Below are 57,671 nucleotides of genomic sequence, written 5' to 3'. Positions count from 1 at the left end.
TAAACAGAATACCTGTCACTTGCAATCAAAATAGTAATATCATTTAGATGATATCATTTTGACTTGATCTATCATGATTTACTGCTTAACTAAAAAGTAACTTCCATAAAACAAGCTCAACACTGTGTTACTTATTCGTCCATATCCTAAAGCCACTGACACTTTGCCCAATTACCTGCTCAGCTTAACTGCGGCAAATGGTTACAAAAACTCAATGCAGCTATTGCGTGATGAGCGTTGCTTGTTAAGCAACAACAGGCTACCGGGTAAAAAAATATTTTTTGGGGATTTTGATTTAAACAGGGTTGCAACGCTGGCAAATATTGAGACTTTGCAATTAAGAGAGTTAAGTTTCAAACATACATTGAGCACACGGTGTTTAGCGTTTAGGCATGAGTTTTTGACCAAAACAATTAACTTTTCTAATGTTCGAATATGTCCTTATTGCTATCAAGAACAGCAATCTATTCCGTTCACCAACAGCTTGCTGGCGAAAACATTTTGCATTACGCATGAAACACCATTAGTAGCCATTCATCCTGATACTGGTAAGAAGCTAACATGGGCTACACGTTACCTGTGGCGTGATGCTCCAACATGGATACCTCAAATACACCCGATTGATATTGGCGAAGCTGAATTAGCAATAAATGAACAATTAGAAAAGCTCTCCAACAATAGCTTAGTAATAGCTAATCAAGCTCTAGATCTTGCTGAATACTGTGACTTGCTAGAGTTTTTTGCTCGGTTTCATCAGGTAGCATTTGGTTCAAATACCACGACAAAATATGAACCCAACCCAAGCCGTAATTTCTATGCTCCGGCTCATTGGTATATCGCTGAATGGCCTGCTCGCTATTTTGAGTTACTAGACCATTTTGAATCAAACCCGATGGCTTCTTCACGATTAACTGGAGTGCGTAAATGCTTTAGAGATCTCTATGATGATCTTTATAGCCTAGAGAATAAATATTCAGCAGCTTATAAACTGCTTAAATCAGGGTTTGAGCAGTACCTGAAAGATCATTATTCAAATGGTCTGTTAATGTCATCACTCTCAATTGTTAGTGATGAAGTAAAAACAGAATCTACTTACATCAGCAAAGAACAAGTCGCAAAAATTCTAGGATGCCGCGTATCGAGAGTTAACCTGTATGTCCGGGAGGGGCAATTATCAGTGAGTAAGACATTAGCTAATGACACTGACTTGTTTAAGCGGATTGATGTTCATAATTTCAAAAATAAGTTAAGCCATTGTCTCTCGATTGAGCAATGCGCAGCATACTTATCTATAAGTGCTTACCATGCAAGATTGTTATTTAGGGCTGTTATTATTAAGCCATTGCTGCGCCCTACAGAGTCAAATAGAGATTGGCTTATTGATCGATCTGAAGCAGATAAACTAGTAACACAACTCATCGCTAGTGCTTGTAAAAATGTCAGGGCTAATCGACATGCTGTTAAACGCTACACGTTTTCAAAGGTAAATTTCGCTAATCTGATAAAATCTATGCTGTCTGGTGCAATAGAATACTGCTATAAACCTGATAAGAAAGAGCCTCATTCGCTCAAGCAATTTATACCGATTTTGGACGATACTGATGAGCCAAACCAACTATTTGTTAGTCCCTCTGAGGCCATTAAGCTTTTAAATACCAATAAAAATGCGATCTACGATTTCATAAAGCTTGGATATTTGAAGGCTAAAAAAATCAAAGTAAAGCGCACGCCTAGACCTGTAAAAATGATTTCAAAAGCGAGCATTGCTAATTTTAAATCGCATTACTTGCTTCGTAACCAGCTAAATTCTCCTTTAGCTAATTACAAGAAGTTATCAGGGCCTAACATTGATGGATGTTGCGTTAACTTATACGTAAAACCATAAAGAAATGGTGGCAACGAAAATGAAGATCAATAACTCAGAAACACTCAAGCAAGCATTGGCTAACATTAGACTAGCAAATCTATCGCTTTCTCCTGAAGTCTATGCTTTGCTTAAACAAGCGCTAAAAGATAGAAATGTTGATACTAATGATATTGAAATTTTACTCAAAAGTTATTTTTCAGCGTCCCCTAAATCATGATTCAAAAGTTTTGATAACCTCTGGCAAGTGCAACACTAATATATTTTCACGAGGTTTTCTCATTATTAGAGATGAATACTCTTTTTCAACAAACTGAATAAATGCTTTTTCGTCATATTTAAATAACCGTGCTACCCAAGATAGACCTGCTGTTAACTCCTCATGATCCAATTTTTCAGACATTATCAGTTCACGTATAGCTTGGCGAAAAAAGCTACCATCATCATCTTCAAAGTCTTTGGCTTTTTTTAAAAAGATATTGGCTAAGCTCACTCTTCCCACTGAAACACAACTATTAACAACTTTCAGTAAACACTCAGACAACTTTTCACTACTTTGATAAAGCTCAGAAGATGAAAATTGATATTGGTGGAGCTGCTCAATTGAGAGAAATCGCCTTTGTTTATACTCATAGCCAATTTCAGAAGCTAACCCTGTTAATGGAGCCAAAATACTTATGGACTTTAACAAGGGGATATATGAGCGCTCTAGTTCTCTTGAAAATATTTCTTGTTCTTTACAGCTTTCAAAAACGTCATAAGCCACATTACTGTAAATATCAGGCTTAACTCTTTTTGTACTAAAGTCAGCAATATCGGTATGGCAACTTAAACACTTACCTGCAATAACAGACTCTGGCGTTAAATTTTCACCGCAACTAGTACATATATCAGTTAATAGAGTTTTGTGTTCAGAGCAAACTAGATATGCCCTTAAATGCCAATATGCTGGGATCACTCTGCTACTTTCTGCATAACAGCTAGGGCATATTTTAAATCTTGAAAAATCGAAATATTCCTTAAAATTAGAATAAAATAGCCATACATCTATTAGACTCGATACTTTACTTCTTCCTGATATATTACTTAGCCAATTTTTTAACTTTTCACGGTCATCAGCTTTATACGAATACAAAGGAGCAACTTCAGCCCTTAAAAACTGCTTAAGACGATTATCAGTCCAACTGTTTAGCCTTGCACATCGATACAAATAGCTTTGAAATGATTCGCCATCTTTAATATATGGTCTTACTAGCATTTTTATTTTATTGTTTTTTTAAAGCCATCTTCAGTTCAAGATCAGAAAACTTAACCTTAGCGTATTGAGCTTCTTCAACTCTTAGCGCATTTTTAGGTGCATCTGAGTTCCAGTAAGAATCCTGCACTTGCTGCTTAGCTTCTATATCTCTGAGGTTCATATTGAACGGATTTGTTTCTTCGAGAAAATCAAGGTGATCTTCAGCAGCTCCAGCTAAATGGTCTACTGTCAATAAATCTTCATTATCAATCACGGCATCAATTGCGGCAGGCATAATGATACCTTCCATCAAATCTGAAAGGTTTCCTGAAGATGCGGCAAATAATTTGAACGCTAATTCATGGTCTTCCCACATAGAGCCATCAAATTCTATTGGTAACTCTTCCTGAACGATTTCTAAAAACATTTGAAATTCATCAAATGTGTCTAGAGAAAAATTCTGAATTTTGAATTTGCTTTTTCGCACACGCCTCTTGAGTTGGCTGTTTACTTCAAAGATTGGGGTAGACCACGGCATACCAAAGAATGCTATGGGCACTTTAGCTTTGTTAATAAGCCTTTTTAAGTACTCACCAATTTCTTTTAGTACTTCCTTGTTCGTTGTTTCGATAGCATGTTGAAACTCGTCAATAATGATTAACTCTACTTTAGTCTTGCTTAGTAAGTCAGCTATATCATCCAACAGTGAATTAGCATCACCACTAGCTTTAACAGGGTCTCCTAATCGTTTCAATAGCTCAACCGCTACAGGCTTTGGGTGCTTAGCCTTTGGCAGCTCACAATACAAAACGGGAATAATCGTTCTTTCATCTTCCTCGCTCACTAGCGTTGAGCGAGGATTGTTCTTCATATACTGTTCGATAAAGGTTGTTTTACCAACCCCCGTTTCACCTGTAACCAACATACAAGTGGGTAGATGTTCGTAATTATCAATAATACTCAACTGGCGGATCTTTTTCATATTGTCGAGAATCAGTTGCAAGTTCTCTGATGGCACAAAAATATTTTTGATAATTTTTATTTTTTCTATCTGCTCTGGTGTCATGATAAGCCTTTAGAATTCTAATTTTTTACGCATTTTGTTGTTCTTCCCATCATAAGTTTTAATACTGTCAGTACTAGCAGAAGATTTGGAAGCTTCATTAGATTTATTGTGTTGGGTTGGTTTATTTTGTGGTGCCTGTTTATCAATTTCATCATGCACGGAGTCTTTGACTGTGTTATCCGATTGTTGCCCTATATCCAAAACTCTTGCAACGGCAGCAGAAGCAGCCACACTTTTATTTTTTCTAGACTCAATATGCTCCCTAACCATGTCCATTATTTGCATTTTAGCTACGGCAAGAGCCTCAGTATCAACTTTTCCTTGTATAAACTTCTTGTGGAAGGTTTTAATAACCTTATGCTGATGCAAAGATAGTTTTTGAGCATATTTTTGATTCAATGCTTTGACTTCAAAAAACTTATTTTCATCAGGATCAAAAACCTGAATTTGGCCTAAATTCTCTCGATCATATTTGAACAAGGTTTTTTCAAAACCTCTTCTGGCTCTGAGGTTAGTTAAGGCTTGATTGTCGTAATCTATATAGTCAAATCTAATGCCATCTTTGGTGTTTTTTAGTTTTTTGCTTTCAGACAACACTATATTTAGCGCGTCTTTATGTATTACTCTCCGAGGGACTTTATCTAAGTCTTCAGCCCAACTTACACTTGGGATAATTCGGCCTTTGGATACTTTCTTCTGGTGATATACGTCAATTATCCATTTATGAAAAATTTTCATAAATAAAGTCATTGTTATAATGGCGTGTTTTTCGGGCTTGTATGCATTAGTATCTAAGATGTTTGGGAAAACCTTTCCTTGCTTATCACTCAATAATTCATCATTGATAGTTCTGAAGTGCCTTTCAATACTACCTTTATACCATCCATGCCTTCCGGGGTTTTTCTGAATTCTGATATTAAGGTCCATACAAGCATCTTGTAATGCGATACTTTCGAAGTCCTTCCCCCTGTCAGTTACTAGTACTTTAGGAAAGCCATAACAATCATATTCGTTCACCACTTCAGGGTAGAGTTCTTTGACATAAGTTTTAGGCAAAATAGCATGTCGTAATGCTCTAGCAATACTTAAATAGCTCGGCTTTTCAAATCCCACATAAAAGCCTAAAACACTCTTAGATTTGTAATCTAAAATTGAAGTTATATATGGTCGTCCTAGTATTAGATCGCTTTTTTCATCAACAATAAATAAGTCAAGTTGAGTGTGATCGGCTTCTACTCTTTGTAAAATTAGCGAAATTTCTTGCGGTAGTTTCGCTTGTTTAAATGCGATATTAGCAGCTTCTTTTCCTTCCCTTGCTAACTTGAGTTGCTTAGGAGCTTCTTTTTCCAAACGCTTAATAAAAGCTGGTAATGACGGTACTTTTCTCTTTTTTGAGGGTTCATCAATTTTACCATTATCAAATTCAACAAGTGTCTCCAAATGGTCATAGGAACTTGCGATAGAAGGCTTCTCAAGACTCTTGAAATAGGCTATTGCTGTAACAATATGTTGATCAACTTCAGGGACTACCTTAGTTTTATAATTCCCTTTGTGTGAATCTAGGGGAAGCAAACCTCGAATGCTGTTATTCGCTTCAATGTAGCTTGATATCCAACGTTGGACTGTTCGCGCATGTGGTCTTTTTTTGATAGTTGCAAAGGGGTCATCTTGGCCCGACCAAATTTCATCAATAATGGGATCAATAACATCTTTTGAACGAGACGCTATATCCCTTTCAAGAATACCGTTAACGAAAGCATATTTATCTCTGGCTTTTTGTTTTTCTTTTTCACTAAAACTAGCGAAGTCTTTAGCGTCTATACCACTGACTCTGCTTTCCGCTGGAGCCTGCGGTTTTATAATTGCAGTCCCCAAAACGACCAATTCATCTAATTCGGTGATTTTTCGTTTAGACTTAATTTGAGTAAAAGTGTCTAAGATTCTGATGTAGTTATTACCGCACTCCACAATTTTAAATTGCTTCTCTGTGTCACCAGAATTAATAATAATATGGTCGCCAACTTTATAAGTACTGATCATAGCCACTCCCGCTATTGTACACAGTTGTATCCTTCGACAAATAATCCATTTCCAAGTCAGCTATAAGTACTTTATCAAAGATAAGACGGTATATTTGCTCAAACTCCACATCCGTTGATTCGTCTGCTATTAAATCTCGAATTGTAATACCGTCTTTATCTTCGAATGCCTTTATGATGTGAAGAAGAAACTGACTATCTATATCGATCGTCTTAGCACTGTATAGTGTCTGGAGGTTTTCGTAATAAAACTCCTGCCTTATTGTCTCTTCTGTAATAACCTTCAGGTTTTTACCCAATCTTGCGGCACCTTTCGCTATAGCTTCTTTCCAAGCCTCATAGTTTTCTATTCTTTCAAGGTCAGCAACATATTTAACTTCAAAGTAACATACCGAACCATCTTCATAGAAAACCTCAAAGTCCGCTGTATATTTTCGCTCTTTGCCTTCAAAGAAGTATGAAAATTTAGGCGGTTGAGCCATATAACTCTTTACGGTGGGATCGTATTCTAGGTGATAGACATAATCAGCCTCTAGCGGGCTTTCAGTATATGTAATGGGATCTAATGACTTGTTACCATTTTGCACATTAATGCTTTTAGACATTAAGTGCTTAATAACTCGTCTTGATTCTGATTTGGGCATCACTCTATAACTCCGATTGCATATCAAAGTTATAGAGCAACTTGCTTGTCATGTCAAAAAGTAGTTTAGCTATGACATTTTTTAGTTTAGTGATGTCAGCTTATGGTTTAGCCTACAGCTGAAGTTACACAACCTCAGCTAAATTACCTTTATTTTCTAGCCATTGCTTGCGGTCGCTCGCCCGCTTTTTGGCTAGCAACATATCCATTAGTTCCATCATATCCACGTCGTCATCTACTGTGAGTTGGACAAGCCTACGAGTATTAGGATCCATGGTGGTTTCTCGCAGTTGAAGCGGGTTCATTTCACCTAGTCCTTTGAAACGTTGCACGTTCACTTTGCCTCGTTTCTTTTCGGCTTCAATACGGTCTAGAATGCCTTTTTTCTCGCTTTCATCCAGTGCGTAAAACACTTCTTTGCCTACGTCTATTCTGAATAAAGGTGGCATAGCAACATACACATGGCCTGCTTCGACAAGAGGTCTGAAATGGCGAACAAATAAGGCGCAAAGTAATGTGGCTATGTGTAAACCATCGGAATCCGCATCGGCTAAAATACATATTTTTCCGTATCTAAGGCCACTTAAATCGCTGGAATCTGGGTCGATACCTAAGGCAACAGAAATATCATGTATTTCTTGGGACGCAAGTACTTGAGTAGATTCTACTTCCCAGCTATTCAGTATTTTTCCACGTAGCGGCATTATGGCTTGAAATTCTCGATCTCGCGCTTGTTTTGCAGAGCCACCTGCCGAGTCACCTTCCACTAAAAACAACTCTGAATAAGCTAAATCTTGAGATGCGCAATCGGCTAATTTACCGGGTAACGCTGGGCCTTGTGTCACTTTTTTACGTGCGACTTTCTTGTTTTGTCGCAATCGGCGCTGGGCATTGCTAATACACATTTCTGCCAAACTTTCAGCGACGTCAGTATGCTGGTTCAACCAAAGACTAAACGCGTCTTTAACAACCCCAGAAACAAACGCAGCAGATTGGCGAGACGATAAGCGCTCTTTAGTTTGCCCTGCAAATTGTGGATCTTGCATTTTAGTTGATAAAATATAAGCACAGCGGTCCCAAATATCATCTGGGCCTAACTTAACACCGCGAGGTAATAAGTTTCTAAACTCACAAAATTCACGCATCGATTCCAACAAACCTTGGCGTAAACCATTTACATGAGTCCCTCCTTGGGCGGTAGGAATTAAGTTCACATAACTTTCTGTGACCAGTTCACCCCCTTCGGGTAACCACATCACAGCCCAATCGGCGGCTTCTTCTTTTCCTGCAATACTGCCAACAAAAGGCGTATCATCAGGCAAGGTAACAAATTCACTGACCGATTGATAAAGATAGTCTCTTAGGCCATCTTCAAAGTGCCATTCTGTTGAATCTTTCGCAATTTTATTGTCAAAACGAATACGCAACCCTGGGCAAAGTACCGCTTTAGCGCGCAAAATATGGCGTAACTTAGACACAGAAAACTTGGCTGAATCAAAATATTGTGGGTCTGGCCAAAAACGCACTGTGGTGCCAGTATTGCGCTTGCCACAGGTATCAACAACGGTTAAATCCGACACTTTGTCACCATCGGCAAACGCGATATTAAACACATTGCCGTCACGTCGAATATTCACTTCGACACGGTTAGAAAGCGCATTCACCACACTGATCCCTACGCCATGTAAACCACCGGAAAAGTTATAATTTTGATTGGAAAACTTTCCCCCCGCGTGAAGCTTGGTCATAATTAGCTCCACACCGGAAATCCCTTCTTCAGGGTGAATATCTACGGGCATACCACGACCATCGTCTATCACTTCTAACGATTGGTCTTCATGTAAGATCACTTTAATATTTCTGGCGTGGCCTGCTAACGCTTCATCCACACTGTTATCAATCACTTCTTGGCTTAAGTGATTGGGCCGTGTGGTATCGGTATACATTCCTGGACGGCGTTTAACCGGGTCTAATCCGTTTAAAACCTCAATGGCTTCAGCGTTATATTGTGTAGACATATGCGCGTATCAACACCTGTTTTAATTGTGAATAGTCAAAGTTAATCTATCTGATGTTATCAGCGCTTGTTTAACCAAGCAAAAATTTTGCAATTGAAGGAAGGTGATCAGAAAAATTCACGAATCTATGATCGCCCCCCTCTTCTATTGTTAATGCGCTATCTTGATATTTCTTTTCTGCTTGACGGTAATCCAAAGTTTCGTCACCGGTTTGCAACAGCACTTTATAATCTGAGGCACGGCGTACTGACGGAGTGTCTAATGCTGCAATTGTGGTCATGTCTTGCTGACGTAATTCAAATTTTTCTTGAGTATAAGGGTTAACATGCTCGCCCAGGTAATCTTGAAATAGTTCGTACGGCCTTACCGCGGGATTAATCAACACGCCTTTTCCACCACAAGTTTCAACTAACCAAGTAGCAAGGTAACCACCCATAGAACTGCCTATAACCGCAATGCCTTCTCCTACAGCCAGTTTTTCTTGCGTAATCAGTGCCTCCATCGCTTCACGTAATTTATCCGGCCTATTGGGAAGCTGCGGAATAACCATACGACATTCAGGATGATGCGCCGAAAAGTAATCAAGTGCTTCCTGCGCTTTTTCAGATTGCGGTGAACTTAAAAACCCATGTAAATACACAATCGTTTTCATTTTATTCCTTACTGATTAATCGATACGGTTTGGCGGTGTTTTAAACAGAACTTGAGCCATTCACCAAGAAACCCATTTACCCGCTCTTTTTCATCTCTGTGACGCATATTAGGATTGGGGTAGTCATAAGAAGGTGCAAGCGCACCTGCATGCTGGCTGCTCAGCACTTCAGCCATACGTGCGTCGTGATATAAACGAATATCCATCACAGGTGTTAAAAAGGATTGCCCACCATCGAGCTGTTCCATTTTCAGCGTTGTTGTATAAGGCGCAGTGTCTAAAATCGTCATTCGATATTTTAACCGATTAGAAACAGAAAAGGTGTAACTTAAGGCGTCCGTATCTATATCGGGAAGTAAGCTCATTACATAGGCGTAGTTGTTTGCACATACGGCCTGTAAATTTGCTAAATGAGGGACATACTTTTTCAAAATCACTCCGAAAATTAACGCCTAACTGAAGCCCACGTATCAAGTAATGATGCTTTATTCATAAAAAACCATTGTAGCGCAATTATGGTCGCGGCGTTGTTGATTATACCTGTATCAAGCCATTTTTTTGCTTCTACTTCGCTCACTCTATGTACTCGGATATCTTCAGATTCATAATCTAAACCATGCACGCCTGATGCAGTCGACGCATCCACTTTCGCCATAAACACAGTGAGCTGTTCTGAGGTTCCTCCGGGGCTGGCTAAATAACCACAGGCTTTCACCACATCAGTCACATCAACATTTGCTTCTTCTTTGGCTTCTCTTACTACCACCTCTTCCATGGTTTCCCCTTCATCCACAATACCCGCGATGACTTCAATTAACCAAGGGTTGTCAGACGTTTCCATTGCCCCCATTCTAAATTGCTCAATTAAGACGAATTCTTTTCGTTCAGGGTCATAAGGTAATACGGCTACTGCATGGCCCCGTTCAAATAGCTCTCGGGTAAAAGGGGTGTTCCAGCCGCCTTCAAATAATCGGTGTTTTACCGTGTAACGCACCATTTTGAAAAAACCGGTATAAAGGGATTCGGTTTCTAGTATTTTGACGTCTTTTTTCGAAAAAACAGGGCTTATCTTTGCCATTTTGTGCTCCAGTATCGCGTTTATCGTTTTATCATAGCGTTCTGGCGAACCACGTTCACACAATCTGTTACACTTGTGTAGTCTTATGTAATATAAATATAAGTATAATTGAATAATAGAGATTGTTTTTTTAGTTGCTATCGATAGGTATTGAGGGCTAATTAAACAGGGATAACATTTCACCAGTAAGGCTAAAGAATGAAAAAAACCGCGTTATCATTGTTAGTAGGACTTGTATTCTCTGGCGCATCAGCGGCAGATAACCTAGTTGACATATATGAACAAGCACTTGCTAACGACCCGGTAGTTAAGCAAGCAAAGGCTAACCGCGATTCTGCGTTTAAAGGGATCTCTGTGAGCCGAGCAGATTTGCTCCCACAAGTATCGGCGTCAATTGGTTACACCTTTACTGGTGGTACGTCGTCTCAAGCCGCACAAATTGAAGATGCTGATGGAAATGTTGTAGGTTTTAATTTCCCCGTGTTTGATTCAGAGCGAACCAACTTTAATTATGGCATTGACGCAAGTATATCCATTTATGACCATAGTAATTGGGTGAACTTACGCAGAGCAGAAAAGGTTGCTCAGCAAAGCGACTCTCAATACGCAGCGGAATTACAAGAATTAATTGTTAGAGTTGTCACAGCCTATCTTTCTGTTTTGCGTGAGCAAGACAATTTAGAATTTGTACAAGCAGAAAAACGCGCTATTGCCCGCCAACTTGAACAAACTAAACAACGTTTTGAAGTGGGTTTAACGGCCATTACTGACGTTCACGAAGCCCAAGCAAATTTTGACAACACAGTCGCCAGCGAGATACAGGCAGAAAACGCGGTTGAGCTAGCATTAGAAGATTTACGAGTAATTACTGGTAAATACCACAAAGGTTTAGACGTATTAAATAAAGAACGTTTCAGCGCGACCCGCCCACAACCTGAAACGGTGAAAGAATGGCTCGATATTGCCGAAGAACGCAACCTTGAACTATTAGCGCAAAACTTACAAATTCAAATTGCAAAAGATGACATCGATGCAACCAAAGCGGGTTTATATCCTACTGCAAGCTTGTCTGCATTTTACGATGAGGATGATTCTACACAAACAATAGGCGATCTTCCTGAAGCCGATATTCCTTCCGTTGATACCTATGGCGCTCAAGCAACAATTAGCATACCTATATTTGCAGGTAACCGTATTCGTTCACAAACCAAGCAAGCACGCTATGCCTATGTAGTTGCAAGTGAACAACGTGAGTTAATTCATAGACAAACTATTCAACAAGTTCGCAGCTCTTACAATGATGTACGTGCAGCGGTTTTGAGTATAAAAGCATTAGGGCAATCAGTTGTATCTGCAGAAAGTGCGTTACAAGCCACAGAAGCTGGCTTCGATGTAGGTACCCGTACTATAGTTGATGTACTAGATAGTACGCGAAATTTGTTCGATGCTAGCCGTAATTTGGCCAGTGCACGTTATGACTTCATTCAAGCAGTTATTAATCTAAAGCGCGCATCAGGAGAGCTAACAAAAAGCGATCTTGAAATGATAAACAAAGGCTTAATGACACCTAAATCTTAAGTAGAAGTAACTTCAGACTTCGCCTTATCCTCTGAGGCGAAGTCTTATTTATCATATCCAGTAACATATTTTTGTTGAAACTCACTTCACTATCAGCAAAAATCTAGTCGTCATTTATTCACTATTTTATTTATGCAAACCTCAGCGCTACAACACCGTTTTGAACGTATACGTTCTAATAAATTTTTCGAATTTTTTGTCATTTCAGTCATAGTATTATCGGCTCTGTTAGTCGGTGCGAAAACCTACCCTCTACCTTCAGCAATTACTCAAGCTACTCGTTTTTTCGACTGGTTTATTAGTTTGTTTTTTCTCACCGAAATCTTGATTCGATTTTTAGCCGCGAAGAATAAAGTGACCTTTTTTAAATCCTTTTGGAATTGGTTCGATACCTTAATTGTTTTTATTAGCATGATCCCAGCCGAAAATGCAGAAATGGCGATAATTGCTCGATTGGTTAGGGTTTTTAGAGTGTTAAGGATGGTTTCAATTGTTCCTGAATTACGGATATTGCTAGTTTCATTAGTAAAAGCCTTGCCTCAATTGGGTTATGTTATGTTGCTAATGTTCATTATTTTTTATATCTACGCAGCAATTGGCAGCACTTTGTTTGAAGCAATCAATCCAACATTATGGGGAGACATTACCATTTCATTGCTCACGTTATTTAGGGTAATGACCTTTGAAGATTGGACCGACGTAATGTACGAAACCATGGAAGTTTACCCGTTGAGCTGGGTGTATTACTTAACCTTTATATTCCTATCTGCATTTGCGTTTTTAAACATGGTTATAGGCATAGTAGTGAACGTAATGGAACAAGAAAATGCTAACGCTCGAATGGCTTTAGACATCGAAAATAGAGAGCCAACTATTGCCGATGTGATGGTGGAATTAAAGTCGCTAAGGCAAGAGTTAGAAAAGACGAAATCAACAAAAACGCCGCAATAATTAGCGGCGTTTTTCACAATTCGAGATATTTATTACAACTACTGACCGTTCAGCGCACTTTGTGCTCTTTGCTGCATCTCTGGTAACGTCCAGCTTGTATCAGTAAATCGCCGCTGAGCTCTTTGCTCATCACCCATTTTCATTAGCAACTCAATATAGTGAAGGCTTACTTCATCACTAATATTATCTTGATTAGTAATAGTGTCATATAGTGCGCGGGCTTTTTTTATTTCACCTTGTGCTAGATAAATTTGCCCCAAAGTGTCAACAGCTTCTGGGCTACTGGGACGCATATCTACCGCTTTTTGAGCCAACGGCAGTGCTTTATCCAATTGATTATCATCAAAATACAAATACGCCAAATTATTCAATGCCACAAAATTATTAGGCAGCTTTTCAAGTGAACTGGCATATTCTTGGATTGCTGCAGCTTTGTCTTTTGCTATTAAACGTTCTGCTAGCAGCAATTTAGCCCTCTGATCCTTTGGGTATAACTGGGTATAATCCGTTATTGTGTTAAATGACTCATCTACTTTGCCCAACCCATCAAGAGAACGAACAAGCACCAATAAACTGCGAATTGTTTTTCTATCATTATATGCCACTCGAGCATCATCTATTGCATCGGCAAAGCGGTTATCAAACAGCGCCAATCGAGCTTTAATTCCTCTAACAAAAGGCAACCCTTGAGCGTCACTAGGAAGCTGGTTAATGATAGTTCTAGTTTTGTCTACGTTATTCAACATCACATTGAAATAGGCCGCAAAAATATCAACTTGGTAATCTTTTCTTTGAGCCAAATACAATTCAGTTGCTGTTAATGCAGATTGGTAATCTTGGCGAACATCTTTCGTTAACAAAACACCCAGTAGTGCATCTTTATTCAGCGGGCTATAATTCAACCAAGTTTCATAGTGCTCGGCAGCATCATTGACCTTATTTAGCTTTAATAACCCTTGCCCCTTCATTTGCCAAAAAACGGAAGGTAGCGCTTTGTTCAACTCAATCGGTTCAAGCGTAGAAAGCGAAGAGCTAACGTCAGCGTTAGCAAACTGCATTCGAGCCAATAACAGTCTTAACTTCAAGCTATCACTGTCTGCAGTTAAAGCTCGCTCCGTACGCATAATAGCATCACTAGTATCGTTATTTTTTTGACTTAACGAATAATAAAAAGTCAGCGCACTCGCGCTTTCAGGGAATTCATTCAATATCGCTTTTGTAGACTCAATCGCATCATCATGTTTGCCTTGTGCTGACAGCAAATTTGCCAATGATAACTGAACTATTTCATCGTTATTCGACAGCTCCAGTGCCCGCTCAAGTTCACTTCTAGCTCGGTCAAAATCTCCTGAGCTTATGGCTAGCTCTCCAGCCAAAACATAAGGTTCAAATGCAGAAGGCTGTTCCGATTTCCACTTTTCAGCTAGTGCCGATGCTTTATCATAGTCTCCAGCACTAAGATAAGCAGATGCTAACGCTTTTTGCGTTACCACAGAATTAGGGGCTTGCTCTACAGCTTCTTCCAACTTTATGAAGCCTGAAACGTCATTTAAAGAAAGCTGTAAAAGCCCCAAACGAACAAGCTCTTCTGTGGTTTTATCTAAATCATTAGCCTGTGCAACAACTTCTTTTGCAGCTTCAAGGTTTCCTTCTTGAATCAGTTGAAAACTCGCTTGAGAAAACAAAGAGGTATCATTTTCTGACGTTTGAGTTAACCCTAAAAGAGTCTCTGACGCTTCTTTATTCTGGCCAATTTTTAATTGGCTATCGGCTAATAGCCTTAATGCAACATGTTCACTGGGCAAAGACTCAGCGATGACCACTAAATTATCTACCGCAGTTTGATAGTCTCCAATACGATAGGCACTGAACCCTGTTAACAACCTAACAATTTGATTATCTCGACCATTCACTAATGCTTTTTGCAAATGTAACAATGCATCAGAGTAACGTCCTTCTTCTGCTAAAATAGTGCCTTTGAATTGATTTAAAATGCCATTAGCGTCATCTAAGGCTAATAAACCATCAGCAATGGGTTTGGCAGTTTGATATTCTTTTGCGTCCATTAAGGCCGCCAAATAAGAGAATTTTATTTCAATTTTGTCTGGTCGCAGGCCATAAAGTCGCCCCATAGTCTCAAGGGCATTGTCTTTTTGGCCCAAAATGATATATAACCTAGATTGTAAGGTTAAAACATCTTCATTCATTGGCGACTGTTTGCGCAATTCAATGACTTGTTTTAATGCCTCTTCATAATTTTCAGATAAAATATGACCATAAGACGCAGATAACCCTTTGTAAACTGAATTAGTCTTGAGGTCTTGTAGCTCTAAAATCAGTTTCCGAGCTTCATCATCTTGATTTAAGTCTACTAAAGCGACCAATTGGAAATAACCAATTTTTGCATTTTCTACAGGGCTTAAGTCCTGTTTAGTATAAGACAAATTAATTAAGGCGTTACTTGCCCCAGTCTCTTTGTAAGCCGTTGATATTAATGGCATTACCTTGGTTATATCGTACCCTAAATCAAGGGCTTTATTTAATTCTTTTTCGGCGCTTTCAAATCTTTTTTGATCCAGATAAATGCTACCTAATTTGAATCTCGCGTCAGCGGATTGAGGATTTACTTGCAGTGCATTTTTTAATTCTAATATGGCTGCTTGAGAATTATTTGCGGCAATAAATTGATCTGCAGCTAACAAATATTCTTCTGAGGACTTCTCACCACAAGCTGTTAAAGATAAAACTGTGGCTATCGCAAAGACCAATGGCAGTCTTTTTGTTATAATGGTCATTGTAGCTTTCCTAGCGAACAAAAATAATTAAAAGTGTGACTCAGAACGACAGTCATGGCAACCATTCGTAGGATAGCTTATAATTAGCTAATTAGTAGCCTATTTTGTGCTGCTTTCCTATTATTTGTTTTTGGACCATGAATGACCGACACCACTGATATAACCTTTGCCGATTTAGATCTCCCTTCAGAACTTTTACAAGCGCTGGAAAAAGTTGGCTATGAAAAACCTTCGCCTATTCAAGCACAAAGCATACCTTTACTGCTTGAAGGGAATGACCTTTTAGGTCAAGCGCAAACAGGAACAGGTAAAACCGCTGCGTTTGCACTGCCTATGCTAGCGCAAATTAATATTGAAGATGCCCATCCTCAATGCCTAGTTTTAGCGCCAACTCGTGAACTTGCGATCCAAGTTGCTGAAGCATTTCAAACCTATGCAAGCTTTTCAAAGGCAATACGTGTATTACCTGTGTATGGCGGTCAATCTTATACCAACCAAATTCGCCAGCTAAAACGCGGTGTTCAAGTTGTCGTTGGTACACCTGGTCGAATTATTGATCACATAAACCGAGGCACGCTTAAGCTCGACAAGCTGCGCTTTTTAGTACTAGATGAAGCCGACGAAATGCTGCGAATGGGCTTTATTGATGATGTTGAAAAAATATTGTCTCATGCACCAGAAACTCGTCAAACAGCGCTGTTTTCTGCAACCATGCCAGAAGCCATCCGTAAAATAACTAAGCGTTATTTGAACGATCCTCAGCATGTTAAAATTGCATCTAAAGTATCAACGGCAAGTACTATTCGTCAGCGTTATTGCCAAGTTAATGGTCATCATAAACTTGAAGCTCTAACCCGTATTTTAGAAATAGAGCCTTTTGATGCCATGATTATTTTCGTGCGCACCAAAACCGCAACACAAGAATTAGCAGATAAACTCTCTGCTCGTGGTCACGACGTTGAACCTCTAAATGGCGATATTCCTCAACAATCTCGTGAGCGTACTGTTGAACGATTAAAGCAGGGCAAAATCGACATTCTAGTTGCAACTGATGTTGTTGCACGTGGATTAGATGTTGAGCGTATCAGCCACGTTGTTAACTTCGACATTCCTTATGATACTGAATCTTACGTTCACAGAATTGGTCGTACTGGTCGTGCGGGTCGTGAAGGCGATGCAATTTTGTTTATTTCGCACCGTGAACAGCGTTTGCTTAAATCTATCGAGCGCACCACTAAGCAAACTATTGCACCAATGCAAATACCATCGATTAGCGAGCTAAACGAAACCCGTTTGAGCAAGTTTAAGCAATCGGTGATGGATGCCACTAGAGACGATTCATTAGAAACATTAATGCCTATCGTTGAGATGCTTAAAGAAGAATCTGAAACCTCTCCTGAAATATTAATGGCAGCATTAATGAGCTTAGCTCAAGGTGAAGAACCACTGATATTGAAGGAATCTGATCGTCCAAACCTAGACGCCAGACCACCAAGAGAACGTCGTGAATACGATAAATCTGACCGTGGCGACCGAGGCCCGCGTAGAGGTGGAAGAGAAGGCAGAGATGGCGGTGGTCGTAAAAACCGTCCTGCTGAAGCAGGCATGCAGCGTTTTAGAATTGATGTAGGTCATGCCCATAAAGTAAAACCGGGTAATATTGTTGGTGCTATTGCTAATGAAGCAAACATTGACAGTAAGCACATAGGTGCAATCCAAATCCACGACCAATACAGTACTGTTGATTTACCAGAAGGTATGCCAAAAGAAACCTGTAATTCCCTTCGTCAAACACGGGTAGCGGGTCAGCGATTAAATATAAGAGAATGGTCTGACACGCCGCCTAAGCGTCGTCGTAAGCCAAGAGAAGATAGCAAGTAACGCAACACGTTATGCAGTATTTTCCGGTATTTCTAGACGCGAACCACTTGCGCTGCCTCGTTGTAGGGGCTGGCGAAGTGGGAGCGCGAAAACTAGAACTTATCTTAAAAACACCAGCCAAGATTACTGTAGTATCTCCTGAAGCGGTCTCTACAGTAACCAAGCTGGTTAACGATAACGACCTGACCTTTCATCATAGAAAGTTTGAAGATGCTGATTTAGACAATATTAATATTGTGTTTGTGGCAACTGATGACGAAAACGTAAACAAATATGTACACGATCTGGCCACAGAACGAGGCATTTTAGTTAACGTTGTGGACAATACTCCACTTTGTAAATTTATTACCCCTTCTATTGTAGATCGTTCCCCCATCATCATTGCCATGAGCAGCGGTGGTGTAGCGCCAGTATTACTTCGTTACCTAAGACAAAAGTTAGAATCAGTCATCCCTACCCATGTGAGTCGTTTAGGTGAATTTTCTGAACGTTTCAGAGACAAAGTAAAAGCAAAACTACCTTCAGTAACCGCAAGACGGTATTTTTGGGAAGATGTACTCGATGGCGATATCGGCGAATCTGTAGTTAAAAACCAAATGGACAAAGCCGAACAAGATTTTGAACTTGCTCTTGATGCTGCAGGTACAGAACAAAACATTCAAGGCGAAGTCTATCTGGTTGGTGCAGGTCCAGGCGATCCTGATTTACTTACCTTTAGAGCGCTTCGGTTAATGCAAAAAGCCGACGTTGTTGTTTACGACCGCTTAGTATCTAACGAAATATTAGAGCTAGTGCGACGGGACGCTGAAAAAGTGTATGTCGGCAAAGCTCGAAGCAATCACTCTCTTCCTCAAGAAGACATTAACCAGTTAATGGTAGATGAAGCCAAAAAGGGCAATCGGGTTGTTCGTTTAAAAGGCGGCGATCCTTTTATTTTTGGCCGTGGTGGCGAAGAAATTCAAACCCTTGTTAGCCATGGCGTTAGCTTTCAAGTTGTGCCAGGTATAACCGCTGCAGCCGGCGCAGGCTCCTATGCCGGTATTCCACTTACGCATAGAGATTATGCGCAATCAGTGGTGTTTGCCACGGCACACTTAAAAGATAATTCCATCGATTTAAATTGGACAAGCTTAGCCCAACCCAATCAGACAGTTGTATTTTACATGGGGCTGACAGGCCTTCCTATACTGTGTGAAAAACTGATTGAACACGGTTTAGATAAGACTACGCCCATTGCGCTAATAGAATCTGCCACTCGAGAAAATCAACGGGTTGTAACTGGAACACTTGAATCAATCACAAGCGACCCATTGACCAAATCAGTAAAACCACCTACGTTAATAATAGTAGGTGGTGTAGTGTCTTTACACAAAGAGCTAAGCTGGTTTAACGAGAAAGACAATAACGAATAAAACGGAGAGCTATGATGCATCGAATGTGGTTGCCCTTATTGCTCTTTGTATTTTTATGTGGCATTTCTCGCTCCACTTTCGGTGTACCAAACCAACAACTTAGTTTTAACCGCGTCGAAAAAGGCCAGTCCATCAAGTACGATTATCGCTGGTATGATCACAACAATAAATTAAGACACATTACATTTGAAATAGATAAACAAGCTATTGCAAAACTGCCTCGCAACCAAGCTAACTATAAACCCGCATTAATCCAAAGCAAAATAAGACGAGACCTAACTCGTTTAGCCAAAGGCGTAGATCCACGCAAAGCAAGAATTAATTTACAGCAAATTGGCAATGACTTAGACGTTTCCATCCGCAGTGATAACCCTCAGTTAATAAACTTATTGCACACCGAATTTCAAAATCAAAAGCAGCTGACTTATGACCTCTATTTAAAACAGCACTATTTTGAAAAATTTACGTCATCAAGTGGCGCAAATGGCGTGAAGGCTGATCATATCCGCTATATTCAAGAATTTACTCCGGTATTTAAAGAAATCGCAGAACAATTTTATGAGTTGTTAGGTGATGAGAAATCAGTGCGAAACTACATCGATTTGCTATTGAGTTGGGCGCAAAGTATTCCTTATAGTACTTTAACTGGTAGAGGAGAAAGTAATGGTGCCGGTTTTTTACCTCCAATAAGGCTGCTCGACGCCAACATGGGCGATTGCGACAGTAAAAGTGTTCTTTTTGCAGCCTTACTAAGAAATTATTTACCCCAAGCTAAATTTCAATTCATTATTTTGCCTAAGCACGCACTTTTAGGCATTAAAACCAGTGAACAGCCATCTGATTTTACCGTAGAAAATAACGGTGCAAGGCTCGTAATTATGGAGCCCACCGGCCCTGCTCCATTTGGTTTTGGCGAAGCAGCTGAATCAAGTAAAACCATGATCCAACGAGGCTTAGCGACCTTTCAAGTTATTCCGTGATAGCCGCAATAAGCCTTTATTTAGAATATATACAACGCCTTAGACGCTCTACACATTAAGATTTTGTCTGCCATATTTCAAACACAACCCAATGTAAGCCAGAATTGCACCAAGCCCCAACCCAACTCCAACTCCAACAACAGTTAAATCATATAGATAACCTACACTGGCGCACAAGCCGGCTGCAACCCACATCGTTAAATGAATAACTCGATAGTGTTTTATTCCATTAAACATAATCATACCTCGAAGTATTAGAATGTTTTATTAGTAGCTAACAAAAGTTAAACGTTATTTTAAGCATATTTACCAGCCTAGTTCATCCATAAAAAAGCCAGCCCCTGTACCAACAGCAAAGCCTCCTCCAAACGCTGAGACGGCTGCAAAGCCGGCACCTACCCAACCTACAGGTGTCGTCGCAACTGCAATACTTATTTCTATGAACGCAGCTCATGCACCAACGGCTCCCCAATCAATATTAGAGCTACCTCCCGATATTAGATCAATCGACTCTTCGTTGAGTTCAACAATAGAATGACTATTCATACAAAACTTCCCTTTTTATTAATAAATACTTGAACCATTCAAGTGCCTTCATTTTCATTAACATAAAAAATACTGTCGACTGACTTCTGTGCCAGTTTGTAACGTTACTCAATTTTTAGAAGTGCCGCGCTCAGACGAAAACGCTTTGGAGTATCATGATAAGGAGAATAAAAGCTATTTACTCCCTCTTTCACAGCTGTACTTTTGATTAGTTTGGTTTGTTTAAGTGTTCGGTTAGCGACGGTGCCTATAATGCAAGTAATTATCGTCACATTATGGGTGACTAGCTCAAACCTTATAGCGCTTCTAAAAATTGGGTGATGCTGGTTTTCAGTTCATCTTCGTCTAGCGCGATAAGTGTTAACGCTTGTTCTGCGATTTGTTTAGCCAATTTAAGATTTTCACGCTCTTTGTAACCTTTGGCTAAATTAAATTGCACTAACGCAGAATCTGGGTACAACTCAGCATTATATTTTAATAATGCTAAACCACGCTCAGGGGCTTTTACGCCATTTGTAATATAATCAGCAGCAAAATTTATTGATCCCTTGTCCGGTTTCACTTCATAGTAAAGATCCGCCGATAGCTTTTTGTAATGTGCCGTAATGGCATTTGGCCCACCTTCCATTACTGGAAAAGGTAAAACCCAATTTCTATAGAGTTCATGAGTAGCATGTACTAGCCCCAAGGTATTAGTGGCTGCATGAGGTAATGTGGAAAATAGCTCACTTTTCACTCTTAATCCTGGGATACTAGTTTCGTTAAAAAAGCGTTGCAACCTCAAGAACGAATCTCTCATAGTATTTGCTTTCTCGTACTCACTTTTATTTATTTCATTACCTAAATTGAAATAAATAAATTGATTTAAAGACTGACGAGATGAAATGTAACGAATGATTTTGTCTGCGGTTGAATCATCTCCCCAGTGCAGAGAAGGGCTGAAGGCATAGTGCGCAGTAAACAGCTCTGGGCGAGCTTGAACTGTATACAACGACAACAATCCGCCTAACGAATGGCCTTCTAAAATTCGAAATTCAGAAGTGCGATAATGTGACTCAACAAACGGAATGAGCTCTTTTTCGATATAATCTAAAAAGCGATCGGCTTTACCGCTGGGCACATCAACCGTTGCGTGGGGCACGGGAGTGTAATCACGTATGCGATCTTCATTTTCTATCGCCACCACAATAGTATCAGGTATTAACCAATCGTCGTAAAAACGCGCGATAACCGCACTCACCATTTGTTTGTAATATTTGCCATCTAATGCATATAAAACCGGATATTGATGATCGGTGTGCTCATCATAATCATCTGGAAGATAAACCGTAAATTTTTGATCTTCTTCTAGTACTTTTGAATTTATCACATGAGCATTTTCTATCACCTCACCTGCTTGCGTTGAGCTCGGAAAACACAACATAAATAAACAACAAAGTAAGGTTCTTTTCAAAAGCGTCATCGTTTCCCTTATAATTTCTTAATTAGAGTAAAAATTCATCCAACACACCGTACATTACTGTTTTAAAATAAAAAGATATAAATCACAAATATTATGATTGAAATTTACACTCCAACAAATTCGCCTTTACTATTGCGTACGAAATAGTCACTTCATTTCGCACAACCCTATCCATTGATTCAATACCACGTGAGTTTTAATTTTTATAATGTCATCTATGGTATCAATGTGCTCTCTTATTTCGTGTAACCTTTGCACAATAGCCTAAATCAATTTTTCATATTCAATCAATCTACACCTCTTAACCCTCTCTTAACCTCCTGCATTATATCGTTTGCATATATCTTTAGGAGGGGATCATGGAAAACATTCAACCTTACCAGTGTATAAAACTAATATTAGCACCCTTAATCATTGCCATTGCTGGCTGCACAAATACGGGAAGTTTCGATAATTTCGAGGTGCAGCTAAATGAACTCGCCAAAAGAGCCGAGAATGAACTATCTACCAACGAACGGGTTTTATCTGAATCAAGTGGCGAGGTTTTTCATTTAAACGACCTTATTCAAATTCCAGTGCTAGACAGTTACATCAATCTTGCGTTAGAAAACAATCCTAATTTACAGCAAAGTCTTCAGTCTCTTCGTGCCGCCTACTACCAAACGAATATCATTCGTTCGCAACGTCTTCCTATTGCTGACTTAAGCGTTTCAGGATCTCGAATAGAAAATACACAGTCTACTGAGTACTCAACCGAGGTTAGTGTTAGCTGGGAACTTGATTTTTGGAACAAACTGAACGATGAGAAAAATGCGGCGTTGTTAGACCTAGCATCACAAGAGCAAAACGTTGATCAAACCAAAAATGTTTTAGTCACAAGCATTATGCGTGCTTGGCTCAATATCGTTCTTCAAAAAGAACTTATTAACGTAGAGCAACATCGTTTATCGAACCAAATGCAAAATCTCGAATTAATTGAGTCCCGTTATAGTTCCGGCTTAGACAATTTAGAATCACTCGATAACGCAAGAGCAAACGTGTTTCAAATACAATCTGAGCTAGTCGCACGACAACAACAAAGATACGCGGCCGAGCAAGCCTTTAGTTTATTAGTCGGACATTTCAATAGCGAAATAACCTTTGACGAAAAGGATCTTGTATTTCCTAACGTGCTCTTTCCTACACATGCCATTTCAATAAAAACGCTATCAAAACGCCCTGATTTAAAAGCGAGCTTTCTCGGGATTAAAGCAGAGGCCTTTCGCACAGATGCCACATACAAAGCAATGTTTCCCTCATTTTCATTAACAGCAATATTGTCAGATTCCGATACATCACCAATTGAATCCCTATTGACCGATCCGATTTGGCAACTACTTGGGCAAATTTCAGCACCTGTTTTTCAAGGTGGCCGGCTACGAAATCAGTTTAATATTGCTGAAGTAACATTGGCTCAACAAGTCTACTCATACCAAGAAGCACTACTCAAAGCCGTAAGTGAAGTTGAGCTTGCACTATCTATTGAGTTCAACAGTAAGCAGCGCCAGCACTATCTGCAAAACGCGCTGTCCAGTGCGGCATCAAGCTACACATCGTTTAGAGAAAAATACCAAGAAGGGTTAGCCGACATTTTCGACTTACTCACAACTCAGCAGCAAATGTTCGATCTCCAATCTCAATTAATTCAAATTAAATATGAGCGTTTAATTAACCGTATCGACCTTGGACTTGCGCTCGGACTAGGAGCAACTCAATGAAGACTAGAAGGTACACATTCTCCGCTGCCCTGCTCATTGGAGTGACGGTAATAGGGACGTCGAGCTTAAGCTCCAACCAGTTACCCCATACTGATACAGTAAATTTGAAGAAATCAATCGCCTCCTCTTTACCCAAAGTAAGTGTAACCAAGGCCAATGTTGGAAATTTTCACCCTAATATTATTGGTTTTGGCGAAGCTAAGGCCGCTAACGAACTCTTGTTCACCAGTGAAATTAATGGACGAGTGATTTCTCTATCTGAATCATTCAAAACCGGAAAAATATTACCTAAAGGCACGGTGATTGCTCAATTAGATGATACAAACCACAAACAATTATTAGCCAAGGCTCGTGCTAATTTAATTCAATTAGAACTCGAGTTACTAGAAGAAGAAAGAAGAAGCAAGCAAGCGCTTAGCGAATGGAAAAGGTCCGGTGTAGCTAACAAACCAGCGTCGGAGCTAGTTCTTCGTTCTCCCCAGTTAGCATTAGCCAAAGCGAACTTAGCCAGTGCAAAAATAGATATTGTTAAAGCCCAACGTGACCTAAACAACACCGTAATCCGCCTGCCATTTGATGCACTCATTGTCACAAGAGATATTCAATTAGGTAGTGTTTTACAAATGGGCTCACAAGTCGCCACTTTATATAGTACAAACAAAGTAGAAATTCGCGTGCCTTTGTCTGAAGCGCAATGGTCAAACATGCCACGCCAAAGGAATGCTTTTTCAAATAAACACAAGGTAAAACTAACAAATGCCGCCGGTGATAGGTCATGGGAAGGAACTATCGAAAGAGCCGAAAAGCACCTATCAAGCGAAACGCGGCAACGAGCCATTATTGTATCAGTATCAAACCCATTTCATAAAAACATCGGACTTTATCCAGGCACTTTTGTGAAAGCCAAAATTGAAGGTAAATCAATAGAAAATTTATGGGAAGTGCCCTCTTCTGCCATATCTCAAAACGGCGATATTTGGTTTGTCGATAGCAATAAAAGTTTACGTAAAGCGAAAGCAAAACGTAGGTTTGATGTAAATGAGAAGACGTATGTACTGCCCATTACATCTGACCAATCGCTAACTAAATACATTGTTAAACGCCCATTAAGTCACCTAGAAGAAGGTATGCTGGTCCAAGTTACGGGAGAGCGTTCTGATGCAGAATAACAAAAACCCAATTGAATGGTTTATAGATAACCCTATCGCGGCGAACCTCTTACTCATAGGAGTGATAATTGTCGGGTTGTTTTCCCTCGGCGACATACGAAAAGAGGCTTTTCCTAGTTTAGAACCTGATAGCTTAACTATTTCTATCAATTTCGATAGTGGCGATCCGCTTCAGGCTGAAGAAGGCATAACCATAAAGGTGGAAAATGCAATTGAAATGATACCCGGTATCAAGCGCATTACTTCAATATCAAATAGTCGAGGAAGTAGAATTACCGTATTAAAAACCAGCGATTATGAACTCGATACACTACTGGTTGATGTAAAGACAAAAATTGATGCCATTTTCAATTTTCCTGAAGATGCAGAAAGACCGATTATTGAAAAAGTACGTCAACTTGAACATGCAATTTGGGTACAGCTCTACGGTGATGTAGATCACGCTGTATTACAGTCGTTATCAGAAAAGCTACTTGATGATCTAAAAAGAAAACCTGCAATCAAAGATTTAGCCATTCAAGCCAAACCAGATCCCATGATTTCAATCGAAGTCGACGAGGCTAGATTACAAGCCTACGGACTAGAGTTAAGTGATATTGCCGACACTATCAACTTAACGTCCACGACAGCGCAAACAACAAGTTTGCGAAACAAAGAAAAATCAGTACGTCTTAAAGTTGCTGTACAAGCATATAGCGCAGAAGAATTTAGCAATATCCCATTAGTAACGAGTTCTGATGGTACTCGAATAACCTTGGGGGACGTAGCCACAGTTACAGAAACGTTTGAGGAAGACGTATTTGTGTTATCCAGATACAACCAAAAGAACGCAGCAGCAATTCAAATTCTGGTAGATGAAAATAGCGATATCGTCGATATTGCAGAACAAACCAATGAAATTATAGAAAAATGGGATTCACTGCTTCCACATAATGTATCAATCGACAGTTGGCATGACCAAAGTGTGCTGATTAAAGAGCGCATTTCATTGTTGGTAACAAATGCAATGACTGGAATGGCCCTAGTTTTCATTGTGTTAGCCATTTTCCTTAATATAAGAGTCGCATTTTGGGTGGCAGCCGGACTGCCTTTTATATTCTTCGGTACTGTTTACCTTATGACTGACCGCTTTTTTGGTCTCACTATCAATGAACTGACGACCCTTGGCTTTATTATGGCTTTAGGCATAGTCGTCGACGATGCCGTTGTGATTGGAGAAAGTATTTACACCACAAGGCGAGAAAATGGAGATACAAGGCAAAACACCATTGCAGGAACAACTAAGGTAGCTTCAGCAACACTCTTTGGCGTGTTAACAACCCTCGTTGCTTTTATCGGTTTGTCTAATATTGATGGTTACGGTGGTCAAATATACGCGCAATTTGGAACTGTTGTGGTAATTTGCCTACTCCTGTCTATTGTAGAATCTAAATTGATTTTACCAAGCCATTTAGCAAAATTAAAAACAGATAGAAAAGCCTCTCCTTTTTGGTGGAGCCATATTCAAAATGCTGCCAACAATGGGCTAACGACGCTTAATAAGCGGCTCTACGAGCCTTTAATATGGAAAGTTTTAGCGTGGCGATATGCTATTGTAATAACCTTTGTAGTCGTGTTTTCATTCTCCGTTGGAATGCTTATCACAGGCACAGTAAAAGTTGCTTTCTTTCCTGAAATATACGGCGATACTGTTGAAGCAAAAATCAAAATGTATGACGACGCTAGCTATGGGCAACTGTATCAAAACTTGACGACATCTGAACAAGTAGCCCTTGACGTTGACGCCCAGTATCAGCAAGATGCAGGAATCAACGCGTCGGGTATTGGTAGTATACAAGTCATTGCAACTAGCGATCACGAGGCTAGTTTACGAATCGAATTAAATGACTCGGCGACTTACACTATTTCTGATTTTGCCCACACTTGGGAAAAGTCTATTGGTCAATTAGAAGCCGTTAAAAAGTTACAGATTGTTTCGACCCTAGAATTACTCGATAACTTCAAGATTGTGTTAAAAGCTCAGGACAGCGACACGCTAAAGTCTGCGGGTGATGAAATTTTAGCGTACTTACACGACATCGACGATTTAAGTGGAATTGACCACAATTTAGAAGTGGGAGCGCCTTTATATAAGTTCACGTTAACAGAACAAGGGCAAGCATTAGGCTTCGATACCTCATCATTAGCTCAACAAGTTTTAACCTCATTTGGAGGCGCCATTGTTCAGCGCTTTCAACGAGAAAATAATGAGGTTAATGTACGAGTACGTTACCCGTTAAACCATCGTCAAACCCTAAGTGATATTGAAAACACGAACGTAAGAACAGAACAAGGCTTTGTGGTTCCTTTAATGAGCGTAGCTTCAATAGAAACACGCTATCAAAAAGAGGAAATTTCTCGTATCGACGGAGTACGATCAGCTTTTATCTCCGCCAGTGTGAATAAAAACAACTTATCTCCAAATCAAGTGGTAAACGATTTAAAAGAAAATCTATTAGGTTCTTTGTTAGCAAAATACCCAGAACTCAGTGTTACGTTTGCAGGAGAAGAAGAGCAGCAAAGCGAAACCACCCACTCGCTGACACACACCTTTATACTCACAATGTTAGTAATATATTCTCTATTGGCAATTCCTTTAAAATCTTATATTCAGCCTCTTATTATCATGATGATTATCCCATTTGGCGTTATTGGTGCTATTTGGGGACATTGGGCAAATGGCTTAACACTTAGCATTCTTTCCCTGAATGGAATTTTTGCGTTGAGCGGTGTTGTAGTCAATGACGGGATTCTACTAGTTTCAACCTATAACAATTTGCGCAAAACAGCTCATCAACCACCTAAAACAGCAATCGTAAATGCCTGTACAAGTAGGCTTAGGGCTGTATTACTTACCTCTGTAACTACATTCGTGGGCTTACTCCCATTATTAAGTGAAACATCATTACAAGCACAATTTTTAATTCCAGCTGCAGCTTCGTTAGGGTATGGTATTTTATTCGCTACTGTTATTACATTAGTACTCATGCCTGCTATGTTAATGATAAAGCAAGATATTACCTTTTTTAACACCAGTATAATCAGGAGCGTTTGTGCTGTTATTAGTCGTTGAAGATGATGCAGATTTAGCAGCAGGGATTATAGATTTTCTAGAGTTAGAAGGAATTTCTAGCGACCATGCAAACAATGGTAAATCAGCCCTCAATTTAATCCGCCAACATTCTTATGATGTTATTGTGCTCGACATAAATCTGCCCAAATTAAATGGGTTAGATGTCTGCAAAATGATGAGGCAAGAAGGTAACGACACGCCTGTAATCATGCTAACAGCCTTAGATACATTAAAAGACAAAATCACTGGATTCGCCCAAGGCGCTGATGACTACTTAATCAAGCCATTTGAAATGGAAGAACTGATTGTTCGTTGCAGAGTTTTATCTACGCGAAAAAGTGGCCAAGTTACGCGAATAACCGTAGGGCCTTTAGTCTATAAACTGAAACTTAACGAAGTCACCAGAGACGGAAAACCCATTCATGTTTCGCCAATTGGTATGAAAATACTAGAAGTATTAATGCGAGCGAGTCCCTCTATCGTTTCGCGAGATAAGTTAATTAATGATGTATGGGGAAACGATATTCCCGACAGTAACAGCCTTAAGGTGCACCTTTTTAATTTAAGAAAACAAATAGACACCGATTTTACCCCCAAATTGCTACACACCATTGTTGGTAAAGGCTTTGTTTTACGTGAAGAGCTAAATACATGAAGCAAAGAATTAGTCTACGTATGCTACTCGCTCTGAGTATCATGGTATCCGGAACATTAATTATTGTGACTTTTTCGCTACTGAGTGCGAAGTATTTTGTTGCGGGTATGGATGTTTCAATGAGAGAAAGTATGAAGAGTTTTTTTGAATTAGAAGCGCCGACAAAAGGGCAACCTATTCAGCTAAACGAGTTTACAATTGCGAGTCACTGGGAAGATTTACCTAGTGATTTGCGGTTTCATCTTGACCCGTTAAAAGCCTCTAATCAAAGTTTTATTCAGAAAGTGATCCAACCGAACTTTTTTTCCCAACCAGAAGCCGCCTATTTTGCCATGATCTCTCAGGTAGATGGAGAACAGCGATTTGTTTCTGTCACTTTATCAACTCCTGAAGCGGTTATGACTGAACCTGGAGCAAGGTATTTTCGAGTGATATTTTATACCTGCGTTGGCGGACTATTTGTTTTTAGTATCTTATTAATTATTTTACTTCGCAGGATCATGAGCCCACTGCGGTATATGAGTAATTGGGCGCAAGGACTCTCTAGTAAAAATCTGTCAGAAGCCATTCCTGATTTTGGTTTTTCTGACTTAAACAATATGGCAAAAATCATTAAAAACAGCGTTACTTCAGTAGAAAAAAGCCTACAGCGAGAACGTCAATTTTTATCTTATGCCAGCCACGAATTAAGAACGCCGATTTCGGTCACGAAATCCAATGTTACCTTGTTAAAAAGGCTAATTGAGGAAGATAAATCACGTAAACAACAACTAGAGGTCACAAGTCGAATTGAACGTGCAGCCAATACCATGACGCAGCTAACAGAAACACTGCTATGGATTGGAAGAAAAGAAGATAGAGAAACCGAAACCAACCTAATCAATATTGGTTCGCTCATAAAGCATGTAAGTGATGATTTAAGGTATTTAGTCGATTCAAAAGAAGTATCTGTAGTCATCGATGTAGATGATGAATCTATTAATCTACCCGAAACGTTATGCACCATCGTTATTTCAAACTTAATTCGCAATGCCTTTCAGCACACTTATTGCGGGCAAGTAGAGGTCAGTCAAAAAGGCGGTATTGTAACCATTTTAAATGTAAACACTGAAAGTACTGGTCATCAACCCGATTTAGGGTTTGGTATAGGTTTGTCTTTAACCGAGCAACTAGTAACGCGATATGGCTGGCACTATGACGTTCGCGAATTAGACAATGGTAGGTGTGTGACGCTAAGCTTTAATTAACCCTCAAATTTGCGGGTACTCATAAAAAGCAGTACCCACAAATGTAATCAACTAAAGCTCTTTCTCAGCAAACTCAGCCAATCTCGACCGCACTACCCCATCTAAGTTAATAGTGGCACTGCCTGAAAAGTTCTTAAATCGTTCAACTAAATAGGTTAACCCCGACGTCACCGCCGATACCCCATTCTTTAATTGTTACTGCGACCCCATTCTATAAAAGTAAAATACATTGTTACCCATAGATAATGATCGCCAGATAATTATTAACAATAATGATAATAAGATTTAAATTTCATTGAATTAATCATAGCAAACAAACTCACCAATAGATATTTGAAGCCGAAGGCTGGGATATTATAAAATGGAGAATTAAAGCAATTTCAAATTCGTCTATAAATAGTTAAACTACCTTTTTAAAATATTAAACATCGAGGCTGTAATTGGGACTTGTAGTACAGGGAAATGTAGTCAAAGTTGATCATAATATCAAGGAATGGTTAAAGACAACTCCACATGGCAACCCAACAAAAGAAAATATTGAAGGGCTAACAGTTTATTCTTTATTTAAAAGACTATTAGCTTCGCGTAAATCTAGAAGAAAACATCGTAATAAAATTCCCGGAGATAACTGCCCAATAATATATGCTTTAAAAGGCAAAGATAATTTAACGACAGATATAACAAGTATAAAAAAACTTCGTGAGAGCTATGAAGCAATTGTAAATACATTTCAGGCTAATGAGCCAAATGGTTACGACTTGGTAATTTCTATGCCTTCATCACACAACATTAGTCGTATTATTGGTAAACGTTTAGCAAACACTTTTACAGCGAATCACTCGTCCGATTTTTTACGTAAGTTGACTATTGATGAAGCGTATAATTTACTTGATAGAGCTGATGTAAGCGTTGAAGAGCATAAAGCATTATCCTTTAGATTGAGAAAGCAAAGACAGGAAAGTGGTTTCGGCGGTTACTTTTCACTTAAAGGAATTCCCGTATCTTTTAGAAGTGAATTCCCACCATTATGTTTAGATAATGTAGGTACAGTGCAAGGTCAACCTCAGCGAATTTTATTAGTTGATGATTTATTGGCAACAGGTACAACATTAATAACAGCCCATAACTTAGTGCAACAAATGTTTCCTCAGGCTATAATTCATGGCGCTAGCTTAATAAGTTCATCTGCTAAACGAACTTGACGATTAGATTAATTAAGCTCATAATAGTCAATATAGAGTGTGCTTGAGTCTCCCCGCTCTTAAAATCCAGACGAGACCCGCGTAGGCACCTTGCTGAAGGTCGGTCTGTAAAAGACAAGTTTTTGGCAGGTTAGGCAGCGGCTAACCCTTCAACTTTTGTTGTCGTATAGTAACTTTAGGAGAGCTAATTGCTCTCCTTTGTTCTTTCTGGAGATTAATAAAATTGTTTATTAAATCCCAACCCCTGCTGCGCAGATTTTATTTCCATTTATCGTTACGCTTCTTGTAATATACCTTGCTCCATCAAAATGCCTTAATTCGGTAAATCTAGCCTCTTGAATATACTGCTCAATGACATTGTATGGATTAGATAGATCAACACTGCTCCTATTTTTTTGTTCATCAAATGAGCTTTCATAGTGACCATCTTTAAATAACTCAATGGAACCCCAACAACCTGATAATACTTTTTTGAATGTGTATAAATCATATAGGCAAATATTATTGTGAAGTGTAATGCAATCTAAGGAACCAACGTTATGAACAACTATTGGTTTTAGATTTAAAACTTCCTCTGTAGTTAGACCATTTTCAATTAAATACTCCCTTGCTGAACTGGAGTTGTTGACTACTTCATTTAATCTTTCAAGTTGAAGAATACCTTTATTCAACTTAGAGTCTTTTTGCCCAATAAGTTTGAACCACTGTTGCAAACCAGCTTCTGTATCTGTAGTGACATGTTTTAGCTGTACTGCGTATACAGTATTAATCGATTTATCTCGAATAAAAAAATCAACATCAAGTCTTAACTCTGTGAAATCAGATGAGTCAAATTTATCTGGTTTTAGCTCAAACTCTAGAACATCAATGTGATCACACTTGATTAAATCATCAAGTAAAAAACGCGTTTGCTCTTCTTCAAGTAATGAGTGCCAATCTGCTCCCTGCTTTTTCAAAGCAAAATATTCCATCTGTTGGATTAGGCCACGAACCAACTGGAGCGGGCCTAAAACAAGCCCTCCATTTCTAATTTCAAACAGTCTATCTTCTGGTTTATTTTTCTTTTGAAATTCCTTAATAAGCTCATAAGTTCTCAATAACCCCTTTCTTTCAGGATATTGGCGGATCATTCGCTTAACCTCACCTTTACTTAATGGCTTTTCAGTTTTATCGATCTCTTTTCGTTGAACAACATTTACTAAGAAAATCACCAGATCGGCTATTTCATGGAATAGTTCCAACGTTCTACTGCCTAAGCCTAGTCGCCAGTGCTGAGGAATAATTGAAAGCACTCTTGCGTGTAAAACTTGAACTGATTCACTCATCTTCTCATCATTTTGGTGCGTAGCAACAGCGAAGCTTGCTATAGCACTGGTTGCCGCTTTCAAAGACATATATTCTAAAGAATCACCAAACCATACTGGTGTGAGCAGCTCAGACTCCTTCGGCATAAATAAAAAGGAGCCATCTGGTTGAACTTCCAATTTCAATGTTCCTGCTGCCAACAAAGAAAAATGTTGAATAACCCAAGCTGTATCTAAAATTTCCGATACTACATCAGAATCCAACTCACCATCGTTCAATTTAATCTGTTGATCATTGATGAGTTCAGCCACATTCATATTTACGTTACGTATGTGGTTATCAATACCAACTGATGTTAACTCTAATGGTGTTTCATCTTGAAATTCCGATTGAACATTTACATATTTAATTGTTTGATCAGAAATAACATCTTTAATCCTTTTATATCCACCGATATCTTTGGTAGAAAAATCCATATAGTTTGCAAGCTTTAGCTGCAATTCACTAAGCAAGTCAATGAGCTGCTCCGCTGATTCATGTCCTTCAAACATTGCTTTCAATCTAGGAATGTTTGCAGGATTAGCAAAATATTTATGAGGAAAGCTCAACATAGAAAAAGCAGCTTTCATTGCGCGTTGGTCTTGGGTGTTGATTAAAGGCGTTGTCATCGTATTTTATTAATTCCAGTAGATTATTTAAGCAGAAAGTAAGGTTTATATTGAAATAGGTTTGGAGCGTAGAGACTTTACTGCGCTGTTATTGAATACAGATGAGGTAACACCGTCAAAGTAAGCACACTGCGAGCTGTTACATACAATTGAGTAATCTCTAAATGTTTCAAATTCGCTTTTTGATACTTCAACTAATAATGTATCTATTGCAACTTCATTATTCGTAAATTTGTCTTTGTAGCGTTGTGCATTAGCTTTTCCTGCGTGTTCAGCCGCTATCAGCACCAGTAGCACCGACAGGTAGGAGAGGACTCCAGCGCATATGTACCAAAATACTTTTGTTGAAAATTCAGTAAAGCCTTCAAGTACAGGGGACAGTTCAACTTTATTAGGCTCTTGAGTAAATGCTTTTTGTAACTTTGAAAGGATCGGTTTTACAACATTGACGCGCTTAGCTACTTCAACGACTAAAAGCGCCAAATACGCAGTTATCAGGACACCAGATGCACAAAAAACAACAAAAACCACGTTTGGCGCTGTTAACTCTGCAAAGGCAAAGAAACCTTGATAGAAAATTCTGTCGATAGACAGCGGAAATTGTGTTTCTTCGATACCAAAGGCCATTAGAAAACTTTGATGATACATCAACCCAATGCTATAAAATGATGCCAATACTAGACTAATGAATACTGAGGCATGATTTAAAATACTTTTCATATTACCTCCTGTTTTCAGGCTCAGTTTTTGGGTGTTCGCAGTGATCTTCGGGCAACTCCTCAAGTAAATCATCATTGTAGAAATCAAAGGTCATCTCGCCTGTTGTTTGTCGCTCAGTCCAATAGCGGCCTTTTAGTTTACGCTTGGGGCTTTCAATAATAGACAAGACACATGCACCGTCATGAGGGTTACTTCGGTGATTCAAGCTAACGCGTGGTTTACTCGTATAACTGTAAGTAAGTTCTTTTTGTTGACGTTGCTCATCAATTAAAAAGCCCTCAACATAAGAATCACTTTGCATTTCAGAAGTTCTAACAACATATGATGTTGTAAAAAATGTTTGCTTAACGGTGAGCATTGCGGGGATAGGTGCTATTTTATTACCTGTCGCTTCATCTACCCAGTTAGAGTATACGTAACCAACCCAAGTACCGTTTAGATCGGGAAACGGTACTAACCAGCCCCTAAATATTTTAAATTTCCATCCCCATTTAACAAAAACGGCGATAAGTAATAGATCTGCACTAACAACTTTAGGTACAAGACTAAAGAAATCTTTAGCCAATGACAGGTTTAGATCACCTGCCCAAGCTAATCCAAACCAGATTAGCGCAGACACTCCAATCAAAACGTAAATTGTGCTTTTGAGTACTATATTTTTCATTATTCGTACCCAACGTAGTTCCATGCTGCAACTAATAACTTACGGGCCTGTTGTTTTGTCCATTTTTGGCTTGGTCTAAATAAATATTTTAGTTCACTCACTTCGCCCCATTCATCCGAAGACTCTTTTCCTAGTTCTTCGTGCAGGTATATGATCGAGTTGCGTAAAACATCATAAAATGAGGTGTAACTAAAATAATGATTCGGTACATTCCACATCAAACATTCACACAAAAAGCCCGGAATGCCTTTGGCATCCTCAATTCCATTTGCGGCCATTTCATTAGTTAATTTTTTTAAGACTCGTACTGTTCGTTTATATCTTCGTGAAGTAAGTGCATTTTTACTTACGCCGTTCTCGTAATGTTGTTCAGGCCAATTAATAACTTTTTTATCATCGTCTGAAAATTGTTGAACACCTGTTATATAACTACCATCCGCTTTAAAACGCCTATGCTCCATAAAAGGGGCAACATCGGCTTCAACTCGATAGGTGTTAGCTTTAATATCAAATGCTTTACTACCACGTGTTACCGCCGCTTCACCAAACTTTTCAACTAACGCTTCCTCTACATCATTTTTGAAATCGTCAAAGGTATAAGATGCAGCCACATAACCAAATGAGTCTCTGTTATACCCTTTCGGGTAATCCCCAAAAAAGACATCAGAACAAACAATACCAACATCAACGTCAGAATCGGCCTGAACATTTACCTTGTTTCGATAAGATCCTTGCAGGAAAACTTTTATTGACTTGCTCTTTAATTTTTCAGATGCATTTATTGCGCTCTTAATCATATTAATGGCGTTTTCACAGCGCTCTTGCTCTGTTTTACCCGGCCCTGTTGACCAGTTTTTAAATTTATCTTCCCACTTAGATGTGCTCATACTTTGTACTGCTAAATTATTAAAAGACATACGTCCCCCACCTGCGCTAATAAATAGCGCAGTTATTGGTTGTTAATATTTGTTATCTTGCTTTATTTGACTGGGATAACACTGACGCTGCGAATGACTTGGTGTCATCGCTATATTTACTGCTTTTTAATACATCAGAAGCTTTTGTTTCCATCTCACTACTTGTTTGATTGCTTGAACTTGACTGGCTTAGCACTGATGCAGCTAGCGATTTTTGCACTTGTGATGCAGATGGATCGTTTAATGTGGACGCGGCTTTTGAAGCCAACGCCTTTGAAGATTGTTTTGAATTAGTCATTTTAACTACTCCGTAAAATTTAATAAGAATATGGGCATGAAACATCACGCTTAATGCCCTAGTTTTAGCTAGCTGTTACTTCGCTGGAACCAAAATAGGCCAAGCCTTACAACCATATTTGCGAGCATCTAATAGTTGTTTTGACTTGGGATCTTTTCGATATCTGCGAAAAATCAGCTTCATGCCCTTAGGGACACGGATCTTTTTTTTCTTATCGGCCATCGCCAACTCCTTAAAGTTTAAAGAGAGGCTAAAGGTTGAAATAAATTACGAAATAGACTAAATTTAGTCTCGCTTGGAACGTAAAAAATTTCTTAGATGTGCCTCTCAAGTGTGGTTCATCTTTGTCTGATCTTGCTGGTAACTCGATCAGGCAATCCTTCCCTTGATAAGCTTTTTTGACTTTCATAAATCCAGTGATTCAATCTAATGTACAACAAAGCTAGACCATCAAAATAAATTTTGATGGTCTTAGTATACATATTTGAACAAAAGGATCAAAGTTTTTTTTGATGGTCTATTTTATGGCGTAATATTTGAACTCGACACCGCCTGTTTCAGACTTATCTTCTATTCGAAGTAAGAAGCCATCTTCATATAGCGATTTTAGTTTTGTACTTGCGTTATTCACTTTAAAGTCAAGGTACTCTGCAACATCACTTGCACTAGAAATACCATTTTTATAAACAAAATCAAATATAGGTTTATTTGTTTTAGAGGGGCTACCAACTTTATCCATTTTAATATGATCAAAATGATCACCATTATAAAAAGGCATTGGTTGATTTAAACTCAACACAGGAGCTAAGATATTAAGTCTTAACATTTCTTTTTCAGCATCGACGAGGCAGATCCCTTTCTCTTTTCTATAATGCTTTGCTAGACGAACAAGCGCCTCTCTCGCAAAAGATGCGTCAAACACAACATCTTTAATTGAGATATAGAAGATTTTATATTCAGGTTTTTTATCGATAAAAAAAACAAGCTCGTTAAAAACTTGCTTGCCTTCATCGTCCCCGATCCCTGTCAAAGAATTTTTATCAAAAATCTTTATGAGACTTATAACATTTTCATTCTGTTTCATATTTTATATTGAAGCAGATAACACCCTATTTTGTCAAATTATTTGTTAAATGGTACAGCGAAAGATATAAATGTTCCTGTGAGTTCTAATAACTCCTCGCTAACCATTAGGGAGTCTACTAAATTTGGCTTTTCAGCAACTTTAAAAAAGTGATAATAAGTATCCGCAAGCCTAATATGCATGTCTGAATTGGTTAGTTTCGCATGATGAAAGCAAGTACATAGTCCATTGCCACCCTGATCGCCTTCCTTACTTGAAATACCTTTAGTTAACATCTCCAATATTAATTCTACATCAGAGTACCCAGTATAGGCTGCATTATGACTCGCTAAGCTAGGCTTGAGTGACTCTAGCAACCCAATCCCACTATCACAAACAACAATTTCAGCTCTATTTTTATATATTTGTAATGCAGCTAATCCATTTAACTCGGTCTGGCTATGCTCACAAACGTTTCTAGTTAGCTCACTAAACAATGAAAAAAACTGAATATACAGTTCACTGCGCTGTTCTTCAGTAATTTTGGGGATCTTTTCTGTAATTTTCTTCGCCAACTTCTTTGGCAAAGTTTTATCATGTACTGAACCAGATATTTTGTTAATTGAAATATAAGAATTGCCAATTTTTTTTACCCTACTGACTTTATTAACTCCATTGGGAGATTTAAATTTGACTCCATCAGCCAAGCAATCAAAGAAGCCCATAGTCTCACAGTAACCAAGTAACTTATTGGTTTTACCGGAAAAATCCAGAGTTACGCTCACCCCTTTTTCATCTAGCTGATTTGCTACATTGATTAAACGTATTAAGGTATTTATTGGTGCATTAGCTCTGGCTTGGACGACAATAGTTAGAGCTTTTTTGTTACTATAAATATCATCTTTGGCTTCGGTTAAGAGCTGCTCAAGTTGATAGCCAGATACCCAGCGACCTTTTTGCTGAGGTTTAAATTGAATTGTTGCTGCCATTTATATTAATTCTTATTCCTTTACTTTACCAAGTGGGGTAAATATCCCTATTTTCAATATCATCACTTGTCCAATTGATTGCTCTGATATCCCATTCTATCTAACGTCCGATGCACGGTAGGCCTACCTACACCATACTTGCGAGCTAGAGCTGCGATTGACTCGCCATTCTGCTTATCCTTTAATAATTCTTTTGCTTGTTTATCAGATAACGCAGGTGTTCGTCCAAGGTGCTGCCCTTTAGCTTTGGCTTCAGCACGCCCTTCTGCTGTTCTAGCCTTTATAAGATCTCGCTCAAGTTGAGCGAAAACTCCGCATAAGTTGATCATTGCATTTGAAAATGGATTGTCATTACTCGTATTAAGTGAACCATCAATTATGTTGAGGCACGCTCCTTTCAAGTGAATATTATCGATGGCATCCAAAATAGTCTTTAATGATCGCCCAAGGCGATCAAGGCGAGTAACAATGACTTCATCTCCCTCACGGATAAAGTCTACTAATTCTTTTAATTTACCATCATTTTCAAGAGATGCGCCAGATTGTTTACCGTGGAATATTTTTTCACAGCCAAAGTCAGCTAAATGCTTAAGCTGAATATTTAAATCTTGTTCTTTAGTAGATACTCTTGCAAATCCAACTTTCATATGTACGAAACCTATAACTTTCGTACACCTTATAATAAGAGTGTACGAAAGTCAAATATATAGTTTCGTTCATGAACGAAATTAAGCAGTGAATTTCGTTCACCATGTGGCAAAGATAAATTGTCGTGAATATTCAACTAACACTTTTGAGATTCAGATATTTGATCAGCAGTAAAAAACTAATACCGCCTATTTTCTGTTATTTCTATAAACCAACTGTTCGCTGCATACTTTGCATCCAAGATGCTTTAAAAGCGGGATCTCCAGCAAAAAGCTTGTAAAGTTCCAGCTCATCTTTACGCCTAGCCAACATTACCTCTTTCAGCATTTTTTCGAATGCTAGTTCTCGGTTATGTGGATCAGGGTTGTTTTGGTATTTAGCTTCAAAATCAGGATGCTGCTTAATACTTTCTGCAATATTAATAAATTTAACTTTCTGTTCCTCTGGAGTTGCACTCCAGCCTTGGAACCATCTTTCGTTAAAGTTCTTGATGATATCGTCTAGCGGATCTCGCTCCTCTTCACCGCCATGCACTCCACGAGGATTAGGGTTCTGTGGTGTTAACTCTGTTTCTTCTGCATTAAGTCCAATACCATAATTCAACTTAACCCGCTGAAGGCCATAGGAACTTAAGTCAACGGACTCTAATAATTCATCAAGCGCTTCAGAGTCAGGGTCTTTAACAATAAGTTTTGGTATTAAGAATTTTAAAAACCAAAACAGTTTTTCCCATGCAACAATCTCATATGGCATGATTGAAGCCATCTGCCCGTAGATTTTCACGAACTGTTTAGCTTTTACTTTGAAATCAACTTTATCTTCGTCTTCAAGCTCTAATTCGTAATTAAAACGATTCGCAGCGCTATCGATGATTGGGCTAAGCGTTTGAGCATCTTCATTGTTAAAATAACGTTTAATAAAGTCTTCAACTTCATACCATTCGTAAACACCAACATCATCCATCGAATCTTTCAACTCATGCAATACATTGATGTCAGTAGCTTCTGATAACGTTGTTGAAGTGTAGAATGGGTCAAATGATGTTTTAATATCATCAACACTATTAAAGAAATCTAGCACAAACAGATCCTCTGTCTTTTTGCCAAACTTAGGTGCTGAGCGGTTTAGACGTGACAACGTTTGAACACAAAGTACACTCGCTAACTTTTTATCAACGTACATTGCGCACAGTTTTGGCTGATCAAAGCCTGTTAAATACTTATTAGCGACGACCAGTAAGCGATATTCATCTGTATCAAATTTATCTTTGGTCTCTCCTTCTGGAAAACCATTCATATCTGCTTCAGTATATTCAATACCGTCAACTTCTTTGGTTCCAGAAAATGCAATAACGGCCTTAAATGGATTGCCTTGTTGCTCAAGCTGTCTAGTTATCGCTTTGTAATAACGAATAGCTGTTTCTATATTTTGAGTAACAACCATCCCTTTAGCTTTACCTTTAAGCTTTTTGCTATTCACAACATGCGGTATAAAGTGCTCAAGCATGATTTCAGCTTTGGTATCGATGGTTTGCTGACTAGTCTCTACGTATGCACGTAGTCGTTTCTGAGCTTTCTTAGTATCGAATTCAGGGTTGTCCTGAATTGACTTTTCAATCTCATAATAACTTTTATAAGTGGTATAATTCGCTATTACATCAAGAATAAAGCCTTCCTCAATCGCTTGTTTCATTGAATACAGATGGAATGGCTTAAAACTACCGTCTTCTTGCTGCTGTCCGAATTTCTCTAAGGTACTGTTTTTAGGTGTTGCAGTGAATGCTAAGTAAGATGCGTTACCTCGCATCTTTCTTGAGCGCATAGCTTGAAGTACTTTATCTTGAGCGTCCTCAACTTCTTCTATTTCAGATTTACCCATAGCCCGGTTCATGTTGTCATGAGCAGAACCTGACTGGGAGCTATGCGCTTCATCAATGATCACAGCAAAACGTTTATCACTTAAATCACTGATACCATCAATGATAAATGGGAACTTCTGAATTGTAGTGATAATGATCTTCTTACCATTTTCGAGTGCTGACTTTAGTTCTGATGATTTAAAAGCGGGAGCTACAATATTCTTAACTTCAGAGAATTCTTTAATATTATCTCTTAGTTGTTTATCTAAAAGCCTTCTGTCCGTTACAACAATCACCGAATCAAATAATGGCTGCTCTACGCCTCTACTTCCCGGTACATCTGATGAGTGTGGGTAAGTTTCAATAAGCTGATACGCAGCCCACGTTATAGAATTAGACTTACCAGAGCCAGCCGAATGTTGAATAAGATAGGTTTGTCCCACGCCATGCGTGGCGGCATGGTTTACTAACTTACGAACAACATCCATTTGATGATAACGAGGGAAGAAAAGTGTGCGCTTTTTGAGATCATCTTTGCTTGAGCCATCTAAGCGGACAAAATGCTGAATAATGTTAGCCAAACTTTCTTTGGTAAATACTTCTTCCCATAGATATGAAGTCTTATGACCAAACATATTTGGCGGATTACCTTGTCCATGACCATTACCTTTATTGAATGGCAAGAAGAAAGTACTTTTACCTGCAAGCTTGGTGGTCATATACACTTCATCGGTATCAACCGCCATATGAACTAAGCACCTACCAAATTGCAGTAACGGTTGAGTTATATCTCTATCATTACGATACTGCTTTTGACCGTGATATCGCGCTGTTTGCCCTGTCCATGCATTCTTAAGCTCTAAGGTTATTAATGGAATACCATTGATGAACAGCACCATGTCTATTTCTTGAAGCGGGTTTGCTTTTGAATAATGAAGCTGTCGAGTTGCGCTGAATATATTTGCCGCAAAGTTCTGATGAACTTTGTCACTGCTACTTGCTAGCGGAGCTGGATACATTAAGTTTAAATGCGCGTCATCAACACTTAAGCCTTTTTTTAATAGGTGTAATATGCCGTGCTTTTTTATCAGTCGGTCAAAACGTTCAAGTACTTTACGCTGCCAATCATTAGGGCTATTGCGTTTTAGCTTTTCTAGCTCTTCTTCTTGCGTAGTTTCTAAGAACTGCCAGAAAAAGTTCGTGTCTAACGCATAATGCATATCAAAATCAGTTGGTTGACCAAGCTTATAAAACTTGTTGCCAAAATCAGGTGCAGCTTCTTGCACACCTGCTTTAATGTCTTCTAGGCAAGTTCCCGTTAATGCTTTTTCTATCGCAGCCTCTAATGCTTGTTCGTTTGTTTGACTAACCATACTTCTTCCCTAAAAATCCCAAATTTGTTCGCAAATACGCTGAACCACTTTATTTCTTTCTGCTATATCATCTTTAAGAAAGTCTTTATGTGATTTGAATCCTATAGCCTTCACTTGCTCAGGTTTTAAGAAGTTAGGGTTTTTCTCGTAGTACTTCTCATGAAGGGTTTGAGCATAGGTATTTTCTTTGATGTAGTGGTCACGTTTGTCTGAATACTTATCACTGTTAAATGACTGATTAGTGCCTTGCGGCAACAGAATCAATGCACCAATGTTGTTTCGCCATGTTTGAAAATCGGTAATTTGTTCAAATTCGTCTTTGTGTTCTTCAAACTTGTCGGCCCAAATATGCTCTATTTCAAACGGCTTGCCTTTGGGTGCAAAGTACTGCGTGTAACTAATATCTTTACCCACTAAACCATCAACATAACTACTGATGCGGCAAAGAAGGTGCTTAACAAACTTTCTATTCATGCCGTGCAATCTAAATTGCTCCACTGCATCCCATTTTTGCGGAATGTCACCAGCAAAATGCTGATAGTTTTCGATAAGCTTATTCAACTCATTACTACGCACAGCCTTGATAATATTGAACATGGTGTACTTGATAGCAGTTTGACCAAACTTCTTGTAATTCACGCTTCTGCGAACCGTAAACGTTTCTATGTACTTAGCAGTCGCATTTAATTTGGCTTTAATAGTGGTTTCATCATCACCCACACAAATTGGTGCCAAGATCATTGGCTCTTGTAGTGAGTCAGCTATTCCCCAATTTTTCACATAATGGATATGAGCAAGCGCAGGTGTATATTGCTTACTGGCTTCTTTGTAGGCCAAGTACCACTTTACATAGAATGGAAACTGTACTTTGAAGAACTGATAAAAGTCATTCGAACTTTCTAATTCAAATAATTCTAGGTGATTGTCTTTAAACCAATTGTGAAAACGAGAACCGATTAATTCAAAATCTTGATTTTCTGAGCCAGCTTTACCGGGGCGAATACTATTAGCGTAGTGACCACGGAACCATGCATGGAAAAAGCTTTGATCGGCATTTTTGTCGATTTGATGCAACGACTGTATCGCAGTTTTCCAAACATCATTTATTTCGTTACGTTGCTTTCTATCAGTGATCTTTGATAACACGTACCCCTTGAGCATCTCAGTTGATGTAAGGTTTAAACCACGGTCATTCATGGTTTCAAAGATGGTGTAAGCATTCTCATCTGAATAGGCTTTAATTTCGATAACAACAACGTTCTCAATAAACCAGTCAATGAAAAATGGCAGTGCTTTTTCGTCAATTTCTTCAGGAAAACAACTATCAATATCTAGATAGCGATTAAGCATATTTTCGACTGTTTCATCGTCATCATCTTGCAATGAGTAATCGCCTGTTTCAAAGAGTGACTTTAAGCAAGGCTCACGATTTTCATCAGTCATATTAAAAGATTTAACACGATGCTTAACAGAGAAAATTAGATCGGCAATTTGAACTTTATCGTCATCATCAAAGTCTTTTTGGCGATTATTTAGATAAATCAGCAATAGAGTGATTGAAGTAATACGCTGCTGTCCGTCAATAATCGATTTTTTAGCCGTTTCTGGGTTAATACTAAAGACAACAGGTCCTAAGTAATAACTTTGGTAACTGCCCACAGCTTCTGGTGCGTCACCGTCTTTGTATGACTTTAAAAAGGTATTAGTTAAGTCTTCTACTAAGGTTTTTATATGAGACTCTCCCCAGCGGTATTCCCGCTGGAAATAGTCTATGTAAAACTTTTGCCCTTTGAGTAAGCTATTAATGCTCGTGTCATTTGCTTCTATGCGATTTTCTATTTGCTGATTCACGTTAATTATCCTTTTACTTTTATCCTTCAATGACACCCGGAACTTTGATTTTTCCCGTAACAGCTTTATCTATTAAAGTTGCTTTATATTCTTTCAGCTTGATGATTTGTTGTTCAGCTAATGAAATTGCTTGTTCAGTCTTGCTAATTTGTTGATCAAGAAAAGATTCAATAGCGTCTTGTTCATCCCTTGGTGGGATGAGGATTTCAATATCTCCAAATTTTGACCAGCTCCTAAAGTCACTAGTGTTTTGCCTTACTCCGTTAGAAATGACTTTATAAACGTTCATAATCGCTAACATTTTAAGAAAGTATGCAATAAACCCTTTATTGTGCTTGCTATCACAGACATGGACGACAGAAGTACAGTCACCAGAATGCTTTGATATTGCAATTGCACCATGCCATGCATCCATTCCATGAACTAAAAGATCTCCTTCATTAACTCCTTGATAATCATGTTGCGTTAATGAAACTAACCCTTGATTGACATCACCTAATAACTTTGTACATCCATGATTTGAACAAATTACGGTATCGCCATTTTGCTTACGTGGCCTTTCTAGTTTTTGTAGTGAATGCTTTGCCAGAGCGATTTTCCAGTGAGAAGGAATCTCACCTAGCCATTGAATTCCAGATTCTTTCTTCAAAGTTGAAGGCTCTAAACCCTGAGTGACAGCATTTTGAATAATAACTTGGCTACGCTCTTTGAGAAGTTCAATCTGCCGTTTTTTTATACCAATCGCTTCATCTATTTGCGATATTTTGTTTTCTAAAAAGCTATATATAAGCTTTTGCTCTGCTATTGGAGGTTTGGGAAAGTAAAGCGTCTTTAAATCATTAGTAGAAACCTTCATGCGAATTGTATTTAATTTCCCAGTACCACTAAGTTTTATAAGAATCCCTTTGCCGAATTTTAACAGCCCTCTTTGAAAGCCCTCGTTTAAAAAAATCTTTTCATAATACTCAACAAGAGCATCATCTTTTTGAGTATAAAGTGCATAATACACTGGACTAATCGCACCATAGTATTTTGACATCCCCACAGCTCCAACAATAACATTCATGCTGTTCATAACAATATCTTTCGGATGTGCTATTTTGTAAGCTGACAAATCATCTTTTCTTTTATTGCCTCCTCGGCCCTCTTCAGAGTACTCAGTTACACCATGTGCAATAGACAATGATAAGATGTTTTCAGTTTTTACAGGATCATTTTTCTCATTTCGGAACTTGAATATTGCCCTGATAGGAACCAATTCCCAATTAGTAGGTATACTTCCAATCCATTCTTCACCAGACTCTTTATAAGATTTATATTTAGGTACATTCGCTAAATCGATCACTCTAATCTCCCTGAACTCTTGATACATCAACACCTAGAATATCAGCAATCAGTCCTTCAGCTTTTTGCTCAAGCTGAATAATATCTGACGCCACCTCATTCATTGAACGCAATGGCTTATGGCGATAAAAATATTTATTAAAACTTATTTCGTAACCGACTTTAGTACTGTCTAAATTAATCCATGCATCTTCGACATGAGGTTTTACTTCATCAAGGAAATATTGGTGAATTTCGCTGTTGTTAGAGTCTTTATCTTCAAGATAGGTTAGCGGTACTGACTCTACATCACGCAAATCAGAGTTAGTTTCATACGTAGTAAACTCTAATTTTTTACCTTCAACGTCACTCTCTGTTGATGGAAAGTAACCAAAATCTGCCAAATCTGACGCTTCACAACCTAAGTGATGTAATAGCTCATCAAACTTATCTTGCTTAAATTTAACAACCTTCTTAACTACTTTTACGGCATCTTCATCGTACCAACTAACGGCATCTAAAATCGCTTTCTTGTCTGAGGCACTAAGTTTAATTTCTAGCGTTTTTAACTCTACATCAACATCGGCTTTAAATTTGTTGAAGTCATTGCTTCCACTTAATTTTTTACTTTCAAACGCAGCTTTTAATTGGTTAGCCGTATTTACAAGTTCTCTAAGTTTTTGCCACTGTTTGGTATCAAGCAGTTTGCTTTTAGCTTTGGCATTTAAACTTACATTTTTGTCTTCACACCAGATGATAACGTCATTTTCGATTTTTTTTAGGAAGCCTGTTTCATATACTTTGTCGCCATACTCGCTAAACAAATATTCCATTGGTTCTCGTAGAGATTTATCAAAGCGCAGTGGGGCTATAAGTTCTTCTTGAAACTGAGCGCAACGTCTATCTGGGCGATCAATATTTACCTTGTAGTAACCAAAGTCTTTATTATCAAAAACCTTCGCGGCAATACCGACAGGATCATTGTTGTCATTTAACTTACGCTCGACATTGGCAGCACTTAGGTATGTTTGCATAATCTCTGCAATATGCTCAGGCGAAAATTCACAATTTTTGTTACCTAAATTCTTTCGCAATTTTTTAAAGAGTAGACTGGAATCAATAAGCTGAACTTTACCTTTTCGTTCCTCAGGTTTGTTATTGCTAAGTAGCCAAATATAAGTAGTGATACCCGTGTTATAGAACAAATTGTTTGGTAGTTGCACTATGGCATCGAGCATATCGTTTTCAATGATGTACCTGCGAATATTACTCTCGCCAGACCCTGCATCACCTGTAAATAAGCTGGAGCCATTATGAATAGAAGCCACACGAGAACCCAGTGGGCTAATATCTAGCCGCTTCATCTTACTTACAACTTCCATCAAAAATAGCAACTGCCCATCGCTAGAGCGAGGGGTGGCATCCACTTTTGATTTGTTACCCCAATAATCAGCTAACTCCACGATAAAGCGCGGATCGATAACATCTGAACCATCTTTAATATTCTTTAGTTCACTGGCCCAGCTCTTGCCATACGGTGGGTTTTGTGCTGAAAAATCAAAGGTTTTACCTGCAAACTCATCAACTGAAAGCGTAGAGCCAACACGAATATTTTCTGGGTTATTGCCTTTGATCATCATATCTGACTTGCATATGGCGTAAGTCTCATCATTGATCTCTTTACCAAAGAGGTGAATATCGCGTTTTGTGCCTTCGATTGGAAACTTTTCTTCTATAAAGTTCTGCGCTTCAGTAAGCATACCGCCACTACCACACGCACTATCATAAATGGTTAATGGGTCTGGCAAGTTACCTTTCAGCGGATCAAACAGTAAGTGGATCATCAATTCAATAACTTCACGAGGCGTGAAATGCTCACCAGCCTCTTCATTGTTTTCTTCATTAAACTTTCTGATTAGTTCTTCAAAAACATAACCCATGCCGAGATTCGACAATGGTGGAAGCTTATTACCATCAGGGTCTTCTTTGTCGTGCGGAGTTAAATTAATATAAGGCGATACAAACTTTTCAAGTACATCGAGTAATACATCTTTACCCGCCATATGGCGCACTTGTGCTTTAAGGTTAAAGCACTCGACAATCTCTTTTACATTGGCACTGAAGCCATTTAGATATTCTTCAAAGTTAGCCAATAATATCTGCTGATTGTTTGTAGCAGTGCTGAACAAGCTTTTTAAAGTCCACTTTGAAGTGTTGTAAAACACATAACCTGTTTCAGCCGTTAATGGTGCATCGTCAAGCTCCGTTGCTTCCATCTCTTCTAACTGAAATTTAACTTCAGCAAGCACTGCTTCTTTGGTTGGTTCTAGTAAAGTATCTAATCTACGAAGAACAACCATAGGCAAAATTACGTCACGATATTTACCACGCACGTATACGTCACGGAGGCAGTCGTCAGCAATTGACCATATGAAAGAAACTAATTTGTTGTGTACGCTGTGATCCATTGTTATTCCTATAAAAAGCGATTCTTTCGCTTTGATTAAATCTTAAAATTCTATTTGTATCCGGGCGAGATTGTCATACTCGCCACGTTCTCTAATTCATTTATATTGCTTAGCCAAAGGTGATACTCATCACCCACTAAGGAGGCATTTTTAGTACAATCTACATTCCACTGTCGCATAAGGTAGCCAAGCAGAGCCTCTCTTACTTCTAAGCCCAAAACACCATCAATCATGTTGTAATCTAGCTCTATTGCTTTTTTATGTTTAATCGATGGGTGAACGCTTAACTCAATATCAATAATGTTGTTCCAACTCATGTCATTTGCTGCGAGTTGATTGTCACTTATTGTTTGGTGAATTTCTGAAACGTTTTGTAATCGCGTGCAGACGAAATCACGAAACTCTTTGCTCTTACGATCAAACGCTCTAACGTGCCAACGTTGACCGTTATTCGCAATGGCATGAGGGACAATCTCTCTGCTGCTTTCACCTGATGACAGAGAAACATAATCGCATCGAACCGCTTTTTTACTATTGATTGCACGCATTAAAGTGGCAATCACTTCTGAATCAGGATGGATCAAACGAGTCGCATCAGAGCAATGCTCTGATGGTTGTGAACCATTCGATAAGCCATCGCCAAAACCTCTGCAAAGGCTAGTTAAAACGGCTTCAGGGTTATGGGTAAATACAGGCCGGAACTCGTTTGTACGATAGTACTGTTTATCTTCGTGTTTTAATTTAAGGTTATTAGGCGCTAATTCTTTATAAAGCGTTAAATCTCTAGAGCAAGAAGCTAGGCCAGTTTTGAAGTGATTGATCAGATCTGCACGCGCTATTTGTCCTACAAATTGCAAGCAAAAATCAATAAACGCAATACGCTCTCGTTGTGCGTAATTTAGCTTTTCTAAATCCATCTAGTTCATAAGTTATTTTTATGATTATTAATTATCAACTTACATGATTCAGGTAAAAGAAGCAATCATTTTGATAGCATCATTAAGATAAGTTAAAAAAGACAGATTGATCGCTGTTCTATATTCCCTAATTGACGGCTAATTGTAAATTCTCATCCGAATGGCACACCAAATACCACCTTATGGAACAACAAAAATTAATAAGCCGAAACACGATCAGCATGACAGGGGAACAAGGCTCAATTTCACCACCAATAAGTTAATTATTATTTGTAAAATTAATGGCTAACAAATATCTATTTGTCTGATCATGGCCATAGTAGAAGTCTATCGTCAACGCCAAGTTTAGAGTGAAAAAGTCGATATTAGATCCACGCTTTCGTTATCTTTTTAAAAACTATTTTTCTATGATCACCTTAAAATTTTTACGGAGCTTTGATCATGAATACAATTGTTAAAGACTGGCACATCGTTTCTATTATTGATGGTGAAGAAATGATAGGGAAAATTTTATGGAGTATCTGTGTCGATGAAATGACGTACCGATTCGCACCAAACGACTATTTTCATTGACCCAAAAAACAAAACCAGCCTCCACCTATTGACTTTGGCTTGGTGCTTAAAGATGTTGTAGATAGCGGCATAGTGCCTGTCGCAACGCTTGATATCGTAAAGAGGCAATAAGGCAGCACTGGGATTCCAGAGTATTCTTCATGTATAGCTCAAGGCGTTATCCCGCCAGAATTATCTTTTGGTAATGTCACTTTTCATTGGACAAATGAGGATGATATCAATCAAACATGCGTTGACTTATACACCAAGGACCCCGCTAATAGCCGCATAACAGCAGCGACGTATAAGAATGAAAAAGGTGGCATTGACGTTCTCAATAAGCATTGCCAGCAGTCTATCAACGCTAACTCAGACAATTTGGAGTTCGAGTGGCTTGGTCAGCGAGCAATACTTCCTATCAAATTGAATGACCCGATCATCTTTACAAAGAACAATATTGAAATGGGAGTTCAAAACGGTTCACTATGTACTCTTATCGGATTAGCAAGTGAAGAATCAGAGTTTGGGGAGGTCCAACTTGATGACAGTGGTGAAGTAATACAGTTGAACCAGACCTTGTTAGAGTCCATAAAGCCTGCTTATGCGATCGTTACACAAAGCCCAAGGGAGCCAATTTAAACGCGTTATCGTCTCTGTAAATAGCTCTCGCATGATAGTCAGAAACTGGCTCTATACCGCAATCACCCGTGCAGAACAGGAAATTCACCTTGTTGGCACTAAGTCCTTTCTTGAAGCCGCCATTGAACGACAAGGTGCGACAGATAAACGAAATACAGCCCTTGCCTACCTATTAACAGAAGAAATTAAAAAAGTTACCCAGTAACATAAAATTAAATTTTATATTTGTGAGTGGGAAACTATAATATTTTAGAGCGCAGTTCAGAAGGAAAAATGATGGATAACGAAACAGAAAATAGCGAAGAAGTCGTTAAAAAGCAGCGAGGACGACGTAAGAAAGGAGTTTCTGCTGACAATATCCATGAGATAGTTGATGACCTATCAAACGGTGACTATTTAAATAAGGACCGCTTCAGATACGAAATGGAACCTAGAGAGAAGTTACTTGAAATAACTGAAAAGTTAGCATTGAAGGGGTATCGTAAAAACAAGTCTCCTGCTGCGGTAAAAAGTCGAATTGAGCAGTATTTTGAAGAGCTTGCTAAAGACGGCATAACAGAAGAAAAAGAAAGCGATATCAAAGAAAGGATAAAAACGTGGCAAGACGCTGAATTCAAAGCAGATGAATCAGATATCAAGTTACTGCAAGAGGCTATAGATGCCTTGGGGCCTGACTTCTGGAGAAGATATCAAGCTAAAAAACGTCAAGCAAAACATAAGCGAAATAGCAGTAAAAGAAAAAGGCAAATCCCTATCGATTCAGAATTATTTGACAGACTTTCCATTAGAAAGGACAAAAATAACTGGGATGAATACTTGCTTAGTATGAAAGTCGATCATGACATTTTAAGAATGATAATGCTAGAAACGCATTCATCAAGTACGCGAGAGCTGGTTACAAAGCTTGAAGCAAAAGGTATTTTGAGAGAAGGGTTCATGAATAGGCACTGGATTACGTTTAGCCATTAATATGTTACCCACTCACAAGTATTAGCTTTGTTAGTAAATCGTAGTAATTACCACTTTAAAATATGAATAATCGTAAAATGAAAGAAATGAATCATGAGTGTGATGCCTGTTTTAACAAAGCTGTTGATGTGAGAACAGAAATATTCAGCTACCCTTCTGAAAATGAAAACAATGCGATCCGTAAGATTATTTTGTATCGCTGTGAACAGCACCTAGATACAAATGTACACGAAATGAGAAAACTCGCATCAATCAAAAGAGAATCAAAAAAATAAACGTTACCCACTAACATAAACTGTAACCTGTGAGAGGTTATATTTTACAAACCCTGTAATAGGTAAAAAAATGAAGAAGGTAAAAGTTGGAGATACTTGTAAAGCCGTTTGCCAAGACTGCAAAGCTGTCGTAGATATTACTTTTCAGCTCAGAGACGTACCTTTTTCAAATGGCATGGGTATCGTAGAGCAGGTATTATCTGGGGTATGTAATCAATGTGACCGTGTTATATCAATACCGCATCAATCAACACCTGAAATCAAAAAAGCATATGACAAATACACTGCTGAAGGAGGCTCTAGTGAGCAGAAAACAAAGGCTTGATAAAAACAATGTTACTTCAGTAAACAAGCCCCAGCTTGTGCCTCAAGAACTAGAGAAGCTTAAAGTTGGTGAAACCGCTGTTATCAACAACAGAACTTATATGTTGGTAGAAAACATTGAGGCTAAGGTTGTCAAAAAGGACTACAACTAATTAACGTTACCAACTAACAAGAATGATGTTTACGAAGTAATTCTAACACATGCTCTGTAGTTATGCTGGGGTCAGTTAAAGCCCTCTTCAATATTACTTCAATATCTTTAGGTAAGGCTAACGACTCTAGTTGCATGCTTGCTTGAGCTTGTTTCAGCGTATTTGAATTATCAAACCGAATAACTACTCTCTTATACTCACTTCAGTCATTATCAGGCATCTCAAAATCAACTGTGCCAAGTTGACTATAAAACGGATGAGTCTCAAACGTATAAGACTTGTCTTCGCACGAACTCTCTCGCGAGCATTCAAGCTCAGCTTCAAAGTCGATATCAATATCTGATAACGATGGGTAGTTTATGTCTAGCTGCTTCTTCATCAATACTCTCCTCACCTCATTAATTATAGCAAAAAGCCATACAAACAGGTTAAATGTTACCCACTAACAAATACCCCCCACAATAGGAATCCTGCTGCTGTGAAACAGCAGGGGAATGGCTTAGCTCATGCTGAACTCTTATGGAGCGTAGAGGCTTTTTGTCAATGATTGAGTCTAGTCATTCATAGTGAAGTTCTAGACATCTAATCTAATAGTATTTTCCAACGTCTAAAGCATTAGTATCTTCGATCAAACAATTAATTGATCTCAAAACAAAGCACAGCTCTTGCTTAAAGTCACTAAGCTGATCAGTTATTAAATTTTTTGTTGTCATTCAAGGCCCCTTATTTTCATTATTTAATGACTTTTATTTTGAGACTTAAGTTGTTCTCTCATTTCTAAAATACGATCTGCTGAATAAGGTCCGGCTCTCATGACAACAAACTCAACAAACGAAATATCAATTAACTTATGATCAGCATCTATCACATAACAACTTCCACTATGCGTGATGACTTCTAAATTATCCTCGACAGTAGATTTGCCAACAACCTTTGAAGTCACTATTTGCTCAAAGGGCCGAAATCTAAATGTTTCATCGTCAATAACAACCCCCGATAAAAACTCGCCAAGAAAGTTTTGTTCAAATTCCTTATAGTCGTAAACAGATACTATGTTGGCATCCTTTAAATATGTTTTATCCAATTGTTAACTCCCAATTAATAGCTAGACGGGAGCATTTCTCTCTGTTCTGATAATTCATCAGGAGAGTACATACACTCATGCATTAAATTGAACTCAAATGCATTTACTTCAAACTCTTTAGGTTCAGCATCTAAGATATAAAAGTCAGCACCAAAAGTTCGATATTCACGATCCTTTACTTCCATCTGCTTTGTAGTGAATAAGGTATCTCCTTCTTTACCATTTTCATTATCTTCAGCAAATGTGGCGTAAAGCACTTTTCAACCTGTTCTTCTGAATCTGACTGAATAGATATAAGTGTGGCGTTAGTTAGTTTTACTCTTGGTCTCATGTTTATGCTCCATTGATATCTTCTATGCAAAATGGACGGAAAAAACTCAGATACTTAACCTCATCTACTTTTAGTAAACTGTTGTCTGCATCAAAGTGAGACAAAACGCTAGATTGATACAATGAAATGTATTTCTCATAGTCGATAGTGTTAAAAAAGTTGGTATCAACACGGCGTGCATAGAAAACAAGGGTTTGCTGATCAATGTGAACAATGAATTTTTGATCACCATCTACGTTTTTGACTTGTAAACAAAGCTCCGGCTTGTGCCAGTCAGATGCAAAAGTAGGGATCAGTGGGAAGCCATACACTAAATAGCGCATCCCCTCAATTTTGAAGGTTGTTGGATTGAACTGAGTCTTATTTACTTTGCCGCTATTGAACAATTCTAGTGTCAACATCAACCAATTTTCATGTTTCGAAAAGCTATTTCCGTCGGATATGCAGCCCTCGAATTCACCGTCATGATTAACGTGAGTGATATACATGTACTTTTTGATGTTATCAATTGTGAGCTGTTCAAATGGAAATTTAGAAGCAATTAGCCTGTAGTAGCAACCGTCTAATTTTAAGTCTGCGTATTGGACTATCAACGGATCATCAAACGAATCAAAATATGGCCGCCACTCTAATCTAAAGTCAGCACCAGTGTTAACTATAAATTGAGCATCTTCAGGCAAACCTAAAACTTTGTATATCGTAGAAATCAGTTCTAGTGTATCAATATCAACAAGCATCAGACTTTCAATTTCAGATGCCATTGACTCGATTTCTTTATGAAGTGAATCTATGATTTCTTGATCATCGTATTCGTTGATCATCAAGTATTTAAATGAGTTGTGTTCTAGAATTGAATTTAAATTGCGGCTATCAAAAGCATCTTGCAGACGCTCATGCGCTTGTGAAAAATGGGAACAGTTATAAACACCTCTAGCCCACAGACCTTGTGCGTAAAGATCAGGAAACTCTAATAACTTAGCAAATTCTTTTGCTTGAATGTTAAGCTTATTTTTTAATTGATAAAGTGAGATCATTTAGTTCTCCAAACAACTTTTAAATAAACAATGGCCTACCAACACATTGCTTTATTTATTGTTCAAGTAACCAAATTTTTACGGATGCTCCGCTTCACTGTTCATGGACAAGATAAAAATGACCATGCGTAGGCGTAGGCTGTCCGTGCAGCCCCACCTAATATTATCGTTTAAAAATAAAAAAACAACTGTAGTGCAGTTCCAATTATTGACTTGAAATCTTAACTTTAAACTCTTCAATCCCAAGGCCAAAAAGGGATATAACCATTTCTTCATTAATATCGTAATCTTGAAATTTGTTATCAAAATTTCTCAGAATGCTATCAAGTTTATCCGCCAACACTTTAAATAAAAATAAATCGGAGCCGGGTGACAATGCAGCTAAAACTAAACGAGGATCTCGGAAAGATGCTGACCTAATCTGTATCAACAATTCGCTATAGCTACCGCACTCGTAAACACATATGGCCATAGCTTCTTGGGCTTGCCCAAGGGGGCAAGATAATTTTTTCGACAAGCGCTTCGACTGCCTTTTGATATTCATAAGCAGTTCATCTTTTTCAAAAGACATACATATACCAAACCGCATGACGTCTGGCCCACAGCACCAAAGTCATCAAGAATAGTTCGGGATCTGTTTTATCTTCTTACATCAGAGTAAATCCATTTCGTCCGCATGTGGAGACAGGCTTCTCTGAAAAGCCAATGAAATAAGGGTTATTTCAAAGAAATATTGTCGCAAATTAATAATAAGTAACACAGCATGGATAATTTTTAGGCAAAAAACAATTAAATGAAATTAAATAAAAATTATTTTTCAGCCGAAGAAATGAACTTTTTCTTTTATATCAACAGGTTAAATAAAGCGAATATATTTCATTATACAAATATGTATAATACCCCATTCTTTACAAAAGTAAATAGCACTGTTACCCTTGTTTCAAATCAACTTGAGGAAACAATGCTTAGTAAAACTAAATCCAAAATTCTGAACACAAAAATCAACCTTGGGAAACTTCCATACTTTGAGGTTGATAATCAAGACAGATACTTCGAAGAGCAATTCAAAGACTCTCAGCTTCGTTCATTGGCTTACCACACAAACGATGAAGTCGAAAACTTCCCTCTCTTATTTCACCCGACGAGAATAAAAGAATGTATGGAGTTTAATCTCTATATGATCGAAAGGCATAAGGGTAACTTTTCATTAAGTAAAAATAAGAACACCTGTAACGAAGAATATGTCTGGTCTCAAGGCGAGCTTGGAGCCAAAAAAGGCAAAGGAATTCAAGTTAGCAGCTTAGACCCTATAGCCAAAGATCTACAGCGATACCTAGACTGGATGATTGATAGCGACATATCTTATGAAGAGATTATGGCTGTTCCGCAAAACTATGATCCAAATTCAGTGGACGAAGCTGAGGCTCTTTTACCTGTATGGAATTTTAGAGAATATATAAGGCAGCAAATTAAAAACGATGAGTTGGCTTTTACAACAGGTGAAAGAGTCCTAAATAGCCTTAAAATATTTTATCTGTGGTCCTATAGACGAGCTGAAGTTGACGCGCTCCCTTTCTCTGTTAAATACAAAGCAATCTCGGTAAAACGAAATGATTATGCTAGTGCTTTATTTGCTTTACCGGGCACAAGTTACGATCATAAAAACTCAGTTAAAAAGTACATTAGTAATCTTGCTCTCGCTGCTGAGGATAAACCAAAAGACAAAAAACCAAGAAAAGGATTGCAACCGTACAACGGCGAAGAACTAAAGCTTCTAATGGATAGCGGCGTTTATCGCCATCGCACATATGGTTTGTTTTTGAAGTGTTGCTTATTTGGTGGACTCAGATCATTTGAAGTCGTTCAGATAAATCACAACGAAATTTTCAATCCTAGGCAAAAGCGCGTCGTTTTCAGATTATCTCTATTGAGAAAGTTCAACAAAGCTACCAATCTGCAAATTTCAGCAACTTTAATGCAGTTGCTTTGGGATTACACACAAACGAAAACCTACAAAGATAGACAACTTAAACACGAAAGTAAGTACGGGAAGGATAATCCTGACCAGCCTCTACCACTCTTTATCAACAGCTCTGGCGAGCGCATGAAAGAAACCAGTGTACAAAATTCAATTGCAAAAGTTAGAGCAGAATTAAAGAAACTAGGGAAACCTAATTTAGAGAGAGATGTACATGATCTTCGAGCTACTTTCGCGACATATTGGGCAATAGCCATGTTGGAAAGAGGCTACTCTCCTGATTATATAAAGAACAAACTCATGCTCTTGCTTTCTCATGAGTCCTTTCGAACAACGCAGCTTTACTTGGATTTCGCGATAGAAGGTAATGTCGGCAAGCATGGAGCAATGGACTCGTGGGTAGTTGATATCTACCAAGAAATACTGAACAAAGTTGAAGCAAAGGGAGACACTAAGTGATCCCGAAGCGTACATTAAAAGAAATCGACAAAGTTGAAACGTATTCAAAGCAACTCGCACAAGATGGGTTGGCCATTTTTGAATTAGCTTGTAAGCCTGCTAGTGAAAGAACGTGCGCAGGACATGACGTCACCATAGAGCGATTTAAAAACCTAATTAAGTACATTGAGCTATTTAACGACACCCAAGATACTAAGCACTTTCAACGATTCATTAAAAAAGGGTTCTCTGCCATTAAAGATCCGGCAGAGTGGCAATACATTGAGCAAGAATTGTATTTAAAAGAACTAAACGGAGTATTTACTAAACGAGGCGGCTCTATCTTATCTGACGTACTTAATTTGGCTAAAGTCTATTTCAACGCTCAGAACATTTGGTCACCGAGCCAATGTAAGTATGGAAAAAGAGCAATAGATATCTCAGACATGTACCTCTACCCCTCAGGTTGGTGCTCAAGTTTCTATAAGCTAGCGCGAAAGCTGCTAGATCTACCAAATGGTCACACCAAGTATAAAAGTGCGATTGGTGCAACACTTAGTGCGTTTAAAGAATCTCGCAACGACCAAGACATGATTGCTCATATTGATGCAAAAGGTAGTTTAGAAGAAGTATTAGATAAAGACGCATTGTTCAATTTGCTTATCTTTTATACACCCGACAAAAACAAAAGTAGATTGCATAAGGCCAGAAAAGTACACAACCCAGAATTACATGGTAATGAGGCCAAGCAAGCCCCAAGGAACAGCCATGTTCTTAAAGCGGGTAGTACTGAGAAAGGTGCCCATTGGCTTCACAAACTATCTCCAAAATGGTTTTCACAAGCTCAAAGTTATGTTCTCGATGTTTATGAAAATAAAGGCCAAAAGGAAGCGATTAGTACGATTACACGCCTGACCAAAATCAGCAGTGCAATTTTCGACATCAAGGACCAACTACCTAATCTAGATCATTTGCATTCTTCAGGTATTAGTGCTTTTTTTGAAAATGACTATGCACTCATAAAATCTATTTACGCCGTCGAAGATAACCGCCTAGACCAAGCTCGCGGTGAGCTATTCTTAATGCACAGTGCCATAAATGGCATCAATGTCTCTGTCACAGACATTATGGAGTACGCCATTCCGTTTGAATGTGATTCTGGTGATGATGAATATCGCTACATCATTTTAGATGGCATTGCCAAGCGATTTCCGCAATTAGCAAAAAAACTAGCTGAATACGCAAAATACGAGCTGCGAAGAATTGATGGCTTTAAAAAATCAATAGATACAACTTTCGGAGTTGTTGGCTCTCTCCAGTCAATCTTCAACAATCACCTCAATGAATTGGATAAAAATGACCTTGAGTTGCTAGCAAAACACGGTATTGATGCTTTTGAAAAAAACAACTGCCGAATAATTAAACGGATCAGATATGCACTTAAGCAAAAATTTGAATCTGATGAATTAAAGTTAGGTTCTGCGAAACA

Annotated in this window: 51 protein-coding genes (1 of these 51 only partly in view); 22 read left to right on the top strand and 29 right to left on the bottom strand. The window is 38.5% G+C overall.

All coding sequences use genetic code 11. The annotated features are described in order from the left end of the window. Positions 1 to 241 precede the first annotated feature (241 nt). Both J3L16_RS13500 and J3L16_RS13495 read left to right on the top strand, forming a co-directional pair. Complete coding sequence (locus J3L16_RS13500; RefSeq protein WP_207613515.1) at positions 242 to 1,885, top strand: hypothetical protein; 1,644 nt, start codon at positions 242 to 244, stop codon at positions 1,883 to 1,885. A 19-nt stretch (positions 1,886 to 1,904) separates the two neighbouring features. Beyond that, positions 1,905 to 2,084 (top strand): hypothetical protein, encoded by a 180-nt coding sequence (locus tag J3L16_RS13495; RefSeq protein WP_207613514.1) that lies wholly within the window; start codon positions 1,905 to 1,907, stop codon positions 2,082 to 2,084. Here J3L16_RS13495 and J3L16_RS13490 read toward each other — a convergent pair. The 8 genes from J3L16_RS13490 to nudF form a co-directional block, all read right to left on the bottom strand. After that, the gene (locus tag J3L16_RS13490) at positions 2,079 to 3,122 is read right to left on the bottom strand and encodes a TniQ family protein (protein ID WP_207613513.1); all 1,044 of its coding nucleotides are present in this window, start codon (positions 3,120 to 3,122) and stop codon (positions 2,079 to 2,081) included. The genes J3L16_RS13495 and J3L16_RS13490 overlap by 6 nt on opposite strands. A 7-nt stretch (positions 3,123 to 3,129) precedes the next feature. After that, a complete protein-coding gene (locus tag J3L16_RS13485) occupies positions 3,130 to 4,167 on the bottom strand; it encodes a TniB family NTP-binding protein (protein ID WP_207613512.1) in 1,038 nt (345 codons plus the stop codon). 9 nt (positions 4,168 to 4,176) lie between these two features. Beyond that, positions 4,177 to 6,207 carry a Mu transposase C-terminal domain-containing protein gene (locus J3L16_RS13480; protein ID WP_207613511.1) on the bottom strand — a complete coding sequence of 677 codons (2,031 nt, stop codon included), beginning with the start codon at positions 6,205 to 6,207 and terminating at the stop codon, positions 4,177 to 4,179. After that, on the bottom strand, positions 6,191 to 6,850 hold the full coding sequence (locus J3L16_RS13475; RefSeq protein WP_207613510.1) for a TnsA endonuclease N-terminal domain-containing protein: 660 nt from the start codon (positions 6,848 to 6,850) through the stop codon (positions 6,191 to 6,193). Before J3L16_RS13475 ends, J3L16_RS13480 begins: the two co-directional genes overlap by 17 nt. Before the next feature lie 124 nt (positions 6,851 to 6,974). After that, entirely contained in the window at positions 6,975 to 8,867 is a 1,893-nt protein-coding gene (gene parE, locus J3L16_RS13470) for a DNA topoisomerase IV subunit B (protein ID WP_207613509.1), read from the bottom strand. A gap of 70 nt (positions 8,868 to 8,937) precedes the next feature. Then, positions 8,938 to 9,519, bottom strand: a complete 582-nt coding sequence (locus J3L16_RS13465) for a YqiA/YcfP family alpha/beta fold hydrolase (RefSeq protein WP_207613508.1) — start codon at positions 9,517 to 9,519, stop codon at positions 8,938 to 8,940. A gap of 8 nt (positions 9,520 to 9,527) precedes the next feature. Beyond that, positions 9,528 to 9,950, bottom strand: coding sequence for a DUF1249 domain-containing protein (locus tag J3L16_RS13460; protein ID WP_242698837.1), 423 nt, complete (start codon positions 9,948 to 9,950; stop codon positions 9,528 to 9,530). Between the two features lie 14 nt (positions 9,951 to 9,964). Continuing rightward, positions 9,965 to 10,597 (bottom strand): ADP-ribose diphosphatase, encoded by a 633-nt coding sequence (gene nudF / locus J3L16_RS13455; RefSeq protein WP_207613507.1) that lies wholly within the window; start codon positions 10,595 to 10,597, stop codon positions 9,965 to 9,967. A gap of 198 nt (positions 10,598 to 10,795) precedes the next feature. Between nudF and tolC the strand changes: the two genes are divergently transcribed. Together tolC and J3L16_RS13445 are read left to right on the top strand one after the other, a co-directional pair. After that, positions 10,796 to 12,175 (top strand): outer membrane channel protein TolC, encoded by a 1,380-nt coding sequence (gene tolC / locus J3L16_RS13450; protein WP_207613506.1) that lies wholly within the window; start codon positions 10,796 to 10,798, stop codon positions 12,173 to 12,175. A gap of 132 nt (positions 12,176 to 12,307) precedes the next feature. Beyond that, positions 12,308 to 13,126 (top strand): ion transporter, encoded by an 819-nt coding sequence (locus tag J3L16_RS13445; protein WP_207613505.1) that lies wholly within the window; start codon positions 12,308 to 12,310, stop codon positions 13,124 to 13,126. Between the two features lie 38 nt (positions 13,127 to 13,164). Here the strand turns inward: J3L16_RS13445 and prsT are convergent, their stop codons facing one another. Then, positions 13,165 to 15,921 carry an XrtA/PEP-CTERM system TPR-repeat protein PrsT gene (gene prsT, locus J3L16_RS13440; protein ID WP_207613504.1) on the bottom strand — a complete coding sequence of 919 codons (2,757 nt, stop codon included), beginning with the start codon at positions 15,919 to 15,921 and terminating at the stop codon, positions 13,165 to 13,167. A 141-nt stretch (positions 15,922 to 16,062) separates the two neighbouring features. Here prsT and J3L16_RS13435 point away from each other — a divergent pair, with 141 nt between their 5' ends. From J3L16_RS13435 to J3L16_RS13425, 3 genes are read left to right on the top strand one after another with little or no spacing between them, the layout of a single operon-like run. Continuing rightward, entirely contained in the window at positions 16,063 to 17,802 is a 1,740-nt protein-coding gene (locus J3L16_RS13435; protein ID WP_207613503.1) for a DEAD/DEAH box helicase, read from the top strand. 11 nt (positions 17,803 to 17,813) lie between these two features. Next, the gene (cysG, locus tag J3L16_RS13430; protein WP_207613502.1) at positions 17,814 to 19,214 is read left to right on the top strand and encodes a siroheme synthase CysG; all 1,401 of its coding nucleotides are present in this window, start codon (positions 17,814 to 17,816) and stop codon (positions 19,212 to 19,214) included. A gap of 11 nt (positions 19,215 to 19,225) precedes the next feature. After that, positions 19,226 to 20,194: a hypothetical protein gene (locus tag J3L16_RS13425; protein WP_207613501.1), complete on the top strand. Its 969-nt coding sequence runs from the start codon at positions 19,226 to 19,228 to the stop codon at positions 20,192 to 20,194. 48 nt (positions 20,195 to 20,242) lie between these two features. Here J3L16_RS13425 and J3L16_RS13420 read toward each other — a convergent pair whose 3' ends face one another. Both J3L16_RS13420 and J3L16_RS13415 read right to left on the bottom strand, forming a co-directional pair. Further along, on the bottom strand, positions 20,243 to 20,431 hold the full coding sequence (locus J3L16_RS13420; RefSeq protein ID WP_207613500.1) for a hypothetical protein: 189 nt from the start codon (positions 20,429 to 20,431) through the stop codon (positions 20,243 to 20,245). A 604-nt stretch (positions 20,432 to 21,035) separates the two neighbouring features. Then, positions 21,036 to 22,202: an alpha/beta hydrolase-fold protein gene (locus tag J3L16_RS13415; protein WP_207613499.1), complete on the bottom strand. Its 1,167-nt coding sequence runs from the start codon at positions 22,200 to 22,202 to the stop codon at positions 21,036 to 21,038. Between the two features lie 359 nt (positions 22,203 to 22,561). Between J3L16_RS13415 and J3L16_RS13410 the strand changes: the two genes are divergently transcribed. From J3L16_RS13410 to J3L16_RS13385, 6 genes are all read left to right on the top strand, one after another. Continuing rightward, positions 22,562 to 23,959 (top strand): TolC family protein, encoded by a 1,398-nt coding sequence (locus J3L16_RS13410; RefSeq protein ID WP_207613498.1) that lies wholly within the window; start codon positions 22,562 to 22,564, stop codon positions 23,957 to 23,959. Then, positions 23,956 to 25,128: an efflux RND transporter periplasmic adaptor subunit gene (locus J3L16_RS13405; RefSeq protein WP_207613497.1), complete on the top strand. Its 1,173-nt coding sequence runs from the start codon at positions 23,956 to 23,958 to the stop codon at positions 25,126 to 25,128. The genes J3L16_RS13410 and J3L16_RS13405 overlap by 4 nt, the downstream gene beginning before the upstream one ends. Continuing rightward, complete coding sequence (locus J3L16_RS13400) at positions 25,118 to 28,240, top strand: efflux RND transporter permease subunit (protein WP_207613496.1); 3,123 nt, start codon at positions 25,118 to 25,120, stop codon at positions 28,238 to 28,240. Before J3L16_RS13405 ends, J3L16_RS13400 begins: the two co-directional genes overlap by 11 nt. After that, the gene (locus tag J3L16_RS13395) at positions 28,221 to 28,895 is read left to right on the top strand and encodes a response regulator transcription factor (protein ID WP_207613495.1); all 675 of its coding nucleotides are present in this window, start codon (positions 28,221 to 28,223) and stop codon (positions 28,893 to 28,895) included. The genes J3L16_RS13400 and J3L16_RS13395 overlap by 20 nt, the downstream gene beginning before the upstream one ends. Beyond that, positions 28,892 to 30,142, top strand: coding sequence for a HAMP domain-containing sensor histidine kinase (locus J3L16_RS13390; protein ID WP_207613494.1), 1,251 nt, complete (start codon positions 28,892 to 28,894; stop codon positions 30,140 to 30,142). The genes J3L16_RS13395 and J3L16_RS13390 overlap by 4 nt, the downstream gene beginning before the upstream one ends. A 440-nt stretch (positions 30,143 to 30,582) precedes the next feature. Then, complete coding sequence (locus tag J3L16_RS13385) at positions 30,583 to 31,344, top strand: hypothetical protein (RefSeq protein ID WP_207613493.1); 762 nt, start codon at positions 30,583 to 30,585, stop codon at positions 31,342 to 31,344. Positions 31,345 to 31,574: 230 nt separating this feature from the next. Here the strand turns inward: J3L16_RS13385 and J3L16_RS13380 are convergent, their stop codons facing one another. From J3L16_RS13380 to J3L16_RS13320, 13 genes are all read right to left on the bottom strand, one after another. Then, positions 31,575 to 33,317 carry a hypothetical protein gene (locus J3L16_RS13380; protein ID WP_207613492.1) on the bottom strand — a complete coding sequence of 581 codons (1,743 nt, stop codon included), beginning with the start codon at positions 33,315 to 33,317 and terminating at the stop codon, positions 31,575 to 31,577. 45 nt (positions 33,318 to 33,362) lie between these two features. Further along, the gene (locus J3L16_RS13375) at positions 33,363 to 34,037 is read right to left on the bottom strand and encodes a hypothetical protein (RefSeq protein ID WP_207613491.1); all 675 of its coding nucleotides are present in this window, start codon (positions 34,035 to 34,037) and stop codon (positions 33,363 to 33,365) included. A gap of 1 nt (position 34,038) precedes the next feature. Further along, the gene (locus tag J3L16_RS13370) at positions 34,039 to 34,701 is read right to left on the bottom strand and encodes a hypothetical protein (RefSeq protein ID WP_207613490.1); all 663 of its coding nucleotides are present in this window, start codon (positions 34,699 to 34,701) and stop codon (positions 34,039 to 34,041) included. Continuing rightward, on the bottom strand, positions 34,701 to 35,618 hold the full coding sequence (locus J3L16_RS13365) for a nucleotidyltransferase (protein ID WP_242698836.1): 918 nt from the start codon (positions 35,616 to 35,618) through the stop codon (positions 34,701 to 34,703). Before J3L16_RS13365 ends, J3L16_RS13370 begins: the two co-directional genes overlap by 1 nt. Before the next feature lie 52 nt (positions 35,619 to 35,670). Continuing rightward, positions 35,671 to 35,916: a hypothetical protein gene (locus tag J3L16_RS13360; protein WP_207613489.1), complete on the bottom strand. Its 246-nt coding sequence runs from the start codon at positions 35,914 to 35,916 to the stop codon at positions 35,671 to 35,673. Positions 35,917 to 36,433: 517 nt separating this feature from the next. Next, positions 36,434 to 37,000, bottom strand: coding sequence for a hypothetical protein (locus tag J3L16_RS13355; RefSeq protein WP_207613488.1), 567 nt, complete (start codon positions 36,998 to 37,000; stop codon positions 36,434 to 36,436). Positions 37,001 to 37,038: 38 nt separating this feature from the next. Further along, complete coding sequence (locus J3L16_RS13350) at positions 37,039 to 37,968, bottom strand: hypothetical protein (RefSeq protein ID WP_207613487.1); 930 nt, start codon at positions 37,966 to 37,968, stop codon at positions 37,039 to 37,041. A gap of 62 nt (positions 37,969 to 38,030) precedes the next feature. After that, positions 38,031 to 38,615, bottom strand: a complete 585-nt coding sequence (locus J3L16_RS13345) for a recombinase family protein (RefSeq protein ID WP_207613486.1) — start codon at positions 38,613 to 38,615, stop codon at positions 38,031 to 38,033. 205 nt (positions 38,616 to 38,820) lie between these two features. Then, positions 38,821 to 41,847, bottom strand: coding sequence for a type I restriction endonuclease subunit R (locus J3L16_RS13340; RefSeq protein ID WP_207613485.1), 3,027 nt, complete (start codon positions 41,845 to 41,847; stop codon positions 38,821 to 38,823). A 9-nt stretch (positions 41,848 to 41,856) separates the two neighbouring features. Continuing rightward, positions 41,857 to 43,698 (bottom strand): DUF262 domain-containing protein, encoded by a 1,842-nt coding sequence (locus J3L16_RS13335; protein ID WP_207613484.1) that lies wholly within the window; start codon positions 43,696 to 43,698, stop codon positions 41,857 to 41,859. Between the two features lie 19 nt (positions 43,699 to 43,717). Continuing rightward, the gene (locus J3L16_RS13330) at positions 43,718 to 45,043 is read right to left on the bottom strand and encodes a hypothetical protein (RefSeq protein ID WP_207613483.1); all 1,326 of its coding nucleotides are present in this window, start codon (positions 45,041 to 45,043) and stop codon (positions 43,718 to 43,720) included. A gap of 1 nt (position 45,044) precedes the next feature. Next, a complete protein-coding gene (locus tag J3L16_RS13325; RefSeq protein ID WP_207613482.1) occupies positions 45,045 to 47,489 on the bottom strand; it encodes a class I SAM-dependent DNA methyltransferase in 2,445 nt (814 codons plus the stop codon). 50 nt (positions 47,490 to 47,539) lie between these two features. Beyond that, the gene (locus J3L16_RS13320) at positions 47,540 to 48,406 is read right to left on the bottom strand and encodes a WYL domain-containing protein (protein ID WP_207613481.1); all 867 of its coding nucleotides are present in this window, start codon (positions 48,404 to 48,406) and stop codon (positions 47,540 to 47,542) included. A 441-nt stretch (positions 48,407 to 48,847) separates the two neighbouring features. Here J3L16_RS13320 and J3L16_RS16450 point away from each other — a divergent pair, with 441 nt between their 5' ends. The 7 genes from J3L16_RS16450 to J3L16_RS13290 all read left to right on the top strand — a co-directional run bounded on the left by J3L16_RS16450 (position 48,848) and on the right by J3L16_RS13290 (position 51,317). Then, positions 48,848 to 48,979 (top strand): hypothetical protein, encoded by a 132-nt coding sequence (locus tag J3L16_RS16450; RefSeq protein WP_278252873.1) that lies wholly within the window; start codon positions 48,848 to 48,850, stop codon positions 48,977 to 48,979. Positions 48,980 to 49,420: 441 nt separating this feature from the next. Then, positions 49,421 to 49,597, top strand: coding sequence for a hypothetical protein (locus tag J3L16_RS13315; protein WP_207613480.1), 177 nt, complete (start codon positions 49,421 to 49,423; stop codon positions 49,595 to 49,597). Next, positions 49,560 to 49,802, top strand: a complete 243-nt coding sequence (locus J3L16_RS13310; RefSeq protein ID WP_207613479.1) for an ATP-binding domain-containing protein — start codon at positions 49,560 to 49,562, stop codon at positions 49,800 to 49,802. Before J3L16_RS13315 ends, J3L16_RS13310 begins: the two co-directional genes overlap by 38 nt. A gap of 71 nt (positions 49,803 to 49,873) precedes the next feature. Beyond that, the gene (locus tag J3L16_RS13305) at positions 49,874 to 50,566 is read left to right on the top strand and encodes a hypothetical protein (protein ID WP_207613478.1); all 693 of its coding nucleotides are present in this window, start codon (positions 49,874 to 49,876) and stop codon (positions 50,564 to 50,566) included. Positions 50,567 to 50,628: 62 nt separating this feature from the next. After that, positions 50,629 to 50,841, top strand: coding sequence for a hypothetical protein (locus tag J3L16_RS13300; RefSeq protein ID WP_207613477.1), 213 nt, complete (start codon positions 50,629 to 50,631; stop codon positions 50,839 to 50,841). Between the two features lie 70 nt (positions 50,842 to 50,911). Then, entirely contained in the window at positions 50,912 to 51,166 is a 255-nt protein-coding gene (locus J3L16_RS13295) for a hypothetical protein (RefSeq protein ID WP_207613476.1), read from the top strand. Next, the gene (locus tag J3L16_RS13290) at positions 51,144 to 51,317 is read left to right on the top strand and encodes a hypothetical protein (RefSeq protein ID WP_207613475.1); all 174 of its coding nucleotides are present in this window, start codon (positions 51,144 to 51,146) and stop codon (positions 51,315 to 51,317) included. The genes J3L16_RS13295 and J3L16_RS13290 overlap by 23 nt, the downstream gene beginning before the upstream one ends. 202 nt (positions 51,318 to 51,519) lie before the next feature. Here the strand turns inward: J3L16_RS13290 and J3L16_RS13285 are convergent, their stop codons facing one another. From J3L16_RS13285 to J3L16_RS13265, 5 genes are all read right to left on the bottom strand, one after another. Continuing rightward, positions 51,520 to 51,696: a hypothetical protein gene (locus J3L16_RS13285; protein WP_207613474.1), complete on the bottom strand. Its 177-nt coding sequence runs from the start codon at positions 51,694 to 51,696 to the stop codon at positions 51,520 to 51,522. Between the two features lie 357 nt (positions 51,697 to 52,053). Further along, on the bottom strand, positions 52,054 to 52,401 hold the full coding sequence (locus J3L16_RS13280; RefSeq protein ID WP_207613473.1) for a hypothetical protein: 348 nt from the start codon (positions 52,399 to 52,401) through the stop codon (positions 52,054 to 52,056). A 14-nt stretch (positions 52,402 to 52,415) separates the two neighbouring features. Further along, on the bottom strand, positions 52,416 to 52,658 hold the full coding sequence (locus J3L16_RS13275; RefSeq protein ID WP_242698834.1) for a hypothetical protein: 243 nt from the start codon (positions 52,656 to 52,658) through the stop codon (positions 52,416 to 52,418). 76 nt (positions 52,659 to 52,734) lie between these two features. After that, a complete protein-coding gene (locus J3L16_RS13270) occupies positions 52,735 to 53,766 on the bottom strand; it encodes a hypothetical protein (protein ID WP_207613472.1) in 1,032 nt (343 codons plus the stop codon). Between the two features lie 205 nt (positions 53,767 to 53,971). Continuing rightward, positions 53,972 to 54,337 carry a hypothetical protein gene (locus tag J3L16_RS13265; protein WP_207613471.1) on the bottom strand — a complete coding sequence of 122 codons (366 nt, stop codon included), beginning with the start codon at positions 54,335 to 54,337 and terminating at the stop codon, positions 53,972 to 53,974. Positions 54,338 to 54,559: 222 nt separating this feature from the next. On the opposite strand from J3L16_RS13265, the gene J3L16_RS13260 reads away from it, so the two are divergent. Further along, positions 54,560 to 56,203, top strand: a complete 1,644-nt coding sequence (locus tag J3L16_RS13260; RefSeq protein ID WP_207613470.1) for a site-specific integrase — start codon at positions 54,560 to 54,562, stop codon at positions 56,201 to 56,203. Further along, a protein-coding gene (locus J3L16_RS13255; protein ID WP_207613469.1) for a hypothetical protein crosses the window boundary here: on the top strand, positions 56,200 to 57,671 show its 5' portion. Its footprint extends 1,285 nt past the window's final position; only the first 1,472 of its 2,757 coding nucleotides appear in the window; the start codon lies at positions 56,200 to 56,202; the stop codon falls past the right edge of the window. Before J3L16_RS13260 ends, J3L16_RS13255 begins: the two co-directional genes overlap by 4 nt.

The organism is Alteromonas sp. 5E99-2, from assembly GCF_017368475.1.
GTDB lineage: Bacteria > Pseudomonadota > Gammaproteobacteria > Enterobacterales > Alteromonadaceae > Alteromonas_F.
This window is presented reverse-complemented; position numbering and strand designations above follow the sequence as displayed.

Excerpts from the sequence above, each read along its gene's own strand:
- J3L16_RS13495 (WP_207613514.1), top strand. The coding sequence starts at position 1,905 with ATGAAGATCAATAACTCAGAAACACTCAAGCAAGCATTGGCTAACATT.
- J3L16_RS13490 (WP_207613513.1), bottom strand. The coding sequence starts at position 3,122 with ATGCTAGTAAGACCATATATTAAAGATGGCGAATCATTTCAAAGCTAT.
- J3L16_RS13485 (WP_207613512.1), bottom strand. The coding sequence starts at position 4,167 with ATGACACCAGAGCAGATAGAAAAAATAAAAATTATCAAAAATATTTTT.
- J3L16_RS13480 (WP_207613511.1), bottom strand. The coding sequence starts at position 6,207 with ATGATCAGTACTTATAAAGTTGGCGACCATATTATTATTAATTCTGGT.
- J3L16_RS13475 (WP_207613510.1), bottom strand. The coding sequence starts at position 6,850 with ATGCCCAAATCAGAATCAAGACGAGTTATTAAGCACTTAATGTCTAAA.
- parE (WP_207613509.1), bottom strand. The coding sequence starts at position 8,867 with ATGTCTACACAATATAACGCTGAAGCCATTGAGGTTTTAAACGGATTA.
- J3L16_RS13465 (WP_207613508.1), bottom strand. The coding sequence starts at position 9,519 with ATGAAAACGATTGTGTATTTACATGGGTTTTTAAGTTCACCGCAATCT.
- nudF (WP_207613507.1), bottom strand. The coding sequence starts at position 10,597 with ATGGCAAAGATAAGCCCTGTTTTTTCGAAAAAAGACGTCAAAATACTA.
- tolC (WP_207613506.1), top strand. The coding sequence starts at position 10,796 with ATGAAAAAAACCGCGTTATCATTGTTAGTAGGACTTGTATTCTCTGGC.
- J3L16_RS13445 (WP_207613505.1), top strand. The coding sequence starts at position 12,308 with ATGCAAACCTCAGCGCTACAACACCGTTTTGAACGTATACGTTCTAAT.
- prsT (WP_207613504.1), bottom strand. The coding sequence starts at position 15,921 with ATGACCATTATAACAAAAAGACTGCCATTGGTCTTTGCGATAGCCACA.
- J3L16_RS13435 (WP_207613503.1), top strand. The coding sequence starts at position 16,063 with ATGACCGACACCACTGATATAACCTTTGCCGATTTAGATCTCCCTTCA.
- cysG (WP_207613502.1), top strand. The coding sequence starts at position 17,814 with ATGCAGTATTTTCCGGTATTTCTAGACGCGAACCACTTGCGCTGCCTC.
- J3L16_RS13425 (WP_207613501.1), top strand. The coding sequence starts at position 19,226 with ATGATGCATCGAATGTGGTTGCCCTTATTGCTCTTTGTATTTTTATGT.
- J3L16_RS13420 (WP_207613500.1), bottom strand. The coding sequence starts at position 20,431 with ATGTTTAATGGAATAAAACACTATCGAGTTATTCATTTAACGATGTGG.
- J3L16_RS13415 (WP_207613499.1), bottom strand. The coding sequence starts at position 22,202 with ATGACGCTTTTGAAAAGAACCTTACTTTGTTGTTTATTTATGTTGTGT.
- J3L16_RS13410 (WP_207613498.1), top strand. The coding sequence starts at position 22,562 with ATGGAAAACATTCAACCTTACCAGTGTATAAAACTAATATTAGCACCC.
- J3L16_RS13405 (WP_207613497.1), top strand. The coding sequence starts at position 23,956 with ATGAAGACTAGAAGGTACACATTCTCCGCTGCCCTGCTCATTGGAGTG.
- J3L16_RS13400 (WP_207613496.1), top strand. The coding sequence starts at position 25,118 with ATGCAGAATAACAAAAACCCAATTGAATGGTTTATAGATAACCCTATC.
- J3L16_RS13390 (WP_207613494.1), top strand. The coding sequence starts at position 28,892 with ATGAAGCAAAGAATTAGTCTACGTATGCTACTCGCTCTGAGTATCATG.
- J3L16_RS13380 (WP_207613492.1), bottom strand. The coding sequence starts at position 33,317 with ATGACAACGCCTTTAATCAACACCCAAGACCAACGCGCAATGAAAGCT.
- J3L16_RS13375 (WP_207613491.1), bottom strand. The coding sequence starts at position 34,037 with ATGAAAAGTATTTTAAATCATGCCTCAGTATTCATTAGTCTAGTATTG.
- J3L16_RS13370 (WP_207613490.1), bottom strand. The coding sequence starts at position 34,701 with ATGAAAAATATAGTACTCAAAAGCACAATTTACGTTTTGATTGGAGTG.
- J3L16_RS13365 (WP_242698836.1), bottom strand. The coding sequence starts at position 35,618 with ATGTCTTTTAATAATTTAGCAGTACAAAGTATGAGCACATCTAAGTGG.
- J3L16_RS13360 (WP_207613489.1), bottom strand. The coding sequence starts at position 35,916 with ATGACTAATTCAAAACAATCTTCAAAGGCGTTGGCTTCAAAAGCCGCG.
- J3L16_RS13355 (WP_207613488.1), bottom strand. The coding sequence starts at position 37,000 with ATGAAACAGAATGAAAATGTTATAAGTCTCATAAAGATTTTTGATAAA.
- J3L16_RS13350 (WP_207613487.1), bottom strand. The coding sequence starts at position 37,968 with ATGGCAGCAACAATTCAATTTAAACCTCAGCAAAAAGGTCGCTGGGTA.
- J3L16_RS13345 (WP_207613486.1), bottom strand. The coding sequence starts at position 38,615 with ATGAAAGTTGGATTTGCAAGAGTATCTACTAAAGAACAAGATTTAAAT.
- J3L16_RS13340 (WP_207613485.1), bottom strand. The coding sequence starts at position 41,847 with ATGGTTAGTCAAACAAACGAACAAGCATTAGAGGCTGCGATAGAAAAA.
- J3L16_RS13325 (WP_207613482.1), bottom strand. The coding sequence starts at position 47,489 with ATGGATCACAGCGTACACAACAAATTAGTTTCTTTCATATGGTCAATT.
- J3L16_RS13320 (WP_207613481.1), bottom strand. The coding sequence starts at position 48,406 with ATGGATTTAGAAAAGCTAAATTACGCACAACGAGAGCGTATTGCGTTT.
- J3L16_RS16450 (WP_278252873.1), top strand. The coding sequence starts at position 48,848 with ATGAATACAATTGTTAAAGACTGGCACATCGTTTCTATTATTGATGGT.
- J3L16_RS13315 (WP_207613480.1), top strand. The coding sequence starts at position 49,421 with ATGGGAGTTCAAAACGGTTCACTATGTACTCTTATCGGATTAGCAAGT.
- J3L16_RS13310 (WP_207613479.1), top strand. The coding sequence starts at position 49,560 with ATGCGATCGTTACACAAAGCCCAAGGGAGCCAATTTAAACGCGTTATC.
- J3L16_RS13305 (WP_207613478.1), top strand. The coding sequence starts at position 49,874 with ATGGATAACGAAACAGAAAATAGCGAAGAAGTCGTTAAAAAGCAGCGA.
- J3L16_RS13300 (WP_207613477.1), top strand. The coding sequence starts at position 50,629 with ATGAATAATCGTAAAATGAAAGAAATGAATCATGAGTGTGATGCCTGT.
- J3L16_RS13295 (WP_207613476.1), top strand. The coding sequence starts at position 50,912 with ATGAAGAAGGTAAAAGTTGGAGATACTTGTAAAGCCGTTTGCCAAGAC.
- J3L16_RS13285 (WP_207613474.1), bottom strand. The coding sequence starts at position 51,696 with ATGAAGAAGCAGCTAGACATAAACTACCCATCGTTATCAGATATTGAT.
- J3L16_RS13270 (WP_207613472.1), bottom strand. The coding sequence starts at position 53,766 with ATGATCTCACTTTATCAATTAAAAAATAAGCTTAACATTCAAGCAAAA.
- J3L16_RS13265 (WP_207613471.1), bottom strand. The coding sequence starts at position 54,337 with ATGTCTTTTGAAAAAGATGAACTGCTTATGAATATCAAAAGGCAGTCG.
- J3L16_RS13260 (WP_207613470.1), top strand. The coding sequence starts at position 54,560 with ATGAAATTAAATAAAAATTATTTTTCAGCCGAAGAAATGAACTTTTTC.